Genomic DNA, 57671 nt, shown 5'->3' on the forward strand with positions numbered 1-57671 from the left:
TCGGCGGCTGGGTCAGCAACGCCGATCTTGGACACCCTCCCCGCATCTACCCAGCAGCGACACACGCCCGAATCTTCAAGGCATCAATCATCTAGAGGCCTGTATCGAAGGGGGTCGGGCGGTCTCAGGCCCCGTAGCGGCGCTGGCGGTTCGCGTACGAGCGCAGCGCGCGAAGGAAGTCGGTGCGGCGGAAGCTCGGCCAGTGCACGTCGCAGAAGTAGAACTCCGAGTGGGCGCTCTGCCAGAGCAGGAAGCCCGACAGGCGCTGCTCGCCCGAGGTGCGGATGACCAGGTCCGGGTCGGGCAGGCCGCGCGTGTACAGGTGGTCGGAGATGTGGTCGACGTCCAGGATCTCGGCGAGCTCCTCGATCGTCGTGCCGGCCTTGGCGTGCTCATGCAGCAGCGAGCGGACCGCGTCGGCGATCTCGCGGCGGCCGCCGTAACCCACGGCGAGGCTGACCTGGGCGCCGCCGGTGCGATCGACCGTCTTCTCCTGGGCCGCCTTGAGGGCCTGGGCGCTGGAGCTCGGCAGCAGGTCGAGCGCGCCGACGATGCGAAGCTCCCACGGGTTGCGCTCGTCGGCCAGGTCGGCGGCGAGATTCTCGATGATGCGCAGCAGCGGGTCGAGCTCCTGCGCCGGGCGGGAGAGGTTGTCGGTGGAGAGCAGCCAGAGCGTGACGTGCTTGACCCCGGCACCGTCGCACCAGCGCAGCAGCTCCTTGATCCGCTCGGCGCCGACGCGATGGCCGTCGTTGGGATCGACATACCCCATCTCGCGCGCCCACCGGCGGTTGCCGTCGACGATCACCCCGACGTGGTGCGGCTTCGGCTTGCCGTGCAGCCTCCGGGCGAGACGCTTCTCGTACAGCGAATAAACCACGTGACGCAGACCCACGGCAGAGAAGACTAGCGACCTACCGGGTGAAACAACACCGCTAGCCGGGGACCGGACAGTACCGTTTCTGTAAACGCGGCGGCGGCCGGTCTCCCGAGGGACCGGCCGCCTACCTGCGGTTATGGGAAGTTACGCGGCGCCGAGGCGAGCACGGAGCGCATCGAGCTCGGCCCAGAGAACACCGGGCAACTTCTCGCCGAACTTCTCGAACCACGCCGTGATCTGGGGCACTTCCTCGCGCCACTCGGCGGGGTCGACCCGCAGTACCGCGGCCAGGTCCTCCGCGGAGATGTCGAGGCCCGCCACGTCGAGCGAGCCGGGCGCCGGCACCGCCCCGATCGGGGTCTCCACGGCCTCGGCGGTGCCCTCGATCCGCTCGACGATCCACTTGAGCACCCGGGAGTTCTCACCGAACCCGGGCCAGAGGAACCGGCCGTCCTCGCCGCGGCGGAACCAGTTCACGTAGAAGATCCGCGGGAGCCTGGAGGCGTCGCCGCCGGCGCCCTTGCCCATCTCGATCCAGTGGGCGAAGTAGTCGCCCGCGTGGTATCCGATGAACGGCAGCATGGCCATCGGATCCCGGCGCACGACGCCGACCTGGCCGACCGCGGCGGCAGTGGTCTCGCTGGACAGCGTCGCGCCCAGGTAGACGCCGTGCACCCAGTCGCGCGCCTCGGTGACCAGCGGAATCGTCGTCTTGCGGCGCCCGCCGAAGAGGATCGCGTCGATCGGCACGCCCCGCGGGTCGTCGTACTCCGCGGCCAGGATCGGGCACTGCTCAATCGGCGTGCAGAAGCGCGAGTTCGGGTGCGACGACAGTTCGCCGGACTCCGGCGTCCAGTCGGCTCCGTGCCAGTCGGTCAGGTGCGCGGGCGGCTCGCCCATGCCCTCCCACCAGATGTCGCCGTCATCGGTGAGCGCCACGTTGGTGAAGATCGAGTTGCCCCGGGCGAGCGTGCGCATCGCGTTGGGGTTGGTCTTCCAGTCGGTGCCCGGCGCGACGCCGAACAGGCCGAACTCGGGGTTGACCGCGTAAAGGCGGCCGTCCTGACCGAAGCGCATCCAGGCGATGTCGTCGCCGAGCGTCTCGACCTTCCAGCCCGGCACCGTGGGCTCCAGCATCGCCAGGTTGGTCTTGCCGCACGCGCTCGGGAACGCCGCGGCCACGTACCTGACCACGCCCGCCGGCGAGGTGAGCTTCAGGATGAGCATGTGCTCCGCGAGCCAGCCCTCGTCGCGCCCCATGACGCTCGCGATACGCAGCGAGTAGCACTTCTTGCCGAGCAGCGAGTTGCCGCCGTAACCGGATCCGAAACTCCAGATCTCGCGGGTCTCGGGGAAGTGGGAGATGTACTTCGTGTCGCTGCACGGCCACGCCACGTCTTCGTCGCCCGGCGACAGCGGCGCCCCGACTGAGTGCAGGCACGGCACGAACGGCGCGTCGGTGCCCATGCGCTCGAGGACCGTGGTGCCCATCCGGGTCATGATCCGCATCGACGCGACCACGTACGGCGAGTCGGTGAGCTCGACGCCGAACATCGGCTGCTCGGCGGTCAGCGGGCCCATGCAGAACGGGATGACGTACATCGTGCGGCCACGCATACAGCCGTCGTACAGCGCGGTCATGCGCCGCTTCATCTCGTCCGGCGCCATCCAGTTGTTGGTCGGCCCGGCGTCGGCCTCGTCGACCGAGCAGATGAACGTGCGCTCCTCGACCCGGGCCACGTCCGACGGGTCGGTGCGGGCCCAGAACGAGTTCGGGCGTGCGGCCAGGCGGACCAGGGCCCCGCTGTCCACCAGTTCGTCGGTCATACGGCGCCACTCCTGCTCGGAGCCGTCACACCAGACCACCCGCTCGGGTCTGGTGAGTTCGGCGACCTCGCGAACCCAGGCGAGCAGCCGGGGATGGGCGGTCGGCGCCTGATCTAAGCCTGGCACAGTAACCGGGGCAGACATGCGAAGACTCCTCGTGGTCGGCGTTGACCCAGCGTCGGAAGGTGCGCGACAGCGCGGCGCGCGATGGGGCGAGCGCGTCGTGAAATCCAACCGATTTGTCTCAGCCTAAGCCGATCGACCAGGCCCGGCACCGCGAGAGCTTGTGAAAAGCTGCACAAACCCCGGAGAAGTTCGCGGCCGTTCGCAGAAACTCGCGCGAACTTTTCGTCCAGCGCGCACCATTGCGCAAACCATCCGGTGACCTACCCTGTCGGGGTGACGAACCTGAGGTCGGCGCCGCGGCCGTCACTACCCGCGCGCCTGTTCGAGCGATTCGCGGGCCTGGTCCGCGAGGCCGGCAAGTTCGGCACGATCGGCGCCATCTCGTTCGTCGTGGACACCGTCGGGTTCAACCTGCTGATCGGCCACATCAACTCGCTCGTCGCCGGCGCGGTCTCGATGACGGTCGCGGCGACGGTGGCATTCATCGGCAACCGTTTCTGGACATGGCGTGACCGGGCGCGCACGGATCTGCGCCGCGAATACGCTTTGTATTTCCTCTTCAACCTCGGCGGACTGCTCATCGCGCTCACCTGCCTGTGGGTAAGCCACTACGGGCTCGGGCTCACCTCGCGCCTGGCCGACAACCTGTCGAAGAACGGAATCGGGCTGGTCCTGGGCACCGCGTTCCGGTTCTGGTCCTACCGGCAGATCGTGTTCCGCAAGGCGGCGGTGGCGCCCGTGGGTGAAAACGCCGGGTGACCTCGCTTGCACTCACCGGCAGCAGAGCGCGGCGCTTGGTCGCTTACCGTAGGGTTGGCGAGTGCGCTTCGCCAGCAGTCTTCGCGACCGTTACATCCCTGAGCGGCATCGCTCTCTCGCAACCGAACTGTTCAAGTTCGGGACCGTCGGTGGAGTCAACACGATCATCGACTTCGCTCTGGTCAACGCCCTGCTGTTCATCGGTCCGCTGAAGGCCAAGGTCATAGCCGCGATCGTCGCGACGACCGTCTCCTATGTGTTGAACCGGCAGTGGACCTACCAGGACCGGGACCGTGGCGGCGTGCGCCGCGAATATGTGCTGTTCTTCGCGCTCAACGCGGTCGGCCTGTTCATCCAGGAGGCCATCCTGGCCGTGGCCAAGTACGGGCTGCACTTCAGCGAGTCCAACCCGGGCGACCGGCTGGCCTTCAACATCGCCAACGCGGTTGGCATCGGGCTTGCCATGATCTTCCGCTTCTGGGCGTACCGCACGTTCGTCTTCACCGCGGCCACCCCGGCGCCCACCACCAAGGAACGCGAGGTCGAGGCCCTCGAGGTGGCCTTCTCCGACACCGCCACGATCGCACCGGACGCGCGGCAGATGGAGCAGCTCGAGGCGGCGTTCTCCGACGCGGCGGCCACGCCGCCCACGCCCCGCCAGCCGGCCGAGAAGGCGGAAACCCCCGCCGCGAAACGCCCGAGGCGGGGGTCCGCGACAAGGGTCACTCGGTCTTGATCTCCTTGACAAGCGCCTCGCGGTCGTCGTCGCCGAAGGTGTGCCTCTGCCGGTCCTCGTCGACCAGCTCGTACAGCGTGCTCTGCGTCTTCTCGACGCGCGGCAGGTCGATCAGCTGCACCTGACCCCGCTCACCGGCCGACTCGATCGTCAGCGTGCCGCAGCCGAGCATGCGCTCGAAGAGCGAGTGCGAGAACGACACGTCGTTGATGCGGCCCAGCGGGATGTCCCGGCCGGTGCGCGAGAAGACGCCGCTGCGCATTATCACTCGCTCGTTGGTGAAGACATAGTGCGTGGTCCGCCACTTGATCCACGGCCACATGGTGACCACCAGCAGGACCACGAACGCCACGCCGGCCAGGATCAGCAGCACGATCGTGTTCCACTCGGTGAAGAACGCCGCCGCCGCGATCGCGCCCACCGCCAGGACGGCCCAGATCACCGGCAGGAACAGCGCCTTCCAGTGGGGGTGCAGGTGCAGCACCACCTGCTCGTCCTTGGTCAGGACGCTTTCCGGGAACCCCACGCCAACCCCTCCTCATTCATGAATGTCGGGGGTGAGGCTACGGCCTGTTTCATTGGTCGGTCCAGGCTCGGCTGGAACATGGTGGTCGGCGCCGTTTCGTCGGTCGTTGCGTGTTGTGGTCGGGTCCGTGTTGTGGGTGGTCGATGGCCGCGAGGTAACGGTTGTGGCCGTGTGGCTATATGGTTGGTGTGACGGGGATGTCGGGTGCGCGGCGGCGGGGCCGGAACAAGACAGCGCCGTGGCGGTGGGATGGTCCGGTGTCGGTATTCCGGCTGGCGTTGGATGTCCACGATCCGCGGGTGCGCCGGCATGTGGAGCGGGTGTTCGCGGCGGCGTTCGCGATGCGCCGGGCCGTTCAGCGTGATGCCCGTTCCCGGGTAGACGCCTACTGGGCCGCCCACCGTGAACGCGGCACCGCCGGGGCAGCCGCGGTCCGTGACCGGCTGGGGCTGTCCCGTACCGGCCTGAAACACGCCGCTTACCGGCATTTGGATCGTGCTCCGCATCTGCGGCGGTATCTGACCAAGGCCCTGGCCATGCATATTGCGGATGGGGTGTGGACGGCGGTGGACCGGCACCTGTTCCCCGACGCGGCCGGCTGCCGGCACGGCCGGCCGAAGGTCGGCGGCTGGTGGGGGTTCGGCCGGATCGCGGGCCGGGCCCGCTCCCACACCACCGCGCGGAAGTGGGAGACGTTCCGGCTGGTCGGCACCCTGGCCGGCCACGACACGGCCTTCAGCCGTGGTGGGCGGTTGCGCCAGCCGCGGCGGATGCCCGCAGTGGCGCCGGTGGCGGGTGGGCGGGCGGTCCGGTCGTGGTGGGAGCATGACGGGGCGTTCGCGGTCGTGCTGACCGGCACCGGCCGGGGTGATCTGGTGCTGCCGGTCCGGCTGCCGCAGGGCCCGGGCCGCCGCCCAGTGCTGGAGCACTACCTCACCGATCCGCAGCGGTGGCACAAGGTCGATCTGGTCCGCTACCGCGATCCAGGCACACCCGGGGGCTGGCGGTACGAAGCGCACCTGATGATCCTCGGCCCCGGCCACACCTCCCCACCGGTGGCGGCCCGCCGGGAGGCCGCCGCAACCCTGCGCCGGCGCGGCGGGGTGGACGTCAACGTGTCCAACCTCGCGATAGTGTCCATCCCCACCGCCCCCGGCCCGGTCCAGGCGGACGCTCTGGCGGACGGTCTGCGGGCGACCCGGGTCGCCCGCACTGGCACGGATGATGCCCGGCTGGCCGCCGAACGCCTGCGGCAGCGGCGGCGCAACCGCGCTCTGCAACGCTCCCGCCACGCCACCAACCCCACCCAGTACCGGCTCTCACCACGTCAGGCCCGCCGCGCCGAACGCCGGGCGGCAGCGGGGCTCCCCCCGGTGCAGGTCGGCGTGCCGGGCGGACCGCGACAGGCCAACACTGCCGGCATCCCCGTTCAGGCGTACCGGCGCGACACCCTGTCCGCCACCTACCACCGGCTGCGCGGCCGCGCCGCAGCCGACGGCGCCGCCCGCACCCAGGCCGGCCGCACCCGCGCCCGGCAGATCGCGGCCGGAATTGTCGCCACGCACGGCGCGAACCTGGTCGTCGAGGACGGCGACCTGCGGTCGTGGGCGCGGCGGTGGGGCCGCGGCATCCACGCCTTCACCCCCGGCATGCTCATCACCGCCCTCCGATACGAGACCCGTCAGGTCGCCGCGCTCGGCCGCGGCAACGGGCTGGTACGGGCCGGGACCCGGCACACCGCCTGGACCCAGCACTGCCTGTGCGGCACCCGCGTCCTCAAACACCTACACCAGCGCCGCCACCACTGCCCCAACTGCGCGCTCACGGCAGACCGCGACCTCGTCGCCGCTCTCCTCGGCGCGCACACCGTCCTCACCGACCCCGGCACCCCGAGTACGGCCCGCATCGACTGGCCCGCCGCACGAGCCACCCTCGACACCTACGGCGTCGACGCGATCAACCAAGGGCTGCAAGGAGCCCTGTCCGAGTCAACCGGAAACCCCGCCCCGACCAGCACCCACAACGGTGCCCGGCCGCGGCGACCGCAGCGCAGCACCAACTCCCCAGGCCCCACGGCCAGGATGGCTGGCGCCGGCGTGCTCGGCGAACTACCGGTACGAGCCGACACCAAGCCACCAAACGGCACCCGTCGGCCGGTGCCCCCGACAACCCCGGACGAGCCACGCACCACACCACCGTGCGTGACCACACCGGAACGACGAGGCGCACACCCCGGACTGTTTCATAACCCGGGCACCACATCCGAGTCATGAAACAGGCCTTAGACCCTGGCCGCCACTCCCACTATCGTGGTGATCTATTGGAGCGGGTCCAATCTGGCGTGCACGACGTCTCCGGCGGCGACCGCGTGCACGGCGCCGAGCCGGTCGGCGACCTGAAGCCGGCCGTCGCCGTCGACGCCCGTGGCCAGGCCCTCCAGTTCCTCGCCGCCGGGCAGCTCGACGCGCACGCGGCGACCGACCGTGCCGCAGTGGAAGACGTACGCCTCGCGCAGCCCCGACGCCTCCGGGTCGCCACCGTGCTCGGTGAAGCGCGCGTACCAGTCCGCGGTCGCGCGCAGCAGCGCCCGCAGCAGCGGATCCCGGTCGGTGCCGGCCGCCCCGCCGAGCGCGAGCGAGGTGGCGTCCGGGCGGGGCAGCTCGTCCTCGCGCAGCGTCACGTTGAGCCCGATGCCGATGACCACCGCGCCGTCGCCGGCCGCCTCGGCGAGGATGCCGGCGGTCTTCAGGTCTACGCCCAGTCCGGCTCGCTGGCTTTGCGTGGGCGACCCGGACCGGGCGCCCGGCAGCAGCAGGTCGTTGGGCCACTTCAGGTAGGCATCGACGCGGGCCACCCGGCGGACGGCCTCGGCCAGCGCGACCCCGGCCAGCAGCGGCAGCCACCCGAGCCGGGTCGGCGGCACCTGCGGGCGCAGCAGCAGGCTCAGCGACAGGCCGGCGCGGGCCGGGGACTGCCACTGCCGGCCCAGGCGGCCTCGGCCGGCGTTCTGCCGCTCGGCGACGATCACCAGGCCCTCGGGCGCGCCGTCGCGGGCCGCGGCCGCGACATCGGCGTTGGTCGAGCCGGTCTCGTCGACGATGCGCAGATCCGTCCAGAATCCGCCGGGGACGACCAGCGCGCGGCGCAGCGCGGCCTGGTGCAGCGGTGGGCGGTTCAGATCCGAATAAGCGGCGTCCGAGTAGGCGCCGGTGGAAATGTTCACAGGTCGACCCTATGTCGGCCCGATTACGATGCCGAGCGTGACCATTGAGCAGTCTGGTGTCGGCGCTGACATCCACACGACGGGCGGAAAACTCGCGGATCTCGTGCGCCGCACCGAGGAGGCGGTCCACGCGGGCTCGGCCCGCGCCGTGGAGAAGCAGCATGCGCGCGGCAAGAAGACCGCCCGCGAGCGCATCGACCTGCTGCTCGACCCCGGCTCGTTCGTCGAGCTCGACGAGCTGGCCCGGCACCGGTCCACGAGCTTCGGCCTGGAGGAGACCCGGCCGTACGGTGACGGCGTCGTCACCGGCTACGGCACCGTCGACGGCCGCCAGGTGTGCGTGTTCGCGCAGGACTTCACCGTCTTCGGCGGCAGCCTCGGCGAGGTCTTCGGCGAGAAGATCGTCAAGGTCATGGACCTCGCGATGAAGATCGGCTGCCCCGTCATCGGCATCAACGACTCCGGCGGCGCGCGGATCCAGGAGGGCGTCGTCTCCCTGGGCCTGTATGGCGAGATCTTCTTCCGCAACGTCCGCGCCTCGGGCGTCATCCCGCAGATCTCGCTCATCATGGGCCCGTGCGCGGGCGGCGCGGTGTACTCCCCCGCCGTCACCGACTTCACCGTCATGGTCGACAAGACCTCGCACATGTTCATCACCGGCCCGGACGTGATCAAGACCGTCACCGGCGAGGACATCGAGTTCGAGGAGCTCGGCGGGGCGCGCACGCACAACACCAAGTCGGGCAACGCGCACTACCTCGCCGCCGACGAGGACGACGCGATCGACTACGTGCGCGCATTGCTGTCCTACCTGCCGTCCAACAACATGGACGACGCGCCCGTCGTGCCCGCCCCGGCGCCGCTGGAGGTCACCGAGGAGGACCTGGCGCTCGACTCCGTCATCCCGGACTCGGCGAACCAGCCGTACGACATCAAAACGGTCATCGAGGGGATCGTCGAGGACTTCCTCGAGGTCCAGCCGCTGTTCGCGCAGAACATCGTCGTGGGCTTCGGCCGCGTCGAGGGCCACCCGGTCGGGGTCGTGGCCAACCAGCCGATGCATTTCGCCGGCTGCCTGGACATCGACGCCTCGGAGAAGGCGGCCCGGTTCGTGCGCACCTGCGACGCGTTCAACATCCCGATCCTGACGTTCGTCGACGTGCCGGGCTTCCTGCCGGGCGCCAGCCAGGAGTGGGACGGCATCATCCGCCGCGGCGCAAAGTTGATCTACGCCTATGCCGAGGCGACGGTACCGAAGGTCACGGTCATCACCCGCAAGGCCTACGGCGGCGCGTACGACGTCATGGGCTCCAAGCACCTCGGCGCCGACCTCAACTTCGCCTGGCCGACGGCGCAGATCGCGGTGATGGGCGCCCAGGGCGCGGTCAACATCCTCTACCGCCAGGAGCTGCGCGAGTCCGAGGACCCGGCCGCCCGGCGCGCGGAGTTGATCCAGAAGTACGAGGACACGCTGGCCAACCCGTACATAGCGGCCGAGCGCGGTTACGTCGACGGCGTCATTCCCCCGTCGACCACGCGGGTCGAGATCGTCCGGGCGCTGCGCCTGCTGCGCACCAAGCGCGAGACCCTGCCCCCGAAGAAGCACGGGAACATCCCGCTGTAGCTTCCCTCCACGGCCGTACCTGCGCCGATGTCGCTCATGCCGGGCGGGGCTGGAACGAGGCCTTGATGATGTCGTAGATCTGCTGGGCCGGCGGGGAGCTCCAGATGTCCGCCGGGCACTCCCAGTAGATCGCCTGGCCCAGGTTGGGGCGGATGCGGCAGCCCAGGTTGGACACGTGCATGTGGCCCTGGGAGCTGTCGTAGAACCATTGCCAGTCGGCGCAGGTGCCGAGGTAGCCGTCGACGTCGACGATCTTGATGCGCTGATAGTTCGCATACATGCGGCTGTTCAGCCGGTCGCGCTCCTGCTTCTCCCAGTCCTGCTTCGGGTCGCCCTGCGGCGGGCGCTCCGACGTGTCGAAGCCCACGCGCATCCGCGGATCGGCGTTGTTCACGAAGTAGACCATCGAGTCCGACGACGGGTGCGGGGTGCGAGTCCAGCCTGTCGGCAGGCCGACCCGCCAGCCGAACTTCGGGTCGGTCACCCACTCGTAGCCCTCCGGCAGCTGGATGGCCGAGCCGCTGGGAGAGCCCTCGACCACCGGCGACGGGGTCGTGCTCGCCGGCGGTGCGGCGGGGGTCGCCTCGCCCGGGATGCCCGTGGCCTGCGGCGGGCGGGCGTCGGTGCCGTCGCCGGAGTCGGAGAAATACAGCGCGGCGGCGACCACGAGCGCCAGGACCGCCACGCCGGCGGCGACCCAGCGCCAGCGCTGGTGCGGCGGCACGGTGCGGTCGAGGTCGTCGTCGGCCGAGTTCGGCGCGACGACGGGCTGCAAGTCCTCCGAGGCCGGCGGCACCACGGCGCCGCCTTTCGGCCCGACCGGGTGCGTGATGCCCGGCGCGGTGATCGGCTCGGACGACACGCCGGACGCGCCGGAGACCGGCGTGATCGCCTCGACCGCGGCGGCCTCCCGCCCCGCCCCGCCGGACGGGTCGCGTGACACGCTCGGCTGGCCCTCGCGAGCGCGGCGCGGGCGGGGCAGCGCCGGCATGCCCCACGGCCAGCCGCGGCCCTCGCCGGCGGCGGCGCGCTGCAGCAGCCGCTCGGTCTCGGCGACGTCCGCGCGGGTCCGCGGATCCTTGCGCAGCAGCGCGCCGAGCACGGGCTTGAGCACGCCGGCGCGAGTGGGTGGGTCGGGCTCCTCGGTGGCCAGGGCGGTCAGCGTGGCGTACGTCGTCGAGCGCGCATACGGCGACCGGCCCTCGACCGCGGCGTACAGCGTGGCGCCCAGCGACCACATGTCAGACTCCGGTCCGGAGGTGCCCTCCCGGGCCCGCTCCGGGGAAATGTACTGCGGCGAACCGAGGATCAGCCCGGGCCGCGTGACGGCGCTGTCGCCGCCCTCGAACACGGCCAGCCCGAAGTCGGTCAGCACGACCCGTCCGGTGTCGGCGAGCAGGACGTTGCCGGGCTTGACGTCGCGATGCAGCACCCCGGCCCCGTGCGCGGCCTTGAGCGCGGCGAGCACGGCGAGGCCGATCTGGACGACCCGTTCCGGCGGCAGCGGCCCATCCTCGGTGATCACCTGGTGCAACGAGCGCGACGGGACATACTCCATGACGATCCACGGCGCCTGCTCGGTGTGCACGACGTCGTAGATCCGCACGACGTTGGCGTCGTTGAGCCGGGCCGCCGCGCGCGCCTCGCGCAGGGTGCGCATCCGCAGCTCGTCGCGCTCGTCCAGGGTCAGGCCCTCCGGAGGGATGACCTCCTTGATGGCCACGTCGCGGCGCAGCACCTCGTCGCGGGCCAGCCACACCCGGCCCATGCCACCGGCGCCGAGCGACTCGATCAGTCGGTATCGCTCGGCGATCAGAGCCTTGGGCCGCGTCATCACCAAGAAAGTTACCGAACCCGCGCACCCCGGAAAACCCGGTCGTGGTGAAGATCAGGGGTCAGTCCGCACGCGACCGAAGGACCATGATCAATAGGATGACCAGGCCGATTCCGATCAGACCGGCCCCGATCAGGGCGACCGGGACGACCTGGAACGTATCGAGGACCTTCTGCCGCGCCGGGGCGGCCTCGCCGGTGTCGAACGTGACCGTGACGATGACCGTGTACTCGTCGGCGTCGGCCGCGTTGTCGGCCCCGACCTGGACCACGCCGGGGATCGCGAGCAGGGCGCTGCCGGGGTTGGGGGCCACGGTCGCGGCGATCGAGACGTCGGCACCCTTGGTCGCCGGCACCTCGGGCCGCTGGATCGTGCAGCTCGTCGGGCTCAGGAAGCCCAGCGGGGCGGGCAGCGAGGCCTCACTGTTGTCGTCCTCGCCGAGCACCGCCCGGCCGGCCGAGCCGTCCGCGCAGTCCACGTCGAGCACCACTGGGCCGGCCCGGCCGTCGACGTTGCCGGCGAAGCGGACCGTCACCTGCAGTCGCCGGGCGGGCTCGAAGATGTACGTGGCCGTGCATTTGGCGGCGGTGTTCGCGGCGGCCAGGGCTACAACGCCCGCGCCCGGATTCGGCGTGTCCGGTGACTCCCCCGGGTCGCACGCGAATGAGCTCAGCCGCCACCTGCCGTCCATGGTGGAGATGGGCGGGACCGGGGTGACCAGGTATTCGCCGAACGGCAGCGACTGCGGCACGTCGCCCTGCGCTACCGCGGCGGCGCCGAGCGCGGTGGTGGTCGCGATGCCGGACCAGCCGGCCACGCCCTGAGCGCGCGGCGTGACGGCGAAGGAGGCGGCGCCGGTGCCGCCGACGGTGACCCCGCGCAGCTCGAGCGAGCCGGCCTTGCGGCTGACCCGCAGGGCGCAGTCGGTGGGCGCGTCGGTGGTCACGTTCACCGTCACGGCCATCCCGTCGGGCTTGAGCTCCTGGTCGCCGCAGCCCACGCCGGCCAGGCTCCACAGCGCGGCCTCGCCGGCCGGCGTGGTGAGCGTCACCGGGTAGGCGCCGGGCGGCAGCGCGCCGAGATCGGCGCTGGCCGCGACCGCCGCCGAGCCGTCTCCCGGCGGCGCGGCGCTGAGCTGCCGCGGGGTGCCGCCGGACGGGTCGGCTACGGAGAGCCCGAAGGCGCCGCCGGGGCTGTCGGAGTACAGCCGGAGGGTCAGCCCGGGCGGCGAGGGCGGCGGCGTATAGGTGAACGTGCACGTGACGATCTCGCCGGGGGCCGGCGTGACGGTGGCCTGGCCGGTCGGCACGTCGGTGGTGGCGAGGCTGCGCCCGGCGCCGCTCTTGGCGCAGCCGAGGTCGGCGAGGGTCCAGCCGGCCGGGGTGCGGGAGACGATCGTGCCGGGCCGGCCGCCGGAGCTGCGCACGAACGTCGCGTCGGTGTCGTTGTCGATCGTGACCCGCTTGTCGGGGGTGTAGCTGGGGCTCGCGTCGAAGGCGAACCGCTGCGGATAGCCCGGCGACCTCGTGGTGCGCGCCCGCACGACCAGGGTGCCCGTGGCGGGGGCGGCCTTGACGTAGTACGCGAAGCAGAACACGTGCCGCGCGCCGCTGGGGAAGCCGATCCATTGCACGTTGCCGCCGGAGTGCCCGTCCAGCGCGCAGCGCAGGGCGCCGAAACCCTGCCCGGCCGCGCCGGACTGCCCGGTGAGCAGCGGGTCGCCGGGGCTGCCGCCCTGCGCCCACAGCTGGCGGCGGGCGGCGGCCTTGGCCTGCTCGTCGGTGAGCACGACGGTGACGGCGCCGTCGATGGTCCTGCCGGTCTTCTGGCCGGTGCGGTCGAGCAGCTGCGCGCCGGCGGCGGTCGGCCCCGAGCCGATCGCGGGGGTGGTGACGGTCGACAGGGCGCCCTTCTTCTGGTGCCCGCCGCCGAGGGAGAACTGCCAGCCGTTCAGCGGCGCGCACCCGCCGGTGTTGGCCGCCTCGACGGCCGGGTCGACCTCGTCGCCGTCCTTGTACACGCTGTCGCGCCCGGTCGGCGCCGCGCTCTCGGCGTGGTCGTCACGGACGCGGTTGCCCATGATGCTCTGGTAGTCGTCGCAGACCCGGGCCGCGAACGTGACCTCGTAGCGCAGCGAGGCGGAGACGGAGGCGGGCTGCTCGCCCTCCCGCGCCGACGCCGGGTCGGCGGTAGCGAGGACCGCCACAGCGAAGATTATCGATATCAGCGCGCATATTCGGCCAAACCGGACGTTCGTCAATGCGCCCCCTAATTCGCCATCGACTCCCGTTCCGTTCGAGTATGCGCCGCGGGGTGTGCGTATGCTCGCAGGACGACAACGTTTCGCGAACAAGTGCGGGAGGGTTTCGTGACCGAGGAGCCGCTGTTCAGCGTGGTGCGCGGCACCCCGACCGCCGATGAGGTCGCGGCGATCGTGGGCGCGCTGTTCAGCCTCGCGCCCGCTAGTCCTCCGGCCGGGTCGCTTCCCGGCGCGCGTCCGCGCTCGCGGTGGATGGAGAGCGCTCGTCCGGGTCGGCGACGCCGGTGGGGCGCCATCGCGGGATCGTGATCGGCGGCAGCGTCGGCCAGCGCCGCGCCTCCCGCTCCAGCTGCAGCCGCTCGGCCTCCTCCGGCGACGGCAGGTCGGCGACCAGCTGCTGACCGCAGGAGCGGCAGGTCAGCGCGCCCGAGGGGATGCGGTCGAGGCAGTAGGGGCAGCTGCGCACCTCCAGCGACCGTCCCCGCTCGACGCCGATCAGCGTCATCAGCTTGATGACCACGAACAGGCCGATGGCGAGCAGCAGGAACTGCAGCAGGTCGTTGAGGAACATGCCGTACCGGATGGGCGTCCTGTGGATCGTGACGTTCAGATCCTTGAAGTCCGGCTCGGCGACGACGGCGGCGATGGCCTGTAGGAACAGGTTGGTCACGAACGACTGGACGAGCGTCGCGAACGCCGTGCCGATGATGAACCCGAGCGCGAGATCGAGGACCGAGCCCCCGACCGCGATCGCCTTGAACTCCCCCCAGAGCTTCCGCACGCGTCGATGGTACGGAGCATTCGCTAATCTTCCATCGCGTGAAGACGTTCATTCTCGCCTCTGCGAGCCCCGCCCGGCGGCGGCTGCTCACCCACGCCGGCATCGAGCCGAAGGTCGTCGTCAGCGGCGTCGACGAGTCCGTCGTGGCGGCCGACGACGCGGCCACGCTCGCCGGGACGCTCGCCGCTCTGAAGGCCCGCGCGGTCGTCGCGTCCCTCACCAGCGACGACGCGCTCGTCCTCGGCTGCGACTCGGTGCTCGCCTTCGACGGGGAGATCCTGGGCAAGCCGGCCTCGGCCGCCGAGGCGACCGCCCGCTGGAAGGCGATGCGGGGGCGCTCCGGCGTGCTGCACACCGGCCACTGCCTGGTCGACGCCGCGACCGGCGCGACGGCGGAGGAGGTCGTGGCCACCACCGTGCACTTCGCCGAGCCCGACGACGACGAGATCGCCGCGTACGTGGCCTCGGGCGAGCCGCTCGACGTGGCCGGCGCGTTCACCATCGACGGCCTCGGCGGCGCGTTCGTGCGGGGCCTCGAGGGCGATCACACGAACGTCGTCGGCCTGTCGGTGCCGACGCTGCGGCTGCTGCTGGCCCGGCTCGGAGTGCCGATCACATCCCTGTGGACGCGGGGCAGGATGGAGCCATGACGAATAAGACGCTGACGCTGACCGAATCGCTGCACGACTACGTGGTGGCCAACGGCAGCGAGCCCGACGAGCTCGTGCGGGACCTCATCGCGGAGACGACGCGGGTGTTGCCCGAGCACGCGATCATGCAGATCGCCCCCGAGCAGGCGGCCTTCATGACCCTGCTGACGCGCATCCTCGGCGCCCGGCGGGCCGTGGAGATCGGCACGTTCACCGGCCTGTCGTCCATCGCGATCGCCCGCGGCCTGGCCGATGGCGGCCGGCTGACCTGCTTCGACGTGTCCGACGAGTTCACGAGCATCGCGCGGCGGTACTGGGCCCGGGCCGGCCTGACCGACCGCATCGAGCTGCGCCTGGGCCCGGCCGCGGAGGCGCTCGGCGCGCTACCGCTGGAGCCGCACCTGGACCTGGCGTTCATCGACGCCGACAAGACCGGCTACCTCGGCTACTGGGAGCACCTCGTGCCGCGCATGCGCCCGGGCGGCCTGATCCTGGTCGACAACGTGCTCCGGCACGGCCAGATCGTCGACCCCTCGCCGTCCGACGTGAGCACGGTCGCGATGGTCGAGTTCAACCAGCGCGTGCTCGAAGACCCCCGCGTGGAGTCCGTGCTGCTCCCGATCGCCGACGGGCTCACGATCGCGCGCCGGCTTTAGCGCCTGTTTCATGACTGAGGCGGGGCTGCGGCGGGCCCAGATTCCGTCTGACGGCGTCCCACGCAAGCCCGGCTACAACACCGGCAACCCGGCTCCCGCGGGCCAACACCAGACGAAATCTGGACTCCGCCTCGCTCCCACCCCAGTCATGAAACAGACGCTAGGACTCGGGTCCGCGTCACCTGCGGACCGTTACTCCCGCTAGACAACGGGCCGGGGCCTGCCTCAAGGGCGGCCCCGGCCCTGCCGGGTCCGCGGTGCCAAGAGCCGTCAGGCCGGCCGCGTGACGCGATCCAGCCGGGCGACCGCCAGCGCCGACACCGCGAGGAACAGCGGCACCAGCAGGAACGCCGGGTGCGGGCCGACGCGGTCGGCCAGGGCACCCAGGGCGAACGGCGCCACCCCGAAGGCGATGCCCACCGCGAAGGACGCGCGCGCCGCCGCCAGGTCGGGCTGGCCGTCGGAGTAGGCCAGGGCCAGGCCGATGCCGAGCGGGTAGTGCAGGCCCATGCCCGCGCCGCACACGAACAGCCCGGCCACGGCGAGCCACGGGACCGTCACCGACCAGAAGACGGCGAAGCCGGCCAGGTTGACGGCCAGGGCGGCCAGCAGCATCCGGGTGGGGCGGAACACCAGCAGCAGCCGGCCGCCGACGAGGCGCCCGAGGACCATGCCGGCGATGAGGGCGGACACCGCGGCCGTGGCCACGCCGGCCGAGACGTGGACGCGGTCGCGCAGGACGTCGCTGCTCCACAGCGTCAGGCATACCTCGATCGAACCGGTGGCGAAGAGGCTCGTCATCGCCAACCAGAAGGTTCCCGGCAGCGGCCGGTGGCCGGCGTGCGGCTGCCCGAAGCCGGCGGGCTCCGGCGGGCGTACCGCCTTCGCCCGCGCGTACACGGCGATCAGCGCCACCGGCAGCACGACCAGGGCGAGCCCGAGGCGCCAGCCCCAGCCCGCGGCATAGGTGGCGCCGACCGCGAGCGGCGCGACCAGCCCGAAGACCGCCGCGACGGCGTTGGCCTCGCTGATCGCGGCGGGCGCGGCGGGGCCGTGGTGATCGGTGAGCGCGGCGTTGATGGCGTTGACCGCCATCGCGGCGCCGAGGCTGGCCAGCGTGGCGAAGGTCAGGGTCAGCGCGAGGTGGTGCGCGACGTACATGCCGACGGCGCCGGCGCAGATGCAGCTCAGGCCCGACCAGATGAGGCGGTTGCGGCCCAGGCGGCGGGTCAGCGCGGGCAGCACGAGCCCGCCGATGATCCCGCCCGCGGCGAAGGCCGTGCCGTGCAGGCCGGCCAGCGTGCGGCTGATCTGCAACTCGTCGCGCAGCAGCGGGGCGACCGGCCCGAAGCCGTAGAGAAAGTAGACCCACAGGGCCAGTTGGAGGTACATGACCCATGTCAGGCGGTCTCGGACGAGGCGTGGCACCGCCACACGCTGCCACGGCCCCTCCCCGCACGGGAAGGGACCGTGACCGTGACGGTCGTTACCGGACGCCCTTGGCGAAGGCCCGGGAGGCCCAGATGACGGTGACGACCGTCAGCCCGCCGATGACCACCGCGGCCTGCCATACCGAGTCCGCGCCCGGGTTGCCGTCGAAGAGCGCGCGCACCCCGTCGACGGCCCATGAGAACGGGTTCCAGTTGGCGGCGGTCTTCAGCCAGTTCGGCGCGTAGGTCAGCGGCAGCAGGATGCCGGCCGTCAGCAGCAGGGGCTGCGAGATCGTGTTGAGCAGCGGGGCGAGGGCGTCCTCGCTGCGCAGCCTGAGCGAGATCGCATACGAGAACGCGGACAGCATCAGCGAGATCACGGCCATCAGCGCGAACGCGCCGAGCATGTCCAGCGCGTTGACCTTGAGGCCGAACCCGACCGCGATGGCCACGATGAGCAGGGCCTGGAAGAGCAGCGACACGACGTCGCGCAGCGACCGGCCGACCAGCAGGGCGAACCGGCTGACCGGGGTGACCCGGCTACGCTCGATCACGCCGGCCCGCAGCTCGGCGATCAGGCCGAAGCCGGTGAACAGCGAGCCGAACATCGCCAGCAGCACGAGCAGGCCGGGGACGAAGAGCTTGTACGCGTCGGCGTTGGAGCTCACGCCCAGGGCCGGCTTGAGCAGCGGGGCGAAGAGCAGCAGGTAGAACAGCGGCTGGATGACCCCGACGATCAGCCAGACCGGGTTGCGCAGCATCAGCTGCATCTGCCGCTGGAAGACCAGCCAGGTGTCGCGGAGGAATTTCAACGTTCAGCTCTCCCTCAGGGAACGGCCGGTCTTGGTGAGGAACACGTCGTCGAGGCTCGGACGGTGCAGCTCCAACTCGCCGAGCGTCACGCCGGCGTGGTCGAGCAGCCGCAGGACGTGCGGGATGGCGGTGGCGCCGTCGGTGACGTAGAGGCGCAGCCGGCCCTCGACGTGCTCGATCTTGCGCACGTAGTCCTGGTTGGTCAGCAGCCCGGCGGCGATCTCCGAGCTGCCGTTCACGCCGACCGTGACCACGTCGCCGGCGATCTCGCGCTTGAGCGCGTCAACGGTCCCCTCGGTGACGATCTCGCCGTGGTCCATGATCGCGATGCGGTCGCAGAGCGCGTCGGCCTCGTCGAGGTAGTGCGTGGTGATGAAGACCGTCATGCCCTCGTCGCGCAGGCGGCGCACCTCGTCCCACATGTGGGCGCGGCTCTGCGGGTCGAGCCCGGTGGTCGGCTCGTCGAGGAAGACGATCCTCGGCTCGTGGATGATGCCGAGCGCGATGTCGACGCGTCGGCGCTGGCCGCCCGAATACGTCTTGCAGCGGCGGTCCGCGTATTCGGTGAGCTGGAACGCATCGAGCGCCTTCGCCGCTCGGCGCTTCGCCTCGGACTTCGAGATGCCGTAGTAGCGCGCCTGGAGGACCAGCTCCTCGCGCGCGGTGCTCTCGTCCCAGGTGCTGCCACCCTGCGCGACGTAGCCGATCCGCCGCCGCACCTCGCCCGGATCCTTGAGCAGGTCGGCGCCGGCGATGCGGGCCTCACCGCCGTCAGGGGTGATGAGGGTGGCGAGCATGCGCAGCGTGGTGGTCTTGCCGGCGCCGTTCGGCCCGAGAAACCCGAAGATCTCCCCCTCTTTGACGGAGAGGTCGACGCCCCGGACGGCCTCGACGACCTTCGCCTCGCGACCGGCGCGGGAGCGGAACGACTTCCGCAGCCCCCTCGTCTCGATCATGTCGGTCTCCCTGTCTGTGTGTTCGCAGGGAGACCATAACGCGATATAATTTTGCGGGTCAAGTTTTAATATGTCGCGTACTACTCGTCTTCGTCGGCGGGCTCGCCGTACTCGGCCCGGATCGCCTTGCGCCACTCCTCGGCCGTCGGCCCGTCCGGCTGCTCGTTGACGTGCATGCCCTCGCCGGCCTCGATGCGCGCGGCGATGTCGTGGCACCAGCGGGCCTCCGCCTCGCAGCGCAGCATGGTGAGCTCGAACTGCCAGCCGACGTGCGGCGGCTTGTACTTGCTCCACTCCTCGACATTGTCGCGATAGGTCGCGTTCCAGTCCTCGAGCAGCCGGGCCCGGGCGCGCAGGGCACCGATCGCCTCCGCGCGCGGCAGGTGCGGGAGGAACGCGAGCGCGGCCAGGAACGGGTCCTGCGGCTCCTGGTACTCCCACCAGTACTTGCGCAGCAGCGCCTGATACTCCGCCGCGCCCGACGCGGTGAGCCGGTAGACGGTGCGGGCCGGTCGGTTGTTGACCTGCTCCGTCGAGACCTCCTCGAGCAGGCCCTCCTCGGTCATCTTGCGCAGGGCGTGGTAGATCGACCCCGGCTGGACGTTGGCCCAGCTCTCGACTTTCCAACTGGCCAGCTCCTTGCGGATGTCGTATCCGTGGACCGGCTGGAGGTACGACACGAGGCCGAGGATCATCAGGCGCGTTGTGGACACGATACAAGCGTAATAGGAAAACTTGACTAACGACCGGTAGTGATTTTGTTGGCAACGGAAAGTGCCGGACCCTGGGCTTAGACTGCGCCGGAGGGCAAGACCGAGGGAGCGTTCAGTGCGCAAGGTACTCATCGCCAACCGGGGCGAGATCGCGGTCCGCGTCATCCGTGCCTGCCGCGACGCCGGCCTGGGCAGTGTGGCCGTCTATGCGGACTCCGACCGCGAAGCGCTGCACGCACGGCTGGCGGACGAGGCCTATGCCCTCGGCGGCGACACCGCGGCCGACTCCTACCTGCGTATGGACAAGCTCATCGACGCCGCGACCAAGTCCGGGGCCGACGCGGTGCATCCCGGCTACGGCTTTCTGTCGGAAAACGCCGACTTCGCCCAGGCGGTCATCGACGCCGGCCTCATCTGGATCGGCCCGGCCCCGCAGGCCATCCGCGACCTCGGCGACAAGGTGACCGCGCGGCACATCGCCCAGCGCGCCGGCGCGCCGCTGGTGCCGGGCACGCCCGAGCCGGTCGCCGACGCCGCCGAGATCATCGCGTTCGCCGAGACCTACGGACTGCCGGTCGCCATCAAGGCGGCCTTCGGCGGCGGCGGGCGCGGCCTGAAGGTCGCCCGCACGCTGGAGGAGATCCCGGCGCTGTTCGAGTCGGCCACCCGCGAGGCCGTGGCCGCGTTCGGGCGCGGCGAGTGCTTCGTCGAGCGCTATCTCGACCAGCCCCGCCACGTCGAGGCCCAGGTCCTCGCCGACCAGCACGGCAACGTGATCGTGGTCGGCACCCGCGACTGCTCCCTACAGCGGCGCCACCAGAAGCTCGTCGAGGAGGCGCCCGCGCCGTTCCTCACCGACGCCCAGCGCGCGCAGATCCACGAATCGGCCAAGGCCATCTGCCGGGAGGCGGGCTATCACGGCGCCGGCACCGTCGAGTATCTCGTCGGCAACGACGGCACCATCTCCTTCCTCGAGGTCAACACCCGGCTGCAGGTCGAGCACCCGGTCAGCGAGGAGACCGCCGGCATCGACCTGGTGCGCGAACAGTTCCGCGTTGCCGACGGCGAGAAACTGCGCTTCGACGCCGACCCCGCGCCGCGCGGGCACGCGATCGAGTTCCGCATCAACGGCGAGGACCCGGGCCGCAACTTCCTGCCCGCGCCCGGCACGGTCACCGCGCTCACCCTGCCGACCGGCCCCGGCGTGCGGGTCGACACCGGCATCGAGGCGGGCAGCGTCATCGGCGGCAACTTCGACTCCCTGCTGGCCAAGGTGATCGTCGTCGGCGAGACCCGCGAGCAGGCCATCCAGCGCGCCCGGCGGGCCCTCGACGAGATGGTCGTGGAGGGCATGGCCACCGCGCTGCCGTTCCACCGCAAGGTGCTACGCGACCCCGCCTTCACCGACGAGCCGTTCCGCGTGCACACCCGCTGGATCGAGACCGAGTGGGCCAACGACGTGCCGGCCTTCGCCGCTGCGGCCCAGCCCGCCGAGGAGCCGACCGGCCGCGAGACGATCGTGGTCGAGGTCGCCGGCAAGCGGCTCGAGGTCACCCTGCCCGCCGGCCTGTCCACCGGCGGCTTCCCCGGCGCGGCCGGCTCCCCCGCCCAGGCAGCCCCGCGCAAGCGCTCCGCATCGAAGAAGCAGGCGGCCGCGGCCGGCGGCGACGCCCTGACCAGCCCCATGCAGGGCACGATCGTGAAGATCGCGGTCGCCGAGGGCGACACCGTGGCCGAGGGCGACCTCATCGTCGTCCTGGAGGCCATGAAGATGGAGCAGCCCCTCAACGCGCATAAGGCCGGCGTGGTAACCGGCCTGAAGGCCGCGGTCGGCGAGGTCGTCGCGGCCGGCGCCGTCATCACCGAGCTGAAGTAGCACACCCGCCCGCGTTCATGCCGCGGCGTGGGCTCCTGTCCTTGTGTGCAGGGGAACGGCGACCACCGCCGTGCCGTAGGCGCACAGTTCCACCCACGTGTTCGTCACGTCGCGGTGGTCGAAGCGCATGCCGACGATCGCGTTCGCACCGCGGTGTTCGGCGGCCTGGACCATCTGACCGACCGCCCGGGACCTTGTCTGTACCAGGAACTGGGACATGTCCTGTCCCGGGCCGCCCTCCGTGGACCTGATGCCCGCGGCGAACGGGTTTCGCGAGGTGGCGACCACCCCCAGGACCTCCCCGAGCACAGTCGTGATCTCGTAACCGGGGAGGCCCTCAGTCGTTACTACCAGCACCGCATGATCGTATGCAGATATATGCGAATTCGAGGCGATCTGGTCTGAATCATCCGATATCTGACCCTGGCGCTCGCCCCCTCAGCCATGGCTCGCCTGGGCGGCCGGGGTCACGCCGATCGACGCCGCGAACGGTAGCAGCGCGTCGAGCGGCAGGAGCGCCTCCGGGCCGATCTGCAGCAGCAGCGACCGCCCGCCGTCGGCCGGCACCTGCAGCACCTGCCCCTCCTGAGAGTGATTCACTCCTCGGCCAGCAGCCGGGTGGTCGGCAGGTTGCGCAGCCGGCGGACGGGCACGACCGCGGCGATGGCGGCGACCAGCAGGCCGGTCAGCGCCGCACCGGTGGCGACCGCGTAGCCGACCGGCGGCAGCCCGGCGCCCAGCGACGCCGCCACCGCGAGCCCCGCGCCCGCGCCGAGCGGCCCGCCGGCCGCGCCGAGGACGGCGGCCTCGTAGCCGGCCAGCCGCACCAGCCGGCCGTCGTCCCAGCCGACGGCGCCGAGCAGCGCGAACTCGGCGGCCCGCTCGCGGATGTTGACGTACAGCACGTCGCCGACGGTCACCGCGCCGAGCAGGATCGTGATCGCCGTGGCGACGTAGTCGGTCGCCCGGACCTGCACCGTGATCGCGTCGCCGAGCAGCGTCCCGGTCACGCTGCCCCGGAAGCCGGCGGTGACGACGGCGAGCAGCGTCAGCGCCGCGACGCCGAGGGCCAGGCTCAGCGCGCCGAGCGCGGTCCGGCCGGGCGCCCGCAGCGCGTTGGTCCACGCCAGGCCGCCGATCCCGCGCGGCACCCGGCGCGAGCGGACCCGGGCGAAGGAGGGGCGGACCGCGGTGACGGGCGCGGCACGCGTCGCCCGCAGGGCCGGCACCACCGCGACGAGGAGCGCGAGCGCGAGCGCGGCGGGGGCGGCCAGCATGAGGTACCGCGGCACGATCCGCACCGACAGCGGCACCGCGGCCACGGCGGCCAGCGCGGTGCCGGCCACGCCGGCGGCCAGCCCGACGAGCGCCGACTCCCCCAGCACGAGGCCGAACAGCCGGCGCCGGGGCCAGCCCAGGCACGCCAGCACGGCCAGCTCCGAGGTGCGGGTGCGCACCGCCGCGCCCGTCGCGTTGGCCACCGCCAGCACGCACGTGACGAGGACCAGCCCGGCCAGCAGCAGGCTCTTGCGGTCGATCGCGGAGACGACGACGGTGGCCACACCGGGCTGCAGCCACGGATCGCGCACCGTCAGGGCGGGGCGGCCGTGCGCGCCGGCGGCCAGCTCGGCCGGGACCACGGCGGCCGAGCCACCGGCGGCGATGTCGACGTGCAGGCCGGTCTGCTGGTTGATGAGCTCGGCGGCGGCGCGCAGCCGCTCCCGGGACAGCGCGTCGGGGCCGAGCGCGCCGGCCAGCCGGACCCGGATCGTGCCGATCGGCGCCGCGGTGCTCAGGCCGGCGCCGTAGGCCGGGCGCCACAGCGCCGCCATCGCGTCCAATGTGGTCAGCAGCTGCGGGCGGGCGGCGACCGGGCCGGCGAAGTTCGCCGAGGGCCGCAGCGGGTCGCCGCCGGCGGCCGGCGCGAGCGCGGGGTCGCTGTAGAGGTCGGCCGGCATCGCGGCGAGCGGCGGGCCGACGTCGACCTTCGCCGGGTCGTAGACGCCGACGGCCCGCAGCTGGGTCGGGCCGTACTGCTCGCCCGGGGCGGGGACGTAGGGGTGGGCGGCGACGGGCCGCAGCGACGTGTCGGACAACTCCAGCGGCAGCGGGTTGAACGGCTGGTCGTCGTTCGCGGACAGGCCCGTCCAACCGGGGTCCGGTGCGACCCGCGCGGGCCGGCGGGCACCGGCCGTCCAGAAGATCCGGATCGGGTCCTCTAGCCGCTGCCCGATCGTCGTCGGCCGCTCGCCGCCGACGATCCACGTCGCCGGGGGCGTGGTGTCGGCCGGGTGCGCCAGCTGCTGCAGCACCTGCAGATAGGCGTCGGCGCCGCGGACCGTCACGGTGCCGACCGGCGTGCCGGGGTCGGCCTCGTAGCCGTCGACGAGGTTGTCGAACGAGGCGCCGGCCGCCACGCCGTCGCCCGCGGTGGGGCCGAGGCGGTCGATCCGGACCGTCGCCTGCTGCTCGACGAGCGGCCGCGACGCGGCCAGTACCGGCATGACCGTGCCCGCCGGCGCCGGCGATCCGAGATAGGAGCCCGAGACGAGCGCCGTATCGAGCCCGTCGAGCCGCGCCTCCTGCTCCGGATCGATCGCCGCCATCAGCATCGGTACGGATACGAGCACGTCGATCAGCGCATGGTCGCTCGCGTTGCCGGTGGACGCGGGGTCGCGCGACCAGCACTTCACGGCCTGCCGGGCGTCGGGCCTCAGCGGGTCCACGGTGCCGACGTCGTGCGTGAGGTCGGCGCAGACGCCGGTGCGCCGGCCGTCCGGCCCGATCTCCAGCAGCGACGACGCCCGCGGCAGGTTGTCGCCCTCGAAGACCTCACGGCCCGTGATGCGGTCGCCCGGCACGAACTCCAGGCGATCGTCGGTCACATAGAGGTAGGAGGAGCCGTCGGTGAGGCGGCTGGCCCCGGCGTCCCACGTCCAGGTCGGGCGGGCCCGCAGCACCTGGCGCCGCGCGTCCGGGGAGAGGTACGGGCCGACGTCGACGGAGACCGCGACGGTCCGCATCACGTAACCGACGGTCGCGACCGGGGCGGCCACGCTGACGCCGGGCAGCGCCTGGATGCGCCGCCACTGCTCCAGCGTGATGCCGCCGCCGGCGCTCAGCACCGAGTCGAACGAGACCCGGCCCGTCGCGTCCGTCGCCGGGTCGGCCCGCACCAGCAGGTCGTAGACCGGCCGGAAGTTCCGGCCGACCGTGCCTTGGACGCGCACCTGCGAGCCGCGCGAGGCCGACGCCAGCAGGGCGAAGCTCGCCACCGCGATCGCCACCGCCAGCAGGGTGGCGGCGAAGCGGCCCCGCCGGAAGCGCACCTGGGACCAGACCATCGACATCATGCGCGGCACCTCTGCGGCTCTCGGACGGGCGGGAAACGTTCGTTAGCGGCTCGTTAGCGCCGCGCGGCACCGTATCGGCGACCGCCCGGTGCGGAGGCCGGGCGCCGCTGAAGAAGAAGGAGGAACCATGCGCAGCTGCTCGGCAGGCTGCTGCCGAAGGCCGCGGCCGACGCCCGCAGCGTCATCACGCCCAGCACCCGATCCAGGGTGGCATAGCCCCAGTGGCGTGGCCGGGCGTGGCCGCCCGGGCGGCGCGAGTCGGCGCTGGCGATCCCGTCGCCGATCACCACCAGCTTGCCCGGCGGCACGACGTCGCCCGGCCGGCCGCCGACAGCGGGCAGGACCGACGGCGGGACCGGGTCACCCGGCAGCGCCGCGATCCGCTTCACGAGGTGCGTCATCGGTGGTTGCTCCTCCACTCCCCGCAGCACGACCACCCGCCCGGTGCGGACCAGCGCCCGCCCGCGCAGGACCAGCACAGCATGGCGCCCGGCGGCAGCGTGGGCGCCGTGCTGTGCCCGCGCACCTTTACCACGAGCAGCAGCCGCCGCGCCAGCAGCACGCCCAGCCCGGCCGTCGCGGCCGCCAGCAGCCCGGCGGCCCAGCCGGTCACGTCCTCCGCCCGATCGCCGCGGCCAGCCGCTGCAGGTGCGGTGCCGGCTCGACGCCGAGCTCCCGGCCCAGCAGCCGGCGCCAGTCGGGGTAGGTGGCGATGGCGTCGCCGGGGCGGTTCAGCCGGAGCAGCGAGATCATCTGCAGCTCGCGCAGCCGGTCGCGGACGGATGCTCCTCCAGGACGTCGGCGAGGTCGCGCAGCACCAGCCGGCAGCGGCCCAGCGTGAGGTCGGCCTCGGCCTTGTCCTCCACGGCGGCGAGCCGCCGCTCCGCCAGCCGCAGCGCCGCCGCCTCGATCGCCGGCGCCGGCACGTCGGCGAACGGCCGGCCCCGTTAGCGCCCGATCCGGTCCGGGCGTGGCGGCCGGCAGGCGGCGGCCAGCCGGTCCAGCGCGTCCGGCACCGGGAGCGCCTCGACCGCGCCGTCGCGCGAGCGCAGCGAGACGGTGCCGGCGGCGAGCTCGTTCGCGCCGATCACGGCCACGAACGGCACCCTGCGCACCGAGGCGTCGCGGATGCGGGCGGCGAGGCTCCCGGCGTACGACTCCTCGACGCGCAGCCCCAGCGCCCGGCAGCGGTCGGCGAACCCGCGCACGGCGGCCTCGCCGACCGGGAGCACCTCCAGCTGCACCGGCGCGTACCAGGCCGGAAACGCACCGTCGTGCACCTCGATGAGGTGGGCGAACAGCCGCTCCATGCTCCCGGCCGCGCTGCGGTGCACCATGACCGGCCGCTTCCGCGAGCCATCGGCGTCCACGTAGGACAACTCGAACCGGGCCGGCTGGAAGTAGTCCACCTGGACGGTCGCGAGGGTGCTCTCCCGGCCGGCGTGGTCGAGCAGCTGAATGTCGATCTTCGGGCCGTAGAACGCCGCCTCGCCCGGCGCCTCCTGGTACGGCACGCCGACCGACTCCAGCGCGCGGCGCAGCACCGCGGTCGCGCGCTCCCACATCGGCGGATCGTCGACGTACTTGTCCTCACTGCCGCGCAGCGACAGCCGCCACGAGGAGGGGACGAAGCCGAGCGCCGCGTGCGCCTCCCGCATCAGCTCCAGCGCCGCCACGACCTCGGTCTCAACCTGATCCCCGGCGCAGAAGACGTGCCCGTCGTTGAGCGAGATCGCGCGTACCCGGGAAAGCCCGCCCAGCACGCCGGAGCGCTCGGCGCGATACTGCCCGCCGATCTCCCCGATGCGCAGCGGCAGTTCGCGGTAGGAGCGCCCGCGCGCGGCGAACACCACCGCGTGGTGCGGGCACAGGCTCGGCCGCAGCACGAACGCGTCATCGGCGCTGTCACCGAGCGACATCGGCGGGAACATGTCGTCGGCGTAGTGCGGAAGGTGGCCGGATCTGTAGTACAGCTCGGCCTTGGCCAGCGGCGGCGAGTAGACGTGCCGGTATCCGTGGCGGCGCTCCAGGTCGAGCAGATAGTCCTCGACGGCGCGGCGCGCGGCCGCACCCCGGGGCAGCCACAGCGGCAGCCCGGCGCCGACCAGCGGGTCGGAGTGGAACAGCTCGAGCTCGCGCCCGAGCCGGCGGTGATCCTTCATGACGGCTCCTCGATGGGTCGGGACCCCGGGAGCGCGCGGCTCGGGACATGAAAAAGCTCCGGAGCGCATCGCCCCGGAGCAAAGCTGAACGTCGGTCAGCGCCGCCGGGGAAGACCCGGCGTCGTCGTGGACAGTGCGCTGCGACTCACGACACCAGTGTAACTCCGCGCCCGCGAACGAAGCAGGTATAAATGCTCGCGTGCCCGAAGGTCACACCATCCACCGCCTCGCCGAGCGGCACCGCAAACTCTTCGCCGGCCGCGCGGTCGCCGTCTGCAGCCCGCAGGGCCGCTTCGCTGCGGACGCGCGACGCGTCGACGGGCGGGTGCTCGAGGACACCTCGGCCCACGGCAAGCACCTGTTCCATCACTACGCCGGCGGCGAGACGGTCCACGTCCATCTGGGGCTTTACGGCAAGTTCAGCGACGGCGACGGCCCCGCCCCCGCGCCGGTCGGCGAGATTCGCATGCGGATGGCCGACGACCAGCACTGGCTGGACCTGCGCGGCCCCGCCGCGTGCGAGTTGCTCGACCCCGCGCGGCTGGAGGCCCTGCACGCCAGGCTCGGCCCCGACCCGCTCGACGAGGGCAGCGACGGCGACCGGGCGTACCGTGTCATCAAGAGCTCGGGCCGACCGCTCATGGCGCTGCTCATGGACCAGTCGATCGTCGCCGGCGCCGGCCTCATCTACGTCACCGAGGCGCTGTTCCGGGCCGGCCTGCCGCCGACGACCCCCGGCACGAAGCTGAGCCGCCGCCGCTGGCAGGACATCTGGCAGGACCTGCGCGCCCTCATGCGCACCGGCGTCGCCGAGGGCCGGATCGACACCGTCCACAGTGCACACCTGCCGGAGGCGATGGGCCGGGCGCCGCGCGTCGACCGGCACGGCGGCGAGGTCTACGTCTACCGGCGCACCGGCCAGCCCTGTCTGGTGTGCACCAGCCCCGTGCGGACCGCGGTGCTCAACGCGCGCAACGCCTACTGGTGCCCGCGCTGCCAGAAGGCCCGCTGATGGTCGCGTCGGTCGAGATGTACCTCGACGAGCGCGCGTCCCGCCGCATCCGCGTGCTGTGGGACCAGCTGGAGGAGATGGGCGTGCAGTCGCTGCGCACCCCGCACGACGGCCGGCACCGCCCGCACGTGACGCTGGCCGTGGCCCGGCGGCTTGACCCGGAGGCGGTCGCCGAGACGCTCGCTGCTATCCGTGTGGCGGAGCCGCTGCGGATCAACTTCCAGTACGCGGGCGTCTTCGTCGGCCGCGTGGTCTTCCTCGGCCCCGCCCCGACCCCGGAGCTGGTCGAGCACCAGACCCGGGTGTGGCGCCTGCTGGACGCGGCCGGCATCGAGTCGCTGCCGCTGTACACCCCCGGCGAGTGGATCCCCCACTCCACCGTGTCCATGCGCGTCCCGCGCCCGCTGCTCACCGAGACCCTGCGCCGCTGCCTGGAGTCCCTGCCGATCGAGGCCACGGTGACGCGGGCGGCCGTCGCCGACTACGCCCGCGACATCTACCGCGAGATCCTCTAGCGTCCTCAGTCCTCGTCGTGCTGCATCAGCTGGCGCGCGGCCTCGGCGATCGAGCCCGAGATCGACGGGTAGATCGTGATCGTGTGCGCGAGCTGGTCGACGCTCAGGTGGTTCTCCACCGCCATCGCGATCGGCATGATCAGCTCGCTCGCCTTCGGGGACACCACGACGCCGCCGACCACCAGGCCGGACGCCGGGCGGCAGAAGATCTTCACAAAGCCATCGTCCAGGCCGTCCATCTTGGCCCTCGCGTTGCCGGCCAGGGGCAGCATCAGCGCGCGGGCCGGCACCCGGCCGCTGTCGATGTCGGACTGCGTGATGCCGACCGATGCCAGCTCCGGGTCGGTGAAGACGTTCGCGGCGACCGTGCGCAGCTTCAGCGGGGCCACCGCCTCCCCGAGCGCGTGCCACATCGCGATGCGGCCCTGCATAGCGGCGACGCTGGCCAGCGGGAGCAGGCCGGTGCAGTCGCCGGCGGCGTAGATGCCGGGGACGTTGGTGCGCGAGACCCGGTCGACCGTGACATAGCCGCCGGGCGCCACCTCGACGCCGTACTCGCCGAGGCCGAGCGCCGAGGTCTGCGGTACCGAACCGACACACATCAGGACGTGCGAGCCCTCGACCGACCGCCCGTCGGCCAGCTCGACCACGACGCCGTCGGCGGTGCGCCGGGCGGCGGCCGCGCGGGAGTTGTTGAGGATCGTCATGCCGCGGGTGCGGAAGACGCGCTCGATCGCCATGGCGGCGTCGGGGTCCTCGTGCGGCATGACGCGGTCGCGGCTCGAGACGAGCGTCACGTCGACGCCCATCGCCAGATACGCCGACGCGAACTCGGCCCCCGTCACGCCGGAGCCCACCACGATGAGGCGCTCGGGCAGCTGCGGCAGGTCGTACACCTGGCGCCAGTCGAGGATCCGCTCGCCGTCGGGCGTCGCGGTCGGCAGCACCCGGGGCGTCGCACCGGTGGCGATCAGCACAATCGAGGCGGCAATCACATACGGAGCGTCACCGTTGGCCGGCGTGACCCGCACCGCGTGAGTGTGACCGAGCGTATCCTCTCCGAGGCTCGCTGTGCCGGTGACGAACTCAACGCCGGCCTTGACCAGTTTGGCGTTGATATCGCTGGATTGTGCCGTCGCAAGCCTTTTGACCCGCTTGTGTACCGCGGGCCCGTCCACCCGCACGTCGGGCCCGGCGGGCCCGATCACCCCGAACGCCTCCGTGTCGAGGTGCGCCGTGACGACAGACGAGCTGGCGATGAAGGTCTTCGAGGGCACGCAGTCGTGCAGCACACAGGCGCCACCTGCGCCTTCGGCCTCGATCACGGTCACCTGGGCGTCCAGCTGTGCGGCGACCAGGGCTGCCTCGTAGCCCGCCGGCCCACCTCCGATGATCACGATCCGGCCCACGCCAGCCACCCCTCCTCGGCTACCACTGCCCTGTTCTCCCCCGTCCGACGTATTCTCCCTCGCCCGGCGGGTCCCCCGGACCCGCCCCCGTCCGAACGGCGTACGCCCCGCCGACGGGTGGATCTGAAGACGACACGCTCGGCAGTATTCTCTCGCGCACCCGGTCGGGTTTATCGTCATCGCCGTGCGTCATTACGCCGCGTATGGCTCGAACCTGGACCCTGCCCGCATGCGGGCCTACTGTCCGTACTCGCCGATGATCGGGACCGGCTGGCTCGAGGGCTGGCGCCTGACCTTCGCCGGGGAAGAAGTCCTAGGCTGGGAGGGCTCGGTCACGACGATCGTCGAGTCGCCGGGCGATCGGGTATTCGTCGCGCTGTACGACGTGCACCCCAACGACGAGAAGCAGCTGGACGAGGTAGAGGGCGCCCTAGCCGGCACCTACCGGAAGCTGCACCTGCGGGTGGCGACCCTGGACGGCGAAGAGACCGCGTGGGTCTACGTGTTCAACGGCTACGAGGGCGGCCTGCCCACCGCGTGGTATCTGGCCGAGATCGCCAACGCCGCCGCCAAGGCCGGTGCCCCCGCCGACTACCTGGACGCCCTGCGCTCCCGCCCGACGAAGACAGCGATGCCATAACCGCCCACCCATGGCGTACCGCGCGCCGTGGGTCGTGGTGGGCTACCGCGGGGCGGTGACCGTCCGCTCGAACATGTCGGCCGCGAAGGCGACGGTCATGCCGAGGCCGGCGTACAACCGGTGCGCCCCGGTCGGGTTGGTCAGGTCGACGCCCAGGCCGGCGGTGGCGCGTCCCTTGGCGGCGTAGATCGAGAACGCCGACCGCAGCAGCGCGCCGCCGATGCCCTCCTTTCGGTGCTCGCGCAGCACGGCGAGGTTCTTCACCCATCCCTCGCCGCGCTCCACCCCCTGGTCCGCGGACTGCAGCACGCCGACGACCCGGCCGGAGACCTCGGCGACCAGCCACTCGTCCCAGCTGATCGACGGCAGGGCGGCGAGCGACTCGCGCCACGCCTCATACGGCACCGGCTGGAAGTCCGGCGTGTCCGCGAATGCCGCCTGCAGCACCCCGTGGAACCGCCGCATCTCGGCCTCGTCACCGGCCCGCACCACGCGAACGAGCAGGCGATCTCCCGCCGCGAGAAGGTGTGGCGGGCGATCGCCTGGAGTCAGCGGCCGCGTCATCCGTGCGTGACGCTTGCGGAACCCGAAGCCGCGCGAGGTCAGCGCGTCGATATACGCCGACTCGCTCGCGACCGCCCCCGCGCGCAGGGTGACCTCCGCGTGGCCGGCCTCGCGGGCGCGTGCGGCGACCCGCTCCAGGGCCAAGTCGAGCAGCGGGCCGTAGGCCGCGGCGCCGCGCCCCGGCACCGCGTAGACCTCCACGTTGTCCCGCGCGCCGCGCTCGGGATTGTCCACATAGGCCCACGCGAGCGGCTCCCCGCCGGGGCCTGACGCGAGCCACGAGTCGACCGCCGGAACCTGGTTGGGCGCGGTGAGCGTCGCCACGACCTCGTCCTCGGTCCAGTCCGGCTCGCCGAGCGCGGCGACGTCGCTCGCGCGCGTGACGGACAGGATCGCGGCCACGTCGCGCAGCGTGCATCCCCGCACGGTCCAGCCCGGTAAACCCGTCAGCTCCACGATGAGGACCCCAGAAGGACTCAGGACGGCAGGGCTTCCTTCACCGAGACCACGGCGGCGTCGAGGAGGTTGACGAGCTCGTCGCGCTCGGTCGGGGCCAGTGCCCGGAACGCCTCGCCGGCGATGCGGTCGGTCAGGGCCTCGGCCCAGCTGCGCCGGCGTACCAGCGGCTCGAAGGCGGGAAACGGCGGCTGCCAGCCGAACGCGGTGGCCTCGGCCTCGCCCTCGGGGCCGGAGATGATGGCCTCCAGCGGGCTCAGGCCGCTGGCGCGGATGGCCAGCAGGTGCGCGGCGCCGCGGTGCTCGCGCAGCAGGTGGGCCAGGACCGCGGCGCGGGCGCCCGGGGAGTCGTCGGGCAGCGGCATCGCGCGCCAGGCCGCGAACAGGGGCATCCCGGCCGTCTCGGCGCTGACCACGACCCGCTCGGCGAGCTCGACGAGCTTCGGCAGGGCGTAGAAACTCTCGAGGTGCTCGCGGCCCCAGCGGCAGCACTCGTCGAGGTTGTCGGCGGCGATCCGCTCGGGCGCCGCGACCTTGCGCGCGGCGTCCCAGCCGTCCTGGACGGCCTCCGGCGCGATGAAGCCCAGCGCGGCGGCGACGGTGTCGGCGCGGACGTCGCCCAGCGCGCCGCCCCGGCCGGCGACGTAGAAGGCCCACCCGGTCAGGCCGATCTGGCGGGCGCGGCGCATGGTCTTCGGGTCGTCGCTGAACGCGCCGCCCAGGACCAGCACCGCCTGCTTCGCCGCCGCGGCCGCCTGCTCGGGAGTCACCCGGATCATTCTGCCCTGCCGCCCGGATCACGGTGAAGGCATTCGTTCGAGGAGTAACCGTGCGCGCGAACGCACAAACGGTTCAGCCGAGGTCGGCCAAGGCATCCTGGGCGAGTTTGACCCGCTTCTCGGCCTGCCGGATGGCCTTGCCGGCGGCGGCGACCGCGCGCTCGGCCTCGGCCTTGGCGGTCTCGGCGTCGGAGAGCTGCTGCAGCGCGGTCATGAGCTCCCGGCGCGCCTGCTTCACCACCCGGGCGTGCTCCTCCTCGGCGCGGCGGCGCTCCTCCTCGCGGCGGCGCGCCTCGGCCCGCCGCTCCCGCTCGCTCTCGTCCGGCGCCGAACGGACCGGGGTCACGGTCGAGGTGCCGCCGCCCGGCCCGGAGCCCTGGACCAGGCGCAGGTTCGGGCGCGGGGTCTCGCCGAAGCCGGTGTACTCCAGCGCCTTCGTCAGGCGCCCCTCGCGTACCGCCGCGGCCACCTCCGCATCGGCGAGCGCCGCGGCGAACGTGGCCTCGACCTCGGCGACCGGCGGGTTGCCGCGCTCCGGTCCGGCCAGCCGCACGGCCTCGCGGGCCAGCGCGGCGACGGTGGCCCGGCGACGCACCGACAGCTCCCGCAGGTCCGCGCCGCGCAACTCCCGCTGGGCGGCGCGCAGCTCCTCGGCGAGCTCGAGCAGCTCCGCGACCAGGTCCGGCCGCTCGTGGGCGAGCCGGTTGACCAGCCACGCCGCGACCGTCGGCTTGCGCAGCTTCCCGATCGCGGCGGCCAGCGCGGTGTCGCGCGCCTGCCGGGCCTTGGCGGTCTCCTCGCCCCGCAGCGCGATGAAGTCCTCGGGCGGCGCAGAGTAGAGGCGGGCGGTGACGGCGGCGAGGGCGTCTTCCATACGGGCAAGTTATATGGAGCTGCCCGGCTCGAGCCGCGTGTACTGCGTGCCGGACAGGCGCGTCATGTGTCCGGTGACCATCTGCTGGCCCGCCTCCATGAGCAGGCTGTCGTGCAGGGCGAAGGCGCGCTCCGGCTTGACCGCGCGGGCGAAGTCGATCGCCTCGGAGAGCTTGAGCCACGGCGCCGAGACCGGCACGAACAGCGTCGCGATCTCCTCGTCCGGCACGGAGAACGAGTCGCCCGGGTGGTAGATCGTCCCGAACGGGGCCTCGATCGCGAACCCGAGGTTGACGATACGCGGGATGTCGGGGTGGACGACCGCGTGCCGGCCGCCGTGGGCGCGCACGGTCATGCCGGCCGCGACGAACGTGTCGCCGGGGTTGACGGCGAAGATGTCGGCGTCCAGGTCGGTCAGCTGCGCCTCGACGTCGGGGTGGGTGTGCACGGTCAGCGCGGGCTGCTTGGCCGCCGCGGCGCGCAGCTTGTCGAGGTCGACGTGGTCCATGTGCTCGTGGGTGATGAGCACGGCATCGGCGCCCTCCAGCGCCTCGGGCTCACTGAACATGCCGGGGTCGATCACCAGCACGCCGCCGCCGTGCTCCAGGCGCAGACAGGCGTGGGTGTACTTCGTGATGCGCATCCGGTGACCTCCTCGTGGCAGAACCGTGACCCGAGCGGATGGAACCGGAGCCCCACCGGCCCGCGTCCGAGGTGGCAGTTCCGGCTTCCGGATCGACCCTACCCAGGAGGCATCATGTCAGTCAGGCGCACCACCGTGTTCGTCGCGGCGGCCGCCAGCGCGCTGGTCCTCGCACTGAGCGGATGCGGCGCCAACGGCAACGACTCGAGCTCCAGCAGCATGCCGGACCGCGCCGAGCAGGTCGCGCCGGCCGCCGGCGGCGCCGGTGCCGGACCGGCACAGGAGCGGGTGCCGGGCCCGGCGCAGGCCCAGGACAAGCCGCAGGAGGGTCAGCAGAAGGCGCCGGACAACCTCGACGCGGAGATCCGGTCGATCATCTACTCGGGCACGATGACGGTACAGGTGAAGGACGTCAACGCGGCCGCGGCGCAGGCCATCGCGCTCACCACCGGCGCGGGCGGCTTCGTCGGCGGCGACAACCGGCAGATCAACGGGCAGAGATCGACCGCCACGCTGACGCTGCGGGTGCCGGCGGCCAAGTTCCAGACCACGCTCGACCAGCTCAAGGGCATCGTCGACGGCGAGGAGAAGAGCCGGCAGGTCTCGGCCCAGGATGTCACCGACCAGGTGGCCGATGTCGAATCGCGACTGAAGACGGCGCAGGCCAGCGTCGATCGGATCCGCGCGCTCATGGCGAAGGCTCAGACGATCGGGGAGATCACGTCGCTGGAGTCGGAGCTGTCCCGGCGCGAGTCCGACCTCGAGTCGCTGCAGGCCCGCAAGCGGCGGCTGGACGGGCTGACCGCGCTGTCGACCATCACGCTGATGCTGCACGGCCCGGAGGCGCCGGCGGTGTCCAAGGAGGAGACCGGCATCGTGGTCGGCCTGCGCAACGGCTGGGGCGCGTTCGTGGCCTCGCTGCGGGTCGCGCTGACGGTGCTCGGCTGGCTGCTGCCCTGGATCGTGTTCGTCGGCGGCCCGATCTACCTGATCGTCTGGCTGCTGCGGCGGTACCGCAGGGCGCACCCGGCCCCGGCCGTGCCCACGGCGCCGGCCGTGCCAGCGTTCCCGGGCCCTCCCACGCAGCAGCCCACGCAGCAGCCCGCCCGGCCGATGCCGCCGCAGGGTGGACGCTGGATCCCGCCGCAACAGCCCCCAGTCTCGGCACCGCCCGTCGCGACACCGGCTGAGAAGGAAGCTGGCGATGGGCCGGTTTCGGACGCGGCGGAAGGGGCAGAGGCCCATCCTGAGCGGGCACCTGAGACTGCGGCCCCGCACCGGCCGCAGTCTGAGGACGACGGGTCGTCAGGCTCTGCATCAGCCCGCTGATCACCGCACCGAACTCCGGCCGCAACTGATAGCCGGAATCACCGTCAACCTGGGCAACGCCGTGTCGCCGGGCGGAATGTCGAAGCCCGGCGGGTCGGCGGCCACCGGTCCGCCGATGGGATCGGTGTTCCGCCACAGGTTGGCCCAACGGGGGGTGTGCTGGCCCGGCTCCGCAGGGGGCCGGGCCAGTACGGCGCCGACCTGCTCCAGCACCGCGCCGCGTCCGAGCCGTCTGAAACCTTGAAGGCCCGTTTCAAAGCCGAGGCGGGGCTAGATTCCGCCTGGCGGCGTCCCGCGCAAGCCCGGTTACAACACCGGTAGCCTGGCTCCCGCGGGCCACCACCAGACGAAATCTGGACTCCGCCTCGCTACCACCCCAGCTATGAACCAGGCGCTAGAACGCGCCGGCGCTCAGCGCGGCGAGGGCGGTGTGCACCATGACCCGCACCCCGTGGCCGATCGCGCGCTCGTCGACGTCGAACGCGGACTGGTGGATGTCGAACTTGGCCTCCGCGCCGGGCACCCCGACGCCGAGGCGGATCATCGAGCCGGGCACGCTGTCGAGGTAGAACGCGAAGTCCTCGCCGCCCATGCTGATCTCGGCCTCGACCACGCGGTCGGGGCCCAGCGCCGCGCCGGCCGCCCCGGCGATGACCGCGGTGGCGAGCCGGTCGTTGACCACCGGCGGGACGCCGCGGGTGTAGGTGACCTCGACGTCGGCGCCGGTCGGCGCGATGACGTCGTGGACCAGCTTGGTGACCAGCTCCGGCACGTCGCGCCAGGCGTCGCGGCTCAGGACGCGGATCGTGCCCCGCGCCATCCCCTCGATCGGGATGGCGTTGGCGGCCTCGCCGGCCCGCACCGCGCCCCACACCATCGACACCCCGGCCCGCGCGTCGAGCTTGCGGTCCAGCAGCGACGGCACGTCGACGAGGATGCGGCCGAGCGCGTGCACGAGGTCGGCGGTCAGGTGCGGCCGGGCGGTGTGCCCGCCGCGCCCGGTCAGCCGGACCTCGATCTTGTCGGCGGCCGCCGTGAACGGCCCGGAGCGCACGCCGACCAGGCCGACTGGCAGGTGCGGCGCGCAGTGCAGCGCGAAGATCGCGGCGACGTCCTTGAGCCCGCCGGCGGCGATCACCTCCGGCGCGCCGGACGGCATGGTCTCCTCGGCCGGCTGGAACAGCAGCCGGACCCGGCCGGGCAGCTCGTCGCGCTCGGCCAGCTGGGCCAGAGCGAGCCCGACGCCGAGCAGGATGGTGGTGTGCACATCGTGGCCGCAGGCGTGGCAGACGTTGTCCACGGTGGAGCGGTAGGGCACGTCCTTGGTGTCGGGCAGCGGCAGCGCGTCGAGATCGGCGCGCAGCGCGATGACGCGCTCGCCGTAGCCGATGTCACAAATGACGCCGTTGCCCTTGGGCAGCATGCGCGGGGACAGGCCGGCGCGCGTCAGCTCGCGGGCGACCAGCGCGGCGGTCTCGAACTCCTGGCCGGACAGCTCCGGGTGCGCGTGAATGTGACGACGGATCGCTACGAGCTCGGCACCGCGGGACGCCAGCCAGCGGTCGAGCTGGCCGGGCAGCGGATCGGCTCCGGGCGGTGTCTCGGGCCAGCCCTCGGACAGTCGTTCGGTTTTGGACGACGTCAACTTGCCGACCGGTCGCGCCACGGTGGCGGCGTTCTCGGGCAGCGTCAGCGCTCTCGTCACGGTGAGTTCTCTATTTCGGTCTAATGGAGCGGCCCGCCTCATGCGTGCCATGGACAGACTAACCGGGTCAAGGTGACGGAGCGCAACATCATTCTCGTGATGTTGATATAGCTGAGCGTCACTCAGACCCTCGTTGAGGCGCGAAACAGCAGGCACGGACGGGATGGCGGCTTCAGCCCCAGACACGTACCCCTCACCTCCTATAACGGGTGACAGGCGCCACGGTCACGTGGTGTCGCGATAACTATTCACAGTGGCGTCCATGAAACGGTCGCCACCGGATGACGCACAGTGACGACAGACGTCGCAGAGTGGCACGGACCCGGTACCTGGCGACGCACCGCTCGTCCGACTATCGGCGGTGTCATTCGAAAATCCAGGAAACCCAGTTCGCCGATGTTCCGCCGAGGTTTCCGTTACCTGCGTAGACGCTTCACCCGGCCGTCCAGGTTCCCCGGATGAACGAATTCAATCCTGCGACGGTCCGTGGTACGACAAGATCGGCACGGTCGGTCGGTCGCGGGTCACGGTACGGTGAAGGAGCGGACCCCACCTTTCTTAACCGAGCACGAGCACGCAAGATAGTGGGGCGAGAAGTCAACCCTCCCCCTCCCATGACGGTTTACTGCCTGTGACTCAGCTTCCGACGTGGCATGGTGAGCCCCAGCCACCCACCGGCGCTCTGGCCTCGGCCGGTGCCGGGCGCGATCCTGCGCGCGGCCCCGACTCTCCCTCCAACGGACCCGCTCGGGAACCACGCGAACCGGGCTCGGCCGCGCTCCCGGTGCCGGGGCAGCGCGCCGCGCCCGGCGTGGTGATCGGCGGGCGCTACGCACTGCGCACGGCGATCGGACATGGCGGCATGGGCACCGTGTGGCGCGCCAGCGACACGCTGCTGCGCCGCGACGTGGCGGTGAAGGAGGTGATCCTCCCGCCCGGCCTGGCCCCCAGCGACCGCGACTCGATGTATCAGCGGACCCTGCGCGAGGCCCGCGCGGCGGCGGCGCTGTCACACCCGTCGGTCGTGCAGGTGTATGACGTCGTCACCGAGGCCGGCCGGCCGTGGATCGTCATGGAGCTCCTGCAGGCCCGCAGCCTCGCCGAGATGATCGTCGAGGACGGCCCCCTGGCCGCCCGGGCGGTCGCCAAGATCGGCATCGCCCTGCTCGGCGCGCTCGAGGTGGCCCACGCCGCCGGCGTGCTGCACCGCGACGTCAAGCCGGCCAACGTGCTCATCTGCGGCGACGGCCGCTGCGTGCTCACCGACTTCGGCGTGGCCCGGATGCCCACCGACAGCGAGCTGACCACCCCCGGCATGGTGCTCGGCTCCCCGCACTTCATCTCCCCCGAGCGGGCGATCGGCGCCAAGTTCGGCCCGCCGAGCGACCTGTTCTCGCTGGGTGTGACGCTGTACACCGCCGTGGAGGGCCGCCCGCCGTTCGACCGGCGCGACCCGTTCGAGACCATGCGCGCCGTCGTCGAGGAGCCCCCGGCGCAGTCGATGCGCGCGGGCCCGCTGGCGGGCGTGCTCTATGGCCTGTTGGAGAAGGACCCGAACCGCCGCTGGAACGTGGAGACCGCCCGCGCGGTGCTGCGCGACCTGCTCGCCGGTCCGCTGGCCAGCAACGCGCCGGCGCACATGACGGACCCCTACGCGGTGGTCCGCCCGGCGCAGCAGCCGACGATGGTCCACCCACAGCAGCCGACCGGCCAGATCGGCGGCCGGGCCATGATCGCCCCGGGCGAGACCGTCAGCGGTGCGATGCGGCGGATGCACTCCGACGGGCCCGCCCCTGCCAACCCGGCCGCCCCGAACGAGGCCAACCTGGAGCGCACCGGCGCGGACAACTACAACGCGTATGCGCCCGAGTACACCCAGGACGACTGGACCCAGGGCCCGCCGCCCGCACCGCCGCACCAGGGCGGCGTGGGTCAGCAGCTGATCGGCCGGGCGAAGGCGGCGCCGAAGTGGGCCAAGATCGCCGTGGCGGCCGGCCTCGTGGTGGTGCTGTTCCTCGGCGTCGGCGCGGCGACCGGGCTCTTCTCCGGCGACGGCGGCGGCCAGCAGGGACGGCAGCCGACCGGCTCGGCCTCCAGCACTCCGGCGAAGCCCACGTTCGAGGTGGAGGCGTTCACGCACCCTGGCGGCATCACGGTCAACATCCCGAAGGGCTGGAAGACCACCAAGCTGGGCAACGCCAACGCGCCCTACTTCGACATCATCGACCCGTCGGACGGCAACCGGAAGATCCGCGTCAACATCGAGAAGGCCTCGGCCAGCCCCCGGGCCTTCCTCGAAGGCGCCGAGAACCGGCTCAAGTCCATGCCGGCCAATTGCGAGCCGCCGTACAACCGGGTCGACATGACCGAGGACAAGCTCGACGGGCAGGCGGCGGCGGTGCTGGAGTACACCTGCGGCGCCGACGAGAAGCAGCGTCACGCGCTGTGGAACGCCGTCGTGGTCAACGGCAAGGCGTACCACTTCTTCGTCACCGTGCCCGACTCCCGGTTCACCGAGAGCAAGGCGATCTTCGACGAGATGGTCCGATCGTTCAAGCTGACTGTGCCGTCGACCGGCCCGTGACCGTGTTAAGAAGTCCAGATGACCTCCACGGAGCGTGATCTGTCCCTGCGCGCGGCGGCCGAGGCCTGGCTCGCCGACGACCCCGATCCGGCGAGCCGGGACGAGCTGCGGGCCGTGCTGGACGATCCCTCCGAGCTGGCCGACCGCTTCGCTGGGCCGCTCAGGTTCGGCACCGCCGGCCTGCGCGGCCCGCTGCGCGCCGGGCCCAACGGCATGAACCTCGCCGTGGTCCGCGCCGCCGCGGCCGGCCTGGTGCGCTGGCTCGCCGCGCAGCAGGCCGGGCCGGACGACCGGCCCCTGGTCATCGGCTACGACGCCCGGCACGGGTCGCACGCATTCGCGATGGAGACGGCCCGGGTCGCCACCGGCGCCGGGCGCCGCGCCCTGCTGATGCCGCGGCCCCTGCCGACGCCGGTGCTCGCGTTCGCGGTCCGCCGCCGGGGCGCGGCCGCCGGTGTGATGGTCACCGCCAGCCACAACCCGCCGCAGGACAACGGCTACAAGGTGTACCTGGCCGACGGCGCCCAGCTGGTCCCGCCGGCCGACGCCGGGATCGAGCGCGCGATCCGCGAGGTCGGCCCGCTCGCCGAAGTACCGCTGGGGTCGCCCGGCGAGGTGCTGACCGAGGACATCGTGCGGGAGTACATCGACGCCGCGCTCGGCGTCGTGGACCCCGAGGTGCCGCGCGAGCTGGCCGTGGCGTACACGCCCTTGCACGGCGTCGGCCGGGAGGTCTTCGCCGCGACGCTGGCCGCGGCGGGGTATCCTGCGCCGTTCGTCGTCGCCGAGCAGGCCGAGCCGGACCCGGACTTCCCCACCGTGGCGTTCCCCAACCCCGAGGAACCGGGCGCGATGGACCTGCTGCTGGCGCTCGCCGCCCGCGAGCGCGCCGACATCGCGATCGCCAACGACCCCGACGCCGACCGGTGCGCCGTGGCCTTCGCACGCGACGGGGGGTGGCAACAGCTGCGCGGCGACGAGGTCGGCGTGCTGCTCGCCGACCACCTCATGCGGCGCGGGGTGCGGGGCCGCTACGCGACCACGATCGTGTCCTCCAGCCTGCTCTCGCGTATGTGCGAGGACCGGGGCCTGGCGTACGGCGAGACGCTGACCGGCTTCAAGTGGATCGTGCGGGCCGGGGACGACCTCGGGTATGGCTACGAGGAGGCGCTGGGCTACTGCGTGGCCCCGGACATGGTCCGCGACAAGGACGGCATCACCGCCGCGCTGCTGGTCTGCGAGCTCGCCGCCGGGCTCCGGGCGGAACTGCGCACGCTCGGCGACCGGCTCGACGAGCTGGCGCTGCGCTACGGCGTGCACGCCACCGACCAGCTCTCGGTCCGGGTCGCGGACCTGGGCGAGATCGCGGAGATGATGGCCACGATCCGGGCCCGCCCGCCGGCCGACCTGCTCGACGAGGCGGTGACCTCGATCGAGGACCGGCTGCCCGACGCCGACGTGCTGATCCTGCGCGCCGGCACCACCCGGGTCGTGGTGCGCCCGTCGGGCACCGAGCCGAAGCTGAAGGCGTACCTCGAGGTCGTCGAGCCGGTCGCGGACCCGGCCGACCTCCCGGGCGCCCGCGAGCGCGCCGCCGCCGGGCTGGCCGCCCTGCGCACCGAGACGGCGACCGCGCTGGGCCTGAAGTAGCAACTAGAGCGTCACGGAGAACAGCCCCGAACCGGCGAGCTTGCGAAACTCGGCGAGCGCCGGTTGCGACGAGTCGGGGCGGGTGTCGCCCTTCGGCGCGTTCGGCGAGTCGAAGTAGACCAGTGCCCGGATCGCCGGGAAGCGGCCGATCTGCTGCGCGACGGTGGAGTAGATCCAGGCCTTCCGCGCCGGGTCGGGGGCGTGCTCGTACACGCCCCATTCGGCGACCATCAGCGGCTTGTCGCCGTGCTCGCGGGTCACCCAGGAGTAGAAGCCGGGCCATCGGGCGGGATTCGAGGTGTGGTTCACCAGATACGCGAAGTCGCCGTGGCCGTAGCCGCCGGGCCGGGCATACAGGTACGGGTCCATGCCGATCCAGTCGACGACGTCGTCGCCGGGGTAGAGATCGGCGAACCAGTCCTTCACGCACCACGGCTCGTACGCCATGTACACGAGCACGAACACCACGTTGGTGACGCCGTCGGCGCGCAGCCGCTGGACCGTGTGGCGGAACATCGCGGCGTAGTCCCGGGCCGTCATGCCGCCGCCGCTGCGCACATCGTTCTCGGGCTCGTGGTGCACCGCGAGGAACAACGTGCCCGGAAACGCCTTCAGCCGCGCGGCCGCCCGGTCGATGCGGGCGTCCTGTCCCCCGGCGGCGACGTCGGCCCAGGTCGTGCCCCAGGCGACCTTCCAGTTGGCGAACAGGATCCGTTTCGGCGTTCGTACCGCGGCGATCTCCTCCGCGGTCGGGAAGACCTCGTCACCGCGATGGTAGGAATGCACGACGTCGGCCGGCCGCCCGGTCGTGCTCTCGAAGTTGTCCAGGGCCCGGGTCGCGGAGAGATCCGTGAGCGCACCCGGCGCCACCCCCCACAGCAGCCCGCACGTGGGCACGAGCTTGGCGTCGACCACGCAACGGCGCTGCCGCTCGGCGGTGCTCGCGGATACGGCCGGGCTCGGGGCCCGGCCCAGTCCTTGGCGGGCGTCGGTTCCCTGGCCGGCGTCGTTCGGCTCGGCGGCCACCACCGCTCGCTGGGCCGGCCCGGTCGACCCTGACGGCCCCGATGGCCCGTGGGCCGTCGACGCGATCGCACCGGAGCCGACCAGCCCGACGACGGCCGCGGCGACCAGGAGCAAATTTCTTCTCATCGCGGGCCAACGTAATCCGGGGCCCGTTCACCCGTTCAAGCCCGAGGGGCGGCGGATCCCTCGTTTCGGCGACGCGATTTAAGCGGCCGCTAAGATTTGTCGCCGCCGAAGCGGGGCATGCCGCCGAACTGGCGGTCGCCCGCGTCGCCGAGGCCCGGCACGATGAACATGTGCTCGTTGAGCCGCTCGTCGATCGCGGCGGTGACCAGGCGCATCGGCAGCCCGGAGGCGGCCAGCCGCTCGATGCCGGCCGGCGCGGCGAGCACGCACAGCACCGTGATGTCGCTCGCACCGCGGTCCACGAGCAGCCGCACGCAGTGCTCCAGGGACCCGCCGGTGGCGAGCATCGGGTCGAGCACCAGCACCGGGATGCCGGACAGGTCGCGCGGCAGCGACTCCATGTAGGCGCGCGGCTCGAAGGTGCTCTCGTCGCGCGCGAGCCCCACGAAGCCCATGGACGACTCGGGCAACAGCGCCAGCGCCGAGTCGGCCATGCCCAGCCCGGCCCGCAGCACGGGCAGGAGCAGCGGCGGGTTGGCCAGGCGGGTGCCCTCGGCGACCGCGACGGGCGTCTTGACCGGGAACTGCTCGGTGGCGAAGGACCGCGCCGCCTCGTACACCAGCATCGTCGTGAGCTCGTGCAGCGCGGCGCGGAAGGCCCCGTTGTCGGTGCGTTCGTCGCGCATCGCGGTCAGTCGCGACTTGGCCAGCGGGTGATCCACCACGAGTACGTCCACGAACGGACAGCCTAATATTTTCCACATGACCCTCACCGCTGAGGTCGCGCGCTCACAAGGCGCTCTGCGAACCTTCCTGCACGGCCTGCCGGGAGTCGACCAGGTCGGCGCCGAGCAACGCGCCGCGATGCTGGGCACCCGGTCCATCAAGACGACGGCCAAGGCCCAAGCCCTCGACCTGGCGATCCGCATGGTCGACCTGACGACGCTGGAGGGCTCGGACACCCCCGGCAAGGTGCGCGCCCTGTGCGCCAAGGCGGTCCGGCCGGACCCCGCCGACGCCACCTGTCCGAGCGCCGCCGCCGTCTGTGTGTATCCGGCGATGATCCGGGTCGCCGCCGAGGCGCTGCGCGGCACGGGAGTGCACCTGGCCAGCGTCGCGACCGCGTTCCCGTCCGGCCAGGCGCCGCTGGCGGTCAAGCTCGCCGACACCCGGGCTGCGGTCGCCGACGGCGCGGACGAGATCGACATGGTGATCTCCCGCGGCGCGTTCCTGGCCGGCCGCTACGCCGAGGTCCACGACGAGATCGCCGCGGTCAAGGAGGCCTGCGGCGGCGCGCACCTCAAGGTCATCCTGGAGACCGGCGAGCTGGCGACGCTCGACAACGTGCGCCGCGCCTCCTGGCTGGCGATGCTGGCCGGCGCCGACTTCATCAAGACCTCGACCGGCAAGGTGCAGCCCGCGGCCACGCTGCCGGTGACGCTGGTGATGCTGGAGGCGGTCCGCGACTTCCGCGCCGAGACGGGCCGGATCGTCGGCGTGAAGCCCGCCGGGGGCATCCGGACCGCCAAGGACGCCATCAAGTACCTCGTGCTGGTCAACGAGACCGCCGGACCGGACTGGCTCGACCCGGACCTGTTCCGCTTCGGCGCGTCCACGCTGCTCAACGACCTGCTGATGCAGCGCACGAAGCTTGCGACCGGCCGCTACAGCGGCCCCGACTACTTCACCCTCGACTAGGCCACCAGGGACTCAGCACGATGGACTTTTCATACGCACCCGCGCCGGAATCGCGCTCGATCGTCGACATCCGTTCCTCGTACGGGCTGTTCATCGGCGGCGAGTTCGTCGACGGCAAGGGCGAGCCGTTCAAGTCGATCAACCCGGCCAGCGAGGAGATCCTCGCCGACATCGCCTGCGCCGACGCCGCCGACGTCGACGCGGCGGTGCGCGCGGCCCGGCACGCCTACGACACCGTCTGGGGTCCGATGCCGGGACGGGAGCGGGCGAAGTACCTCTTCCGCATCGCCCGGATCATCCAGGAGCGCTCCCGCGAGCTCGCGGTGCTCGAGTCGCTGGACAACGGCAAGCCGATCCGCGAGTCGCGAGACGTGGACCTGCCGCTGGTGGCCGCGCACTTCTTCTACTACGCGGGCTGGGCCGACAAGCTGCCGTACGCCGGCTTCGGGCCCGACCCGCGCCCGCTGGGCGTCGCCGGCCAGGTCATCCCGTGGAACTTTCCGCTGCTGATGCTCGCCTGGAAGATCGCCCCGGCGCTGGCCGCCGGCAACACGGTGGTGCTCAAGCCGGCGGAGACGACGCCGCTGACCGCGCTGCTGTTCGCCGAGATCTGCCGGCAGGCCGACCTGCCGCCGGGCGTCGTCAACATCATCACCGGCGCCGGGGAGACCGGCCGGCTGCTGGTGGAGCACCCGGGCGTCGACAAGGTCGCCTTCACCGGCTCGACCGAGGTCGGGCGGGCGATCGCCAAGGCGGTGAGCGGCACGAACAAGCGGCTCACCCTGGAGCTGGGCGGGAAGGCCGCCAACATCGTCTTCGACGACGCGGCGCTCGACCAGGCGGTCGAAGGCGTCGTCAACGGCATCTTCTTCAACCAGGGCCACGTGTGCTGCGCGGGCTCTCGGCTGCTGCTGCAGGAGTCCGTCGCCGAGGAGTTCCTGACGGCGCTCAAGCGGCGCATGGCGCACCTGCGGGTCGGCGACCCCCTGGACAAGAACACCGACGTCGGCGCGATCAACTCCGCCGCCCAGCTGGCGAGGATCCGCGAGCTGTCTCTGGTCGGCGAGGACGAGGGCGCCGAGCGCTGGTCAGTCCCGTGCGAGCTGCCGGAGCGAGGGTTCTGGTTCGCCCCGACGATCTTCACCGGCGTGACCCAGGCGCACCGGATCGCCCGCGAGGAGATCTTCGGGCCGGTCCTGTCGGTGCTCACCTTCCGCACCCCGGACGAGGCGGTCGAGAAGGCGAACAACACGCCGTACGGGCTGTCGGCCGGGGTGTGGACCGAGAAGGGCTCGCGGATCCTCCGCATCGCGGACCGGCTGCGCGCCGGTGTCGTCTGGGCCAACACGTTCAACAAGTTCGACCCGGCCTCGCCGTTCGGCGGGTACAAAGAGTCGGGCTACGGCCGCGAGGGCGGCCGCCACGGGCTGGAGGCCTACCTTGAGCACTGAGGCGCGTCTCGCCGTCCGCAAGACCTACAAGCTGTTCATCGGCGGCGCGTTCCCGCGCAGCGAGTCGGGGAGGTCCTACCAGGTGCACTCGGCCTCCGGCGACTTCCTCGCCAACGCCGCGCTCGGCTCACGCAAGGACGTCCGCGACGCCGTGAAGGCGGCCCGGGCGGCCGTGGCCAAGTGGTCGGGTGCCACCGCGTACAACCGCGGGCAGATCCTCTACCGGGTCGCGGAGATGCTGGAGGGCCGGCGCGAGCAGTTCGTCGCCGAGGTGTCCACTGCCGAGGGCACGGCACCGGAGACGGCCGCCGGGCTTGTCGACGCCGCCATCGACCGCTGGGTCTGGTACGCCGGATGGGCCGACAAGATCGCCCAGGTGCACGGCGGGGCCAATCCCGTCGCCGGGCCGTACTTCAACCTCTCCACGCCCGAGCCGACCGGGGTGGTCGGGGTCGTCGCGCCGGCCGGCTCGTCGCTGCTGGGCCTGGTGAGCGTCGTCGCGCCGGCGATCGTGACCGGGAACACCGTCGTCGTGCTCGCCTCGACCGACCGCCCGCTGCCCGCCGTGACGATGGGCGAGGTCCTGGCGACCTCGGACCTGCCCGGCGGGGTCGTCAACCTGCTGACCGGGTCGGTCGGCGAGATGGCGCCCTGGCTCGCGGCGCACATGGACGTCAACGCCATCGACCTGACCGGTGTGACGGACCCCACACTGGCGAGAGAGCTCGAGGCAGCGGCGGCGGAGAACCTCAAGCGGGTGATCCGCCCGAGCGATCCGGACTGGGCCGCCGACCCGGGCGTCTCCCGGATGCTCTCGCTGCTGGAGATCAAGACGGTCTGGCACCCCAAGGGGGTCTGATCGTCGCGGACCGGGCACACTAGGGTGTTTTGTGCGCGAGGCCACACACGCCCTGGTGTGCCCGCACGCCGAGTCCGACTACGGAGGTCACAGTGGCCCGCCAATCTTCCGAGTCCTCCCGGTCCGCGTCGTCGCGGCCGACCAAGAAGGCCGAGCAGGTCGAAGAGGAGCTCGACGCCGTCGAGGACGTCGACGCCGAGGTTGACGACGACGCCGATCTCGAGGACGACGCCGACTTCGACGAGGAGGACGGCGGCGCCGAGCGCTCGGCCCAGGCCGACGCGTTGTGGAGCGACGTCAAGATCGAGCCGGTCGAGTTGGCGTTGCCCAAGAGCGTCGGTTACACGCTTCGGGCGTACCGGCTCTCGACCGAGCTGACCCCGACGCAGGTCGAAGAGGAGGAGGACGAGTTCGCGGTCCTCAACCGGCGGCCGCAGGAGGAGGAGGACGACGACCGGGTCGTGATCCTCGAGAACGCGGAGCTGTTCGAGGACGAGGAGCCGGAGCCCGTCGCCGCTTCGACGAAGAAGAAGCCGGCCAAGAAGCGCGCCGACGACGAGACCGACGAGGACTCCGACAAGGCGGACAAAGCCGAGCTGGACAAGTCGAAGAAGTCCGGCACTTCGGAAGAGGCCGAGGAATCGGACGAGGCCGAGGAGCCAGACGAGGAATCGGACGAAGAGGAGGAGGAAGAAGAGGAAGCCGCGGAGCCCGAGGAGGTTCCCGCGTTCCTCAGCCACCACGGCAAGCTCCTGCTCTTCCGCAGCGTCGAGGGCCTGGTCGAGTTCGTGAAGTCCGACGCGGAGCACGACCTGACCCAGTTGGACACCTGGGAGAGCCTCAAGACCCGCATCACCGCGTCGTCGGTCGTGCCTACCGACGAGGACCGCTTCGAGCTCGACCTCGTGGTGGAGAACCTCCGCGGCGGTCAGGACGCCTGGGACACCGATCTGCTGCTCGCCGCCGGCGAGGTCGCGCGTGACCTTGCTTACGCCCTGCGCCTCGAGCCGGTCCGCACGGCGCTCGCCCCGGGCTCGCCGCTCGACGACCTCGACGAGGGCCTGCGAGCTGCGGCGGCCGGGGGTGTCGGGGGCTTCTTCGCCAAGCGCCGGCTCAAGAAAATCGGGGCACAACAGGCAGCGCTGGGCTGGCGGACGATTATTGGCAAGATTTCTGCCGCCGCGGACTGGCGTGATTGATTTGTGACCGACAGGATCTAAGCCGTGGGCAGTTTGGGCACGGCAGGCCCGACACGGTCCCTGGCCGGACGGGTGGCGGCGGTGGGCGACGATCAGCCAGTGTGGCATTCAGCCGAAACGGCCGATCGCGTCACCGGCCGTCAACCTGTTGACTAGAGGTCGTTCAGTTTGACCTGCGGCAACACGGCGGCGGGGCGCCGGGACAGTCCCCGCCGACGTGACGAAAGCTCAACTGATGTCCCGAGAGGAGGACGACGCGGTGGCGCTCGTTCGGGTGTACTGCGGTCTGGCGTCGGCTGACCCCGCCGAGCCGCAGTCGGGTTCCGACATATGGTTGACCGTCGCGGTCGTCGACGACGCCGGCCGACTCATCGACATCTGCGAGGTGAGCGACGACGCCGGCGGCTACGCCGAGCTGAGCGCTCTGCTGGCGCAGCGCTCCGGCGGCACCTCCGCCGTAGCGGTCGCGGCCGAAAGCGACGACCACGTCGTCACGCAGCTGCTCACCGCGGCGGGCCGCAATCTCGCCTTCACCGACGACGACTCGGCCGACGACTACGCCGAGCGTTTCGCCGACGACGAGTCGCCGGAGGAGATCCAGTCCAACGCCGCCGAGCGCCGCGCGGTCGGGCTCGCCCGGGCGCTGCAGGCCGGCGTGCTCTCCGCGGTCGGCCAGAGCCCGCCGCGCGACATGCTGCCGCTCAAGCCGGTGCTCGCCGCGCACGCCGCGGTCGTCTCCGGCCGGCAGAGCGCCGCGGCCACGCTGCGCGAGGTGCTCCGAGAGCTTTACCCGGCGGCGCTGCGGGCCTACCCGGACCCGGCCGAGGCCATCCCGCTGGCCATCCTCGACGCGCTGCCGGAGCCGGGCATCCTCGGCGGTGGCGCCAACGGCCGCAAGGGTGACGCCGCCGTCGTCGCCGAGCTGTCCAAGGCCGGTGTCGCCGACCCGGACACGCTGGGCGAGGCGATCACCGCGCTGCGTGTCGCGATCGCCGAGACCCCGCGCCGCACCGGCGTCAACCGAAACGTGAACAACGCCGTCGCCGAGACGATCCGGCACTCGGTCGCCGCGGTGCGCGCGGGCGATGCGGCCGCCTCCGCCCTGGTCGCGGTGCTGGCGGACAAGATGAGCCCGTCCGTGCACCGGACCGCCCCGGGTCAGCGCCCGGTCTCGCCGCTCGCCCCGGCCGGGATGAGCCCGGCGTCTCCGCTCTCCCCGGCCTCCCCGCTCTCCCCGACCGCCCCGCTGCGCCCCGCCAGCGCTCAGGACAGCGCGCCGACCCGCTCGCGGGCCGCCGCGGGCTCGTCCAACGCCCGGCCGCCCGCCGCCTCCGCCGACGCCGCGCCGACCCGCTCGCGGGCGGCTCGCGCCGCCGAGGCCGCTCGCGCCGAGGAGTCGGCCGCCGCACGCGCCGTCGGCGGTCGCCGCCGCGCCCAGAACGCCCCGGCCACGCCGAGCCAGGCCCAGCCGCCGGTCGTCTCCGCGCCGCCGGCCGTGGTCTCCACGCCGCCGGTCATCTCGACCCCGCCCGGCTACACGCCCGCCGCCGCGAGCGGCCAGGTCACCTCGGCCCCGCCCGCCTACGGGAGCGTCCCGTCCGCCCCGCCGGCCTACGGGCAGGTCGCGTCGGCGCCGCCGGCGTACGGGGTCCCCTCCGCGCCGCCAGTGACGTCGACCCCGCCCGGGTACACGCCGCCCACGCACGGCTCCCACGCCACGCCGCCGCCGTACCAGCCGGCCGCCTACCAGCCGCCGACGCCGATGTACGCGCCCGCGCCACCGGTCCCGCCGACCTACCAGCCGCCGGTGCCGGCGTCGATGCAGTCGATCCCGGTGCCGCTGCAGCCGGCCCCGCCGCAGCCCGTGCCCGTCGCGCCACTGCCCGTGGCGCCCGCGCCGGTCGCGCCGCCGCCGGTTGCCCCGGTGCCGGTGATCCCGCCGCAGCCGACCGCGAGCGAACCGCAGTACACATCGTTGATGCCACCGCCGCCCCCGGGCATCGCCCCGCTCCTGAGCGGGCCGGAGCCCACCGAACCGGCGCGCTACGACTCGTTCGGCTACGACCCGCTGTCCGGCCCGTCCTCGGCGCCGCCGGCCGCGTCCGTCTCCTCCGCGCCCACCTCGGGTGGCGGTCACACGGACACCCAAGACAGCGGCGCGATGCGGCTCAGCGACCTCAGCGCGCTCGGGGAGCCGCCGACGCTGGACACGACCACCACCGCGGCCGGTTCGCGCACCGGCTGGCCGCTCGGCGGGGCGGAGACGCCGTCCTCGGAGCCCCCGTCGTACGGGTTCGGGGCCGACCCGCTCGCCTCCCCCTCTGAGCTGAGCAGCCTGCCGAAGCTGAGCGACATCCCGCAGCCGCCGGACCTCAGCGTGCTCGGCGCCTCCTCGCCGCTGGAGACCACCGCGTCGCTCTCCTCGACGGCCACCGGCGGTTCGCTGGGCTCGTTCGGCTCCGGGGAGATCCCGGCGCTGGGCGGCCGCGGCGAGCTGAGCGATCTCGCCCGGCCCGAGCTCTCCCGCCCCGACTCGTCGGCCACGTCCGGCGTCCCCCGTTCCGAGCGCAACCGTTCCGCCTCGTCGGCCACGTCGGGGCTCTCTCGCTCCGAGCGCAATCGCGCCGAGCGCGAACGGGCGGAGCGGGCCGAGCAGCCGACCCGGTCGGAGTCGCGGCGCACCGATCGCAGCCGGACCGAGGCCGAGGAGCGTGGCGAGCCGGCGCGCAGCGAGCGGTCCCGCACCGAGGCCAGCACCGAGGCCCCGCGCTCGGAGCGCTCGCGCACCGAGATCCCCCGCTCCGAGCGGTCCCGGACCGAGATCCCGCACAGCGAGCGGACCCGCGCCGCCGAGCGGCACGTCGAACTGCCGCGCCAGCGCGAGGGCCGGGTGCCCCCGCCGTGGCAGACCGGCGAGTACCCGATCGAGCCCGCGGGGCTGCGGCTGGTCGAGCCGGCCCCGGTGCCGGACCCGGCGCTCAAGGGCGGCTACTCGGGCGAGCTCAGCGGGGAGTACAGCGGCGAGTTCCGCTTCGAGCCCCCGGCCCTCCGCCTGGTCGACTCCGATCGTCCGGCCGAACGCGCGACGGCCCGCAGCAGTGGCAGCGCCGCCGGCCGCAGCCGCCGCGCCGCCGCCGAGCGCGAGGCCGCCAAGCAGGCCGACGAGGGCGACGGCGACCTGCTGATCTTCGCGGCCGCGCGGTCCGCCTGGTTCACCGACTGGGACGCCGACTCCACCGGCGAGACCGAACGCCCGGCCGTGAGCTGGGAAAACTCGAACGACACGGCCTGGCAGGCCGCCCAGCGCGCGAGCGCACCGCAGATCGGCGACGAGACCGGCTCCGGCCTGCCGCGCCGCGTGCCGCAGCAAAACCTGGTGCCCGGCGCCCCGGTCGACGACAGCCCGGAGCGCCCGCTGCGGATCGTCCGCGACGCCGCCCAGATCGCGGCGCACACAACCGGCTACTTCCGCGGCTGGCGTCGTGGCCAGGAGGTCGGCGGCTTCTCGGTCGGGGGCCGCCCGGGCCGCGAGTCCGCCGGCGGCTGGGACTTCAGCCGCGACGCGAGCCGGGAATACCAGGAGCGCGAGTACGAATACCGCTCCGCGCGCCGCTAGCAACGCCTGAGAAGGGCCGCTCCCCGAGGTTTCCGGGAGCGGCCCTTTTCCGCGCCCGGACCTGACCCTTCCTGAAGCACCGCAGCCCCGCCTGAGAAGCACGCTGCGGCGTTCTCCCGGTCTCAGGCAAATCCAGTGAGCACCATCGGCGGCGGCGCGGCACAGGACCTATCGATGCCCCTTCGCGACTCGGCGCCGTGGCCGGATCACTTCCCGACGGGGTTGCGCGGGCACGCTGCGTAATGGCCCTGCAACGCGAACGCGCACCGGGTGACCCTAGTGGGCTACTCGGTGCGCGGTTGCGGCTGAGAGGGGTGTCTCGTGTTGAGGAGCGCGGCTTACGCGGGCGTGGTGGCGCGGGACCGCCGCATCGACAGCACGTACTCCACCAGGGAGATGAGCACGTTCTTCGTCGACTCGCGGGTGCGCGCGTCGCACGACACGACGGGCACGTCGCTGGAGATCGCGAGCGCCTCACGCACGTCGTCGGCGTTGTGATACTGCATGCCGTCGAAGCAGTTGATGGCCACCAGGTACGGCAGTCGCCGGTGCTCGAAGAAGTCAATGGCGGCGAAGCAGTCCGCGAGGCGCCGCGTGTCCACCATCACGACCGCCCCGATCGCGCCCCGCACCAGCTCGTCCCACATGAACCAGAAACGGGTCTGGCCCGGGGTGCCGAACAGGTACAGGATCAGGTCCCGGTCGATCGAGATACGACCGAAGTCCATCGCGACCGTGGTCGTCGTCTTGCCGGGCACATTACGGGTGTCATCCACACCGACACCGGCGGAGGTCATGATGGCCTCGGTGGTCAGCGGCGTGATCTCCGATACCGAGCCGACCAGTGTGGTCTTGCCCACGCCGAAACCTCCGGCGATGACGATCTTCGCTGACGTGACCCGCCCTGGGCGGTGCGCCACGTCAGAGCCTCCGAAGTCCACTCAGCACCCTCTCAAGCAGTTCTGTGCCCACCGACTCGTTTTCGTCGAGCGAGGCCGGCTCGTACACCGCGACCAGTCCGTCGGCAGCCATGTCCGCCACGATGACCCGGGCGACACCCAGCGGGAGCTGCATGCGCGCCGCGATCTCGGCGAGGGACTGCAGGCGACCGTCGCAAAGCGTGGAAATGTATTGCTGCTCCTGGCCGTGAGCACCGCCCGGCCGGCTGTTGGCCGCCCGGCCACGCACGGTGGTCTCGACCAGCGCCTCGATCGCAATCTCCAGCTTGGGCCGGGTGCGACCTCGGGTGACGGCGTACGGCCTTACCAACGCGCCCGTTGGCTCATCGCGTTCGGCCATGTTCGCCGTTCACCTCCTCACTCGTCGGGCCTCGTAAGCAGCCAATAAGTCTGATAAAGCCAAGGGATATCGCTCTGTCACCTGGTTCAGCTTCAGCCGAGCATCGACGCGGCAGGGCGCGGCGACGGCGTAAGAGCATCGCCGACCCGGTCCACCAGCAACGCCATCTCGTAGCCGACCTGACCGACGTCGCAGGCGCGGGCCGCGAGGACCGCGAACGACGAACCGTCGGAGATCGACATGAGGAACAGGAAGCCATTGTCCATCTCGACCACAGTCTGCAGCACGGCCCCGCCCTCGAAGCAACGGGACGCGCCCTGGGTCAGGCTCACAAGACCGGAGGCGATCGCGGCGAGCTGGTCACCGCGGTCGCGGGGCAGGTCACGAGAAGCAGCCAACAGCAGACCGTCCGCCGAGACGGCAACCGCATGGGCGACCCCCGGCACTCGGTCTGCGAAGTTGGCGAGCAGCCAACCGAGATCCTGCGTAGATTTCATGCCTCTTGCTCCTTGCCAACCTGCGAGTTTTGAGGCCCGGCCGAAGTCGGCTCCGGGGTTGTCGAGTCGTCGGACCGCGTGCGGCCGCGCTGAACGCCTCGGTGATACGCCGACAGCAGACCGCGCACGGACTCCGGCGTCCGCTTGTGCGCAACGATGGGGTTCTTTTCAACCCCGCCTGGAACCAACTGCGACATCGGGACGCGCTTGGGCAAACCAATGTCGGTCGTCGTGAATTCCTGCGCCTGGGCGAGTGCCGCTGCCGCTTGCCATCCTTCGTCTGCCGCAGAGTGCCAGTTTACTGCCGAACCGCTCGACGCCCGGTCGGCCGAACCTCGCGAAGCTTCACCCGGACTACGGGTTTCGAATCGCTGCGGCGGCACGTATTGGGACGGTGCGTCGCTGTATGTGACCTCGACCGGTCGAGCGCCCGGCGAGGGCTGCTGAACAGGGGAGGGAGCCGCCGGCGTCGGGTCCTCCAAGGGCTCCCGCTTGGTCGTGAACCAGGCCGACTCGAGCTCCCGGAAGATCGGCAGCTCCATCGTCTCGTCGACGAACCGCTGCCGAGAGTCGTGAGAATCACTCTCGTTCAGCGCCGGGTCCCAGTCGAGCCGGACCTGCGGGAGCTCTGCCGTCATGTCGACCGGCGCGAGGGGCTCGAGCTGCGGCTCGGCCTCCGGCGGCGGCGGCCAGGCGGCCGGCGGCCGGGCGGCCGCGGGCGGCGTCGACAGGCCGGCGAGCGAGTCGTCGTCGGAGCCGGCGAAGCCGGGACGCTGCCGCGGGATCGGGCCGCTGACCTCCTCGCCCTCGAGGTGGCCGTCGACCGGCCAGTTCTCGGTCGCGCGGCGCTGCGGAAGCGGGCCGAGGTCGCTCGACGGCTCCGGACTGGACACGTGCGGGTCGTCGCCCACGCCGGTGAGATCGGACCAGGCCGGGAGGCCGCGACCGCCGCCGGAGGCGCCGTTGCGGTCGTGCCCCGGGCCACTGCCGGTGCCGAAGCCATTGCTCGATCCGCCGAAGCCGCCCTGGCCGCCGAAGCCGCCGTTCGGTGGCAGCGTGGGGCGGGACGGGGGTGCGGGCGGGGCCGGCCGCGGCGTGGTGCCGTTGGCGAAGCCGTTGACCGCCGGCCGCTCGCCGGTGCCGCCGCCGAACAGTCCGCTGTTGGTCAGCGTGCCGAAGCGCGGGGCCGAGTCCTGCGAGGAACTCAGGTCGTCGAGACCGCCGGCCGTCAACCCGCTCTCCAGAGCCAGCGGGGAGTGCGATCCGGGGGCCGGCTGGATCGGCCGCGCCTGGACGACGTCGTCGGGGCCTGCGGCGGGCATGCCGGCGGTGGGCATCCCAGGGTTCGCCCGCCCGGACAGCGCCCGCGGCACGAGCACGCCCGCCGGCACCGTCACGTCGGCGATGGTGCCGCGTTCACGCGCCACCCGCAGCTCGACCTTGACACCGTGCCGGGCCGCCAGCCGGGCGACCACGACCAGGCCCATCATCCGGGAGACGGCCACGTCGACCATCGGCGGGTTGGCGAGCCGGTCGTTGAGCTCGACGAGTTGCTCGGGCGAGACGCCGATGCCGTGGTCCTCGACGAGCAGCACCGAACGGTCGCCGACGCGGCGGGCCTCGACGATGACCGCCGAGTCCGGTGGCGAGAACGCCGTCGCGTTATCGAGCAGCTCGGCGACCAGGTGGACCATGTCGTTGACCGCGTGCGCCGCGATCTCGATGTCCCGGTCGATCATGCCGAACTCGATGCGCGTGTAGTGCTCGACCTCGGACTGCGCCGCGCGCAGCACGTCCATCAGCGGAGCCGGCTCACGCTGGATGCGTGTGGAGTCGGCGCCCGCGAGAACCAGGAGGTTTTCGTCGTTGCGGCGCATCCGGGTGGCCAGGTGGTCGAGCTGGAAGAGCTCGGCCAGCCGGTCCGGGTCCTCCTCGCCGCGCTCCAGCCGGTCGAGGTGACCGATGAGCCGGTCGACCAGGATCTGGGAGCGGCGGGCGAGGTTGACGAACATCGTCGCGACGCTGGCCCGCAGGGCGGCCTGCTCGGCCGCGGTGCGCACCGCTTCCAGGTGGACGGCGTTGAACGCCTCGGCCACCTGACCGAACTCGTCGCGGCTGCGAATGGGCAGCGGCTCGGCGATCTGCAGGGCGACCTGGTGCGGCGACAGCTGCGAGGTCAGCGACGGATCGCGCAGGCGCTGCACCGCCTGGGGCAGACCGAACTGTGCCACCGTGAGCGCGCCGTGACGTAGCTCGCGCAGCGCGCGGGCCATCGACCGGGCCACGACCCAGGCGAAGAAGATCGCGAGCAGCAGCATGCCGAGCAGGACGGCGGCGGTGAGGAGCACCTGGCGCTGCAGGTCGTTGCTGTGCGTGCCGGCGGCCTCGATGTTGTGCTCGTCAAACTCGGCCTCGATGCCGCGCAGCAGGTTCGCCCGGTTGATCATGGCGTTGTCCCACTGCGACGTGCTGAAGATGCCCTCGGGCAGCCGCTCGGTGGTGAGCGGCGTCAGCATGCCCTCGAACTTCTTGGCCTCACGCAGGTCGGAGCCGGAGATCTTCTTGTCGAAGAGGTCGCGGTGCCACGGCCGGGAGTTGACGCGGAACTGTTCATCGGCCCGGTCGTAGCCGGCGAGCGAAGAGTCGAACTCCTTGCGCAGCTGGGGCGTGAACCTCGTGCTGGTGAGCGCCCGGAGCACGACCACCCGTTCGAGGGACGCCTGTTCCTTCATCTCCGAGATCGCGGCCGCGGCGCGCATGTCGGCGGCGAGCGCCGGGTTGTTCGACAGGCTGGCCGCGGCGTCGCGAATGCCGAGCAGGTCGTCGATCAGCGTGCGGTAGCGGCTCACCACGGTGCTGGCCAGGATGTCCTTGGCGCCGTCGGTGATCTGCTTGCGCATCTCGGCCAGATCGCCCAGCTGCGTGTCGATCGAGGCGAGCCGCTTTTGGAAGTCCTCCGGCTGACTGGCCATGCCGGACCGGGTGAGCCGGTATTCACGGCTCGCCTCGTCGGTCTTCTGAGCCTGCCGCTCGAAGGCGGAGCGGGCCTCGACGTCGGCCGGGCCACCCATGACGCCCAGCAGCACGGCCGCGTTGGCACGCTCGTTCTGCACCTCGTGAACCAGGGCCGAGGCCTTGGCGGACACGCCGGAGAGGGTGCGCGCGTTGTCGGCGTCGCTCGCCTCGCCGATGTTGCCCACGAGACCGCCCGTGCCGACCACGATCGTCGCGATGATGGGAACAATCATGATCAGGCCGAGTTTCGACCAGATCGGCAGATCTCGGAGCCGGCCGATCGGGAAACGCAGACGCGACGACTCCGGCTCCCGCGTCGATGGCCGTTTGCTCACTTCACCGCCCTCCGAACCGGCGCCTTTTCAAACAGCAGGCACCCGCGACCGGCCGACCCTACTGGGCCAGACCTCCGAGATTCCACCATGTCCCGTGCCAAGAAGAAAGTCCAGGTCACCCGCTGAACCTTATGTACAATTTAGAAATAAATGTCCGAATGGATCATATTTATGCCGATGATCCGCCTACGCTGGGCGATTTACCCGATACACCCAGATGATCGCAGGCGACAATTCGGGACATCACGCCAACTTGGCGTACGCCGGTTTGATGACGTCGTTGATCAATGCGAGACGTTCGTCGAACGGGATGAAGGCGCTCTTCATGGCATTGACCGTGAACCACTGAAGCTCCGCCCAGCCATACCCGAACGCCTCGACCAGCAGGGCCATCTCCCGGGACATGTTCGTCCCGCTCATCAGCCGGTTGTCGGTGTTCACCGTGACCCGGAAGCGCAGATCACGCAGTAGCCCGATCGGGTGCTCCCGGATCGAGGCGGCGGCGCCGGTCTGCACGTTGGAGGACGGGCAGAGCTCGAGCGGGATCCGCTTGTCCCGCACGTAGGCGGCGAGCCGGCCGAGAGCGTTGTCCGGCCCGATGTCGTCGACGATGCGCACGCCGTGCCCGAGCCGGTCCGCGCCGCACCACTGGATGGCCTGCCAGATCGACGGCAGGCCGAACGCCTCGCCGGCGTGGATGGTGAAATGTGAGTTCTCGCGCTGGAGGTACTCGAACGCGTCCAGGTGCCGGGTGGGCGGGAATCCGGCCTCGGCGCCGGCGATGTCGAAGCCGACCACGCCGGCGTCGCGGTAGCGGACCGACAGCTCGGCGATCTCCATCGAGCGCGCGGCGTGCCGCATGGCGGTGAGCAGCGTGCCGACGCGGATCGGATTGCCGAGCGCCGCCGCCTCGGCCGAGCCGGCCCGGAAGCCGTCCAGCACCGCCTCGACCACCTCGGGCAGGGCGAGGCCGCCCTCCAGGTGCTGTTCCGGGGCGAAACGGACCTCGGCGTACACCACCCCGTCCGCCGCCAGATCGAGCGCGCACTCCCGCGCGACCCGGTGCAGCGCGTCCGCCGTCTGCATCACCGCGACCGTGTGCGCGAACGTGGTCAGGTACCGCTCCAGCGACCCCGAGTCCGCCGCGGCCACGAACCACTCCCCCAGTCCCTCGGGCGTGGCGGCCGGCAGGTCATGACCGATCGC

The 57671-nt window shown here is 72.0% G+C and carries 48 protein-coding genes and 3 pseudogenes (1 of these 51 running past the window's edge); 19 read left to right on the top strand and 32 right to left on the bottom strand.

Annotated elements, in window-relative coordinates; all coding sequences use genetic code 11:
- Positions 1 to 124 precede the first annotated feature (124 nt).
- Both ABT297_RS21445 and ABT297_RS21450 read right to left on the bottom strand, forming a co-directional pair.
- Positions 125 to 895: an isoprenyl transferase gene (locus tag ABT297_RS21445; protein WP_350552255.1), complete on the bottom strand. Its 771-nt coding sequence runs from the start codon at positions 893 to 895 to the stop codon at positions 125 to 127.
- Between the two features lie 129 nt (positions 896 to 1024).
- Positions 1025 to 2851: a phosphoenolpyruvate carboxykinase (GTP) gene (locus tag ABT297_RS21450; protein ID WP_350552258.1), complete on the bottom strand. Its 1827-nt coding sequence runs from the start codon at positions 2849 to 2851 to the stop codon at positions 1025 to 1027.
- 255 nt (positions 2852 to 3106) lie between these two features.
- Between ABT297_RS21450 and ABT297_RS21455 the strand changes: the two genes are divergently transcribed.
- Together ABT297_RS21455 and ABT297_RS21460 are read left to right on the top strand one after the other, a co-directional pair.
- A complete protein-coding gene (locus tag ABT297_RS21455; protein ID WP_350552261.1) occupies positions 3107 to 3592 on the top strand; it encodes a GtrA family protein in 486 nt (161 codons plus the stop codon).
- 61 nt (positions 3593 to 3653) lie between these two features.
- On the top strand, positions 3654 to 4328 hold the full coding sequence (locus ABT297_RS21460) for a GtrA family protein (protein WP_350552264.1): 675 nt from the start codon (positions 3654 to 3656) through the stop codon (positions 4326 to 4328).
- Here ABT297_RS21460 and ABT297_RS21465 read toward each other — a convergent pair.
- Positions 4315 to 4854, bottom strand: coding sequence for a PH domain-containing protein (locus tag ABT297_RS21465; RefSeq protein WP_350552267.1), 540 nt, complete (start codon positions 4852 to 4854; stop codon positions 4315 to 4317). The genes ABT297_RS21460 and ABT297_RS21465 overlap by 14 nt on opposite strands.
- 257 nt (positions 4855 to 5111) lie before the next feature.
- Here ABT297_RS21465 and ABT297_RS21470 point away from each other — a divergent pair, with 257 nt between their 5' ends.
- On the top strand, positions 5112 to 7127 hold the full coding sequence (locus ABT297_RS21470) for a hypothetical protein (RefSeq protein ID WP_350552270.1): 2016 nt from the start codon (positions 5112 to 5114) through the stop codon (positions 7125 to 7127).
- Positions 7128 to 7171: 44 nt separating this feature from the next.
- Here the strand turns inward: ABT297_RS21470 and ABT297_RS21475 are convergent, their stop codons facing one another.
- The gene (locus ABT297_RS21475; protein ID WP_350552435.1) at positions 7172 to 8071 is read right to left on the bottom strand and encodes a biotin--[acetyl-CoA-carboxylase] ligase; all 900 of its coding nucleotides are present in this window, start codon (positions 8069 to 8071) and stop codon (positions 7172 to 7174) included.
- 34 nt (positions 8072 to 8105) lie between these two features.
- On the opposite strand from ABT297_RS21475, the gene ABT297_RS21480 reads away from it, so the two are divergent.
- The gene (locus ABT297_RS21480; RefSeq protein WP_502885610.1) at positions 8106 to 9701 is read left to right on the top strand and encodes an acyl-CoA carboxylase subunit beta; all 1596 of its coding nucleotides are present in this window, start codon (positions 8106 to 8108) and stop codon (positions 9699 to 9701) included.
- A 34-nt stretch (positions 9702 to 9735) separates the two neighbouring features.
- Here the strand turns inward: ABT297_RS21480 and ABT297_RS21485 are convergent, their stop codons facing one another.
- The gene (locus ABT297_RS21485; RefSeq protein ID WP_350552273.1) at positions 9736 to 11535 is read right to left on the bottom strand and encodes a serine/threonine-protein kinase; all 1800 of its coding nucleotides are present in this window, start codon (positions 11533 to 11535) and stop codon (positions 9736 to 9738) included.
- Positions 11536 to 11596: 61 nt separating this feature from the next.
- Positions 11597 to 13741: a prealbumin-like fold domain-containing protein gene (locus tag ABT297_RS21490; protein ID WP_350552276.1), complete on the bottom strand. Its 2145-nt coding sequence runs from the start codon at positions 13739 to 13741 to the stop codon at positions 11597 to 11599.
- Between the two features lie 228 nt (positions 13742 to 13969).
- Between ABT297_RS21490 and ABT297_RS21495 the strand changes: the two genes are divergently transcribed.
- Positions 13970 to 14104, top strand: coding sequence for a hypothetical protein (locus ABT297_RS21495; RefSeq protein ID WP_350552440.1), 135 nt, complete (start codon positions 13970 to 13972; stop codon positions 14102 to 14104).
- Between the two features lie 190 nt (positions 14105 to 14294).
- On the opposite strand, the pseudogene mscL reads toward ABT297_RS21495, so the two are convergent.
- A pseudogene (gene mscL, locus ABT297_RS21500) lies at positions 14295 to 14576 on the bottom strand (large conductance mechanosensitive channel protein MscL); the annotation flags it as partial.
- 38 nt (positions 14577 to 14614) lie between these two features.
- Between mscL and ABT297_RS21505 the strand changes: the two are divergent.
- Together ABT297_RS21505 and ABT297_RS21510 are read left to right on the top strand one after the other, a co-directional pair.
- Positions 14615 to 15226 carry a Maf family protein gene (locus ABT297_RS21505; RefSeq protein WP_350552279.1) on the top strand — a complete coding sequence of 204 codons (612 nt, stop codon included), beginning with the start codon at positions 14615 to 14617 and terminating at the stop codon, positions 15224 to 15226.
- The gene (locus ABT297_RS21510; protein ID WP_350552282.1) at positions 15223 to 15882 is read left to right on the top strand and encodes an O-methyltransferase; all 660 of its coding nucleotides are present in this window, start codon (positions 15223 to 15225) and stop codon (positions 15880 to 15882) included. Before ABT297_RS21505 ends, ABT297_RS21510 begins: the two co-directional genes overlap by 4 nt.
- Positions 15883 to 16152: 270 nt before the next feature.
- On the opposite strand, the gene ABT297_RS21515 is transcribed toward ABT297_RS21510, so the two are convergent.
- From ABT297_RS21515 to ABT297_RS21530, 4 genes are all read right to left on the bottom strand, one after another.
- Entirely contained in the window at positions 16153 to 17310 is a 1158-nt protein-coding gene (locus ABT297_RS21515) for an MFS transporter (protein ID WP_350552285.1), read from the bottom strand.
- Between the two features lie 58 nt (positions 17311 to 17368).
- On the bottom strand, positions 17369 to 18124 hold the full coding sequence (locus ABT297_RS21520; RefSeq protein WP_350552288.1) for an ABC transporter permease: 756 nt from the start codon (positions 18122 to 18124) through the stop codon (positions 17369 to 17371).
- A 3-nt stretch (positions 18125 to 18127) separates the two neighbouring features.
- Positions 18128 to 19081 (bottom strand): ATP-binding cassette domain-containing protein, encoded by a 954-nt coding sequence (locus ABT297_RS21525; RefSeq protein ID WP_350552291.1) that lies wholly within the window; start codon positions 19079 to 19081, stop codon positions 18128 to 18130.
- Between the two features lie 80 nt (positions 19082 to 19161).
- Positions 19162 to 19794: a PadR family transcriptional regulator gene (locus ABT297_RS21530; RefSeq protein WP_350552293.1), complete on the bottom strand. Its 633-nt coding sequence runs from the start codon at positions 19792 to 19794 to the stop codon at positions 19162 to 19164.
- A gap of 115 nt (positions 19795 to 19909) precedes the next feature.
- Between ABT297_RS21530 and ABT297_RS21535 the strand changes: the two genes are divergently transcribed.
- Positions 19910 to 21670, top strand: coding sequence for an acetyl/propionyl/methylcrotonyl-CoA carboxylase subunit alpha (locus ABT297_RS21535; protein WP_350552296.1), 1761 nt, complete (start codon positions 19910 to 19912; stop codon positions 21668 to 21670).
- A gap of 15 nt (positions 21671 to 21685) precedes the next feature.
- On the opposite strand, the gene ABT297_RS21540 is transcribed toward ABT297_RS21535, so the two are convergent.
- The 7 genes and pseudogenes from ABT297_RS21540 to thrS form a co-directional block, all read right to left on the bottom strand.
- On the bottom strand, positions 21686 to 22027 hold the full coding sequence (locus ABT297_RS21540; RefSeq protein WP_350552299.1) for a YbjQ family protein: 342 nt from the start codon (positions 22025 to 22027) through the stop codon (positions 21686 to 21688).
- 81 nt (positions 22028 to 22108) lie between these two features.
- Positions 22109 to 22246: a hypothetical protein gene (locus tag ABT297_RS21545; protein WP_350552302.1), complete on the bottom strand. Its 138-nt coding sequence runs from the start codon at positions 22244 to 22246 to the stop codon at positions 22109 to 22111.
- Between the two features lie 20 nt (positions 22247 to 22266).
- Positions 22267 to 25023: an FtsX-like permease family protein gene (locus ABT297_RS21550; protein WP_350552305.1), complete on the bottom strand. Its 2757-nt coding sequence runs from the start codon at positions 25021 to 25023 to the stop codon at positions 22267 to 22269.
- A 53-nt stretch (positions 25024 to 25076) separates the two neighbouring features.
- Complete coding sequence (locus ABT297_RS21555) at positions 25077 to 25424, bottom strand: S26 family signal peptidase (RefSeq protein WP_350552309.1); 348 nt, start codon at positions 25422 to 25424, stop codon at positions 25077 to 25079.
- Positions 25421 to 25636 (bottom strand): hypothetical protein, encoded by a 216-nt coding sequence (locus tag ABT297_RS21560; RefSeq protein WP_350552312.1) that lies wholly within the window; start codon positions 25634 to 25636, stop codon positions 25421 to 25423. The genes ABT297_RS21555 and ABT297_RS21560 overlap by 4 nt, the downstream gene beginning before the upstream one ends.
- Positions 25633 to 25949: pseudogene (locus ABT297_RS21565) on the bottom strand (BTAD domain-containing putative transcriptional regulator). The gene ABT297_RS21560 and the pseudogene ABT297_RS21565 overlap by 4 nt, the downstream one beginning before the upstream one ends.
- Before the next feature lie 21 nt (positions 25950 to 25970).
- Positions 25971 to 27185, bottom strand: coding sequence for a threonine--tRNA ligase (thrS, locus tag ABT297_RS21570; protein WP_350552314.1), 1215 nt, complete (start codon positions 27183 to 27185; stop codon positions 25971 to 25973).
- A gap of 199 nt (positions 27186 to 27384) precedes the next feature.
- Between thrS and ABT297_RS21575 the strand changes: the two genes are divergently transcribed.
- Positions 27385 to 28197 carry an Fpg/Nei family DNA glycosylase gene (locus ABT297_RS21575; RefSeq protein WP_350552317.1) on the top strand — a complete coding sequence of 271 codons (813 nt, stop codon included), beginning with the start codon at positions 27385 to 27387 and terminating at the stop codon, positions 28195 to 28197.
- Positions 28197 to 28712, top strand: coding sequence for a 2'-5' RNA ligase family protein (locus ABT297_RS21580; RefSeq protein WP_350552320.1), 516 nt, complete (start codon positions 28197 to 28199; stop codon positions 28710 to 28712). Before ABT297_RS21575 ends, ABT297_RS21580 begins: the two co-directional genes overlap by 1 nt.
- A gap of 5 nt (positions 28713 to 28717) precedes the next feature.
- On the opposite strand, the gene ABT297_RS21585 is transcribed toward ABT297_RS21580, so the two are convergent.
- Positions 28718 to 30130 (bottom strand): NAD(P)H-quinone dehydrogenase, encoded by a 1413-nt coding sequence (locus ABT297_RS21585; RefSeq protein WP_502885611.1) that lies wholly within the window; start codon positions 30128 to 30130, stop codon positions 28718 to 28720.
- A 175-nt stretch (positions 30131 to 30305) separates the two neighbouring features.
- On the opposite strand from ABT297_RS21585, the gene ABT297_RS21590 reads away from it, so the two are divergent.
- On the top strand, positions 30306 to 30761 hold the full coding sequence (locus tag ABT297_RS21590) for a gamma-glutamylcyclotransferase family protein (protein ID WP_350552326.1): 456 nt from the start codon (positions 30306 to 30308) through the stop codon (positions 30759 to 30761).
- A 42-nt stretch (positions 30762 to 30803) separates the two neighbouring features.
- Here the strand turns inward: ABT297_RS21590 and ABT297_RS21595 are convergent, their stop codons facing one another.
- From ABT297_RS21595 to ABT297_RS21610, 4 genes are all read right to left on the bottom strand, one after another.
- Complete coding sequence (locus ABT297_RS21595) at positions 30804 to 31781, bottom strand: GNAT family N-acetyltransferase (protein ID WP_350552329.1); 978 nt, start codon at positions 31779 to 31781, stop codon at positions 30804 to 30806.
- Positions 31782 to 31801: 20 nt separating this feature from the next.
- Entirely contained in the window at positions 31802 to 32551 is a 750-nt protein-coding gene (locus ABT297_RS21600; protein WP_350552332.1) for an SCO6745 family protein, read from the bottom strand.
- An 82-nt stretch (positions 32552 to 32633) separates the two neighbouring features.
- On the bottom strand, positions 32634 to 33434 hold the full coding sequence (locus ABT297_RS21605; protein ID WP_350552335.1) for a hypothetical protein: 801 nt from the start codon (positions 33432 to 33434) through the stop codon (positions 32634 to 32636).
- A gap of 9 nt (positions 33435 to 33443) precedes the next feature.
- A complete protein-coding gene (locus ABT297_RS21610; RefSeq protein WP_350552338.1) occupies positions 33444 to 34076 on the bottom strand; it encodes an MBL fold metallo-hydrolase in 633 nt (210 codons plus the stop codon).
- 114 nt (positions 34077 to 34190) lie between these two features.
- On the opposite strand from ABT297_RS21610, the gene ABT297_RS21615 reads away from it, so the two are divergent.
- Positions 34191 to 35405: a DUF4349 domain-containing protein gene (locus ABT297_RS21615; RefSeq protein WP_350552340.1), complete on the top strand. Its 1215-nt coding sequence runs from the start codon at positions 34191 to 34193 to the stop codon at positions 35403 to 35405.
- Here ABT297_RS21615 and ABT297_RS21620 read toward each other — a convergent pair whose 3' ends face one another.
- Together ABT297_RS21620 and ABT297_RS21625 are read right to left on the bottom strand one after the other, a co-directional pair.
- A complete protein-coding gene (locus ABT297_RS21620; protein ID WP_350552342.1) occupies positions 35406 to 35618 on the bottom strand; it encodes a hypothetical protein in 213 nt (70 codons plus the stop codon).
- A gap of 181 nt (positions 35619 to 35799) precedes the next feature.
- Positions 35800 to 37110, bottom strand: coding sequence for an amidohydrolase (locus ABT297_RS21625; protein WP_350552344.1), 1311 nt, complete (start codon positions 37108 to 37110; stop codon positions 35800 to 35802).
- 631 nt (positions 37111 to 37741) lie between these two features.
- Between ABT297_RS21625 and ABT297_RS21630 the strand changes: the two genes are divergently transcribed.
- Together ABT297_RS21630 and ABT297_RS21635 are read left to right on the top strand one after the other, a co-directional pair.
- Positions 37742 to 39694, top strand: coding sequence for a serine/threonine-protein kinase (locus tag ABT297_RS21630; protein ID WP_502885612.1), 1953 nt, complete (start codon positions 37742 to 37744; stop codon positions 39692 to 39694).
- Positions 39695 to 39712: 18 nt separating this feature from the next.
- Positions 39713 to 41344: a phospho-sugar mutase gene (locus tag ABT297_RS21635; protein WP_350552348.1), complete on the top strand. Its 1632-nt coding sequence runs from the start codon at positions 39713 to 39715 to the stop codon at positions 41342 to 41344.
- 3 nt (positions 41345 to 41347) lie between these two features.
- Here the strand turns inward: ABT297_RS21635 and ABT297_RS21640 are convergent, their stop codons facing one another.
- Entirely contained in the window at positions 41348 to 42496 is a 1149-nt protein-coding gene (locus ABT297_RS21640) for a glycoside hydrolase family 26 protein (protein WP_350552350.1), read from the bottom strand.
- An 89-nt stretch (positions 42497 to 42585) separates the two neighbouring features.
- Positions 42586 to 43233: a uracil phosphoribosyltransferase gene (upp, locus tag ABT297_RS21645; RefSeq protein WP_350552354.1), complete on the bottom strand. Its 648-nt coding sequence runs from the start codon at positions 43231 to 43233 to the stop codon at positions 42586 to 42588.
- A gap of 25 nt (positions 43234 to 43258) precedes the next feature.
- Between upp and deoC the strand changes: the two genes are divergently transcribed.
- From deoC to ABT297_RS43175, 5 genes and pseudogenes are all read left to right on the top strand, one after another.
- Complete coding sequence (gene deoC / locus ABT297_RS21650) at positions 43259 to 44194, top strand: deoxyribose-phosphate aldolase (RefSeq protein WP_350552357.1); 936 nt, start codon at positions 43259 to 43261, stop codon at positions 44192 to 44194.
- A 20-nt stretch (positions 44195 to 44214) separates the two neighbouring features.
- Positions 44215 to 45645, top strand: a complete 1431-nt coding sequence (locus ABT297_RS21655; protein WP_350552360.1) for an aldehyde dehydrogenase family protein — start codon at positions 44215 to 44217, stop codon at positions 45643 to 45645.
- Positions 45635 to 46504, top strand: a complete 870-nt coding sequence (locus ABT297_RS21660; protein WP_350552363.1) for an aldehyde dehydrogenase family protein — start codon at positions 45635 to 45637, stop codon at positions 46502 to 46504. Before ABT297_RS21655 ends, ABT297_RS21660 begins: the two co-directional genes overlap by 11 nt.
- Positions 46505 to 46596: 92 nt before the next feature.
- The gene (locus ABT297_RS21665; protein WP_350552365.1) at positions 46597 to 47703 is read left to right on the top strand and encodes a SatS C-terminal domain-containing protein; all 1107 of its coding nucleotides are present in this window, start codon (positions 46597 to 46599) and stop codon (positions 47701 to 47703) included.
- A gap of 235 nt (positions 47704 to 47938) precedes the next feature.
- Positions 47939 to 48811 (top strand): annotated as a pseudogene (locus ABT297_RS43175) (transposase); the annotation flags it as partial.
- Between the two features lie 2846 nt (positions 48812 to 51657).
- Here the strand turns inward: ABT297_RS43175 and ABT297_RS21675 are convergent.
- The 5 genes from ABT297_RS21675 to ABT297_RS21695 all read right to left on the bottom strand — a co-directional run.
- Positions 51658 to 52260 carry a GTP-binding protein gene (locus ABT297_RS21675; protein ID WP_350552369.1) on the bottom strand — a complete coding sequence of 201 codons (603 nt, stop codon included), beginning with the start codon at positions 52258 to 52260 and terminating at the stop codon, positions 51658 to 51660.
- Positions 52241 to 52618, bottom strand: a complete 378-nt coding sequence (locus ABT297_RS21680) for a DUF742 domain-containing protein (RefSeq protein WP_260726806.1) — start codon at positions 52616 to 52618, stop codon at positions 52241 to 52243. The genes ABT297_RS21675 and ABT297_RS21680 overlap by 20 nt, the downstream gene beginning before the upstream one ends.
- Before the next feature lie 92 nt (positions 52619 to 52710).
- Positions 52711 to 53115 carry a roadblock/LC7 domain-containing protein gene (locus ABT297_RS21685; protein WP_350552373.1) on the bottom strand — a complete coding sequence of 135 codons (405 nt, stop codon included), beginning with the start codon at positions 53113 to 53115 and terminating at the stop codon, positions 52711 to 52713.
- Entirely contained in the window at positions 53112 to 56363 is a 3252-nt protein-coding gene (locus ABT297_RS21690; RefSeq protein WP_350552376.1) for a nitrate- and nitrite sensing domain-containing protein, read from the bottom strand. Before ABT297_RS21690 ends, ABT297_RS21685 begins: the two co-directional genes overlap by 4 nt.
- A gap of 345 nt (positions 56364 to 56708) precedes the next feature.
- Positions 56709 to 57671 carry the 3' portion of an adenosine deaminase gene (locus ABT297_RS21695; RefSeq protein ID WP_350552379.1) on the bottom strand. The gene runs 123 nt beyond the window's last position, so only the last 963 of its 1086 coding nucleotides appear in the window; the start codon falls outside the window, past its right edge — the gene reads right to left on this strand; its stop codon occupies positions 56709 to 56711.

Source organism: Dactylosporangium sp. NPDC000555 (genome assembly GCF_040300025.1).
Taxonomy (GTDB): Bacteria; Actinomycetota; Actinomycetes; order Mycobacteriales; family Micromonosporaceae; genus Dactylosporangium.

Coding starts and splice junctions, on each gene's coding strand:
- ABT297_RS21450 (WP_350552258.1), bottom strand. CDS start 2,851: ATGTCTGCCCCGGTTACTGTGCCAGGCTTAGATCAGGCGCCGACCGCC.
- ABT297_RS21480 (WP_502885610.1), top strand. CDS start 8,106: ATGCCGAGCGTGACCATTGAGCAGTCTGGTGTCGGCGCTGACATCCAC.
- ABT297_RS21485 (WP_350552273.1), bottom strand. CDS start 11,535: ATGACGCGGCCCAAGGCTCTGATCGCCGAGCGATACCGACTGATCGAG.
- ABT297_RS21510 (WP_350552282.1), top strand. CDS start 15,223: ATGACGAATAAGACGCTGACGCTGACCGAATCGCTGCACGACTACGTG.
- ABT297_RS21525 (WP_350552291.1), bottom strand. CDS start 19,081: ATGATCGAGACGAGGGGGCTGCGGAAGTCGTTCCGCTCCCGCGCCGGT.
- ABT297_RS21550 (WP_350552305.1), bottom strand. CDS start 25,023: ATGATGTCGATGGTCTGGTCCCAGGTGCGCTTCCGGCGGGGCCGCTTC.
- ABT297_RS21555 (WP_350552309.1), bottom strand. CDS start 25,424: ATGACGCACCTCGTGAAGCGGATCGCGGCGCTGCCGGGTGACCCGGTC.
- thrS (WP_350552314.1), bottom strand. CDS start 27,185: ATGAAGGATCACCGCCGGCTCGGGCGCGAGCTCGAGCTGTTCCACTCC.
- ABT297_RS21580 (WP_350552320.1), top strand. CDS start 28,197: ATGGTCGCGTCGGTCGAGATGTACCTCGACGAGCGCGCGTCCCGCCGC.
- ABT297_RS21605 (WP_350552335.1), bottom strand. CDS start 33,434: ATGGAAGACGCCCTCGCCGCCGTCACCGCCCGCCTCTACTCTGCGCCG.
- ABT297_RS21610 (WP_350552338.1), bottom strand. CDS start 34,076: ATGCGCATCACGAAGTACACCCACGCCTGTCTGCGCCTGGAGCACGGC.
- ABT297_RS21615 (WP_350552340.1), top strand. CDS start 34,191: ATGTCAGTCAGGCGCACCACCGTGTTCGTCGCGGCGGCCGCCAGCGCG.
- ABT297_RS21635 (WP_350552348.1), top strand. CDS start 39,713: ATGACCTCCACGGAGCGTGATCTGTCCCTGCGCGCGGCGGCCGAGGCC.
- ABT297_RS21640 (WP_350552350.1), bottom strand. CDS start 42,496: ATGAGAAGAAATTTGCTCCTGGTCGCCGCGGCCGTCGTCGGGCTGGTC.
- deoC (WP_350552357.1), top strand. CDS start 43,259: ATGACCCTCACCGCTGAGGTCGCGCGCTCACAAGGCGCTCTGCGAACC.
- ABT297_RS21655 (WP_350552360.1), top strand. CDS start 44,215: ATGGACTTTTCATACGCACCCGCGCCGGAATCGCGCTCGATCGTCGAC.
- ABT297_RS21680 (WP_260726806.1), bottom strand. CDS start 52,618: ATGGCCGAACGCGATGAGCCAACGGGCGCGTTGGTAAGGCCGTACGCC.
- ABT297_RS21685 (WP_350552373.1), bottom strand. CDS start 53,115: ATGAAATCTACGCAGGATCTCGGTTGGCTGCTCGCCAACTTCGCAGAC.
- ABT297_RS21690 (WP_350552376.1), bottom strand. CDS start 56,363: ATGATTGTTCCCATCATCGCGACGATCGTGGTCGGCACGGGCGGTCTC.